This window comes from Pseudomonas bohemica, from assembly GCF_002934685.1.
In the GTDB taxonomy this organism is placed as follows: domain Bacteria; phylum Pseudomonadota; class Gammaproteobacteria; order Pseudomonadales; family Pseudomonadaceae; genus Aquipseudomonas; species Aquipseudomonas bohemica.
This window is the reverse complement of sequence record NZ_NKHL01000117.1, coordinates 55,793-106,990: the sequence shown is the minus strand read 5'-3', so window position 1 is coordinate 106,990 and position 51,198 is coordinate 55,793. Positions and strand designations below refer to the sequence as shown.

At 58.9% G+C, this 51,198-nt stretch carries 45 protein-coding genes (1 of these 45 running past the window's edge); 16 read left to right on the top strand and 29 right to left on the bottom strand.

Annotation, left to right across the window (positions count from 1 at the left end):
- Nucleotides 1–143 (bottom strand): hypothetical protein (locus tag CE491_RS31305; protein WP_199885216.1); only part of this gene is annotated, 143 nt, incomplete at its 3' end.
- A 249-nt stretch (nucleotides 144–392) separates the two neighbouring features.
- On the opposite strand from CE491_RS31305, the gene rpiA reads away from it, so the two are divergent.
- Nucleotides 393–1,064 (top strand): ribose-5-phosphate isomerase RpiA, encoded by a 672-nt coding sequence (gene rpiA, locus CE491_RS22285; protein WP_110950506.1) that lies wholly within the window; start codon nucleotides 393–395, stop codon nucleotides 1,062–1,064.
- 173 nt (nucleotides 1,065–1,237) lie between these two features.
- On the opposite strand, the gene CE491_RS22280 is transcribed toward rpiA, so the two are convergent.
- The 4 genes from CE491_RS22280 to CE491_RS22265 all read right to left on the bottom strand — a co-directional run bounded on the left by CE491_RS22280 (nucleotide 1,238) and on the right by CE491_RS22265 (nucleotide 5,613).
- Complete coding sequence (locus tag CE491_RS22280) at nucleotides 1,238–2,149, bottom strand: SdiA-regulated domain-containing protein (RefSeq protein ID WP_110950505.1); 912 nt, start codon at nucleotides 2,147–2,149, stop codon at nucleotides 1,238–1,240.
- 239 nt (nucleotides 2,150–2,388) lie between these two features.
- Complete coding sequence (locus CE491_RS22275) at nucleotides 2,389–3,306, bottom strand: SdiA-regulated domain-containing protein (RefSeq protein WP_110950504.1); 918 nt, start codon at nucleotides 3,304–3,306, stop codon at nucleotides 2,389–2,391.
- A gap of 179 nt (nucleotides 3,307–3,485) precedes the next feature.
- Nucleotides 3,486–4,151, bottom strand: coding sequence for a fumarylacetoacetate hydrolase family protein (locus tag CE491_RS22270; RefSeq protein WP_110950503.1), 666 nt, complete (start codon nucleotides 4,149–4,151; stop codon nucleotides 3,486–3,488).
- 67 nt (nucleotides 4,152–4,218) lie between these two features.
- The gene (locus CE491_RS22265; protein WP_110950502.1) at nucleotides 4,219–5,613 is read right to left on the bottom strand and encodes an FAD-binding oxidoreductase; all 1,395 of its coding nucleotides are present in this window, start codon (nucleotides 5,611–5,613) and stop codon (nucleotides 4,219–4,221) included.
- A 200-nt stretch (nucleotides 5,614–5,813) separates the two neighbouring features.
- On the opposite strand from CE491_RS22265, the gene serA reads away from it, so the two are divergent.
- A complete protein-coding gene (gene serA / locus CE491_RS22260) occupies nucleotides 5,814–7,043 on the top strand; it encodes a phosphoglycerate dehydrogenase (protein ID WP_110950501.1) in 1,230 nt (409 codons plus the stop codon).
- 202 nt (nucleotides 7,044–7,245) lie between these two features.
- Here serA and CE491_RS22255 read toward each other — a convergent pair whose 3' ends face one another.
- Nucleotides 7,246–7,626 (bottom strand): DUF4399 domain-containing protein, encoded by a 381-nt coding sequence (locus CE491_RS22255; RefSeq protein ID WP_407681360.1) that lies wholly within the window; start codon nucleotides 7,624–7,626, stop codon nucleotides 7,246–7,248.
- Between the two features lie 258 nt (nucleotides 7,627–7,884).
- Nucleotides 7,885–8,526: a 2OG-Fe(II) oxygenase gene (locus CE491_RS22250; RefSeq protein ID WP_110950499.1), complete on the bottom strand. Its 642-nt coding sequence runs from the start codon at nucleotides 8,524–8,526 to the stop codon at nucleotides 7,885–7,887.
- 196 nt (nucleotides 8,527–8,722) lie between these two features.
- On the opposite strand from CE491_RS22250, the gene CE491_RS22245 reads away from it, so the two are divergent.
- A complete protein-coding gene (locus CE491_RS22245; RefSeq protein ID WP_110950498.1) occupies nucleotides 8,723–9,463 on the top strand; it encodes a DUF2059 domain-containing protein in 741 nt (246 codons plus the stop codon).
- A gap of 20 nt (nucleotides 9,464–9,483) precedes the next feature.
- On the opposite strand, the gene CE491_RS22240 is transcribed toward CE491_RS22245, so the two are convergent.
- Nucleotides 9,484–10,425: a phospholipase BipL gene (locus tag CE491_RS22240; RefSeq protein WP_110950497.1), complete on the bottom strand. Its 942-nt coding sequence runs from the start codon at nucleotides 10,423–10,425 to the stop codon at nucleotides 9,484–9,486.
- Between the two features lie 107 nt (nucleotides 10,426–10,532).
- On the opposite strand from CE491_RS22240, the gene CE491_RS22235 reads away from it, so the two are divergent.
- On the top strand, nucleotides 10,533–11,120 hold the full coding sequence (locus CE491_RS22235) for a DUF6436 domain-containing protein (protein WP_110950496.1): 588 nt from the start codon (nucleotides 10,533–10,535) through the stop codon (nucleotides 11,118–11,120).
- A 91-nt stretch (nucleotides 11,121–11,211) separates the two neighbouring features.
- Here CE491_RS22235 and CE491_RS22230 read toward each other — a convergent pair whose 3' ends face one another.
- Nucleotides 11,212–12,126, bottom strand: coding sequence for a ParB/Srx family N-terminal domain-containing protein (locus CE491_RS22230; RefSeq protein ID WP_110950495.1), 915 nt, complete (start codon nucleotides 12,124–12,126; stop codon nucleotides 11,212–11,214).
- A 233-nt stretch (nucleotides 12,127–12,359) separates the two neighbouring features.
- Between CE491_RS22230 and CE491_RS22225 the strand changes: the two genes are divergently transcribed.
- Nucleotides 12,360–14,759 (top strand): penicillin acylase family protein, encoded by a 2,400-nt coding sequence (locus tag CE491_RS22225; RefSeq protein WP_110950494.1) that lies wholly within the window; start codon nucleotides 12,360–12,362, stop codon nucleotides 14,757–14,759.
- Between the two features lie 190 nt (nucleotides 14,760–14,949).
- Here the strand turns inward: CE491_RS22225 and CE491_RS22220 are convergent, their stop codons facing one another.
- From CE491_RS22220 to CE491_RS22185, 8 genes are all read right to left on the bottom strand, one after another.
- The gene (locus CE491_RS22220) at nucleotides 14,950–15,840 is read right to left on the bottom strand and encodes an ABC transporter permease subunit (protein WP_110950493.1); all 891 of its coding nucleotides are present in this window, start codon (nucleotides 15,838–15,840) and stop codon (nucleotides 14,950–14,952) included.
- A complete protein-coding gene (locus CE491_RS22215) occupies nucleotides 15,837–16,757 on the bottom strand; it encodes an ABC transporter permease subunit (protein WP_110950492.1) in 921 nt (306 codons plus the stop codon). Before CE491_RS22215 ends, CE491_RS22220 begins: the two co-directional genes overlap by 4 nt.
- A complete protein-coding gene (gene potA / locus CE491_RS22210; protein ID WP_110950491.1) occupies nucleotides 16,754–17,896 on the bottom strand; it encodes a polyamine ABC transporter ATP-binding protein in 1,143 nt (380 codons plus the stop codon). The genes CE491_RS22215 and potA overlap by 4 nt, the downstream gene beginning before the upstream one ends.
- Nucleotides 17,897–17,951: 55 nt before the next feature.
- Complete coding sequence (locus tag CE491_RS22205) at nucleotides 17,952–19,046, bottom strand: polyamine ABC transporter substrate-binding protein (RefSeq protein WP_110950490.1); 1,095 nt, start codon at nucleotides 19,044–19,046, stop codon at nucleotides 17,952–17,954.
- 322 nt (nucleotides 19,047–19,368) lie between these two features.
- Nucleotides 19,369–20,466: a polyamine ABC transporter substrate-binding protein gene (locus CE491_RS22200; RefSeq protein WP_110950489.1), complete on the bottom strand. Its 1,098-nt coding sequence runs from the start codon at nucleotides 20,464–20,466 to the stop codon at nucleotides 19,369–19,371.
- Between the two features lie 193 nt (nucleotides 20,467–20,659).
- A complete protein-coding gene (locus CE491_RS22195) occupies nucleotides 20,660–22,024 on the bottom strand; it encodes an aspartate aminotransferase family protein (RefSeq protein ID WP_110950488.1) in 1,365 nt (454 codons plus the stop codon).
- Between the two features lie 71 nt (nucleotides 22,025–22,095).
- Nucleotides 22,096–23,454, bottom strand: a complete 1,359-nt coding sequence (locus CE491_RS22190; protein ID WP_110950487.1) for a glutamine synthetase family protein — start codon at nucleotides 23,452–23,454, stop codon at nucleotides 22,096–22,098.
- A 42-nt stretch (nucleotides 23,455–23,496) separates the two neighbouring features.
- Complete coding sequence (locus tag CE491_RS22185) at nucleotides 23,497–24,291, bottom strand: gamma-glutamyl-gamma-aminobutyrate hydrolase family protein (protein WP_110950486.1); 795 nt, start codon at nucleotides 24,289–24,291, stop codon at nucleotides 23,497–23,499.
- Between the two features lie 277 nt (nucleotides 24,292–24,568).
- Here CE491_RS22185 and CE491_RS22180 point away from each other — a divergent pair, with 277 nt between their 5' ends.
- A complete protein-coding gene (locus tag CE491_RS22180; RefSeq protein ID WP_110950485.1) occupies nucleotides 24,569–25,945 on the top strand; it encodes a glutamine synthetase family protein in 1,377 nt (458 codons plus the stop codon).
- A 293-nt stretch (nucleotides 25,946–26,238) separates the two neighbouring features.
- Nucleotides 26,239–26,877 (top strand): TetR/AcrR family transcriptional regulator, encoded by a 639-nt coding sequence (locus CE491_RS22175; protein WP_110950484.1) that lies wholly within the window; start codon nucleotides 26,239–26,241, stop codon nucleotides 26,875–26,877.
- Nucleotides 26,878–27,104: 227 nt separating this feature from the next.
- On the opposite strand, the gene CE491_RS22170 is transcribed toward CE491_RS22175, so the two are convergent.
- The 6 genes from CE491_RS22170 to CE491_RS22145 all read right to left on the bottom strand — a co-directional run bounded on the left by CE491_RS22170 (nucleotide 27,105) and on the right by CE491_RS22145 (nucleotide 32,591).
- Nucleotides 27,105–27,320: a TOBE domain-containing protein gene (locus tag CE491_RS22170; RefSeq protein ID WP_062379390.1), complete on the bottom strand. Its 216-nt coding sequence runs from the start codon at nucleotides 27,318–27,320 to the stop codon at nucleotides 27,105–27,107.
- 51 nt (nucleotides 27,321–27,371) lie between these two features.
- Nucleotides 27,372–28,181 carry an aliphatic sulfonates ABC transporter ATP-binding protein gene (ssuB, locus tag CE491_RS22165; RefSeq protein ID WP_110950483.1) on the bottom strand — a complete coding sequence of 270 codons (810 nt, stop codon included), beginning with the start codon at nucleotides 28,179–28,181 and terminating at the stop codon, nucleotides 27,372–27,374.
- Nucleotides 28,178–28,966, bottom strand: a complete 789-nt coding sequence (gene ssuC / locus CE491_RS22160; protein ID WP_110950482.1) for an aliphatic sulfonate ABC transporter permease SsuC — start codon at nucleotides 28,964–28,966, stop codon at nucleotides 28,178–28,180. Before ssuC ends, ssuB begins: the two co-directional genes overlap by 4 nt.
- Before the next feature lie 28 nt (nucleotides 28,967–28,994).
- Nucleotides 28,995–29,972 (bottom strand): sulfonate ABC transporter substrate-binding protein, encoded by a 978-nt coding sequence (locus CE491_RS22155; RefSeq protein WP_110950481.1) that lies wholly within the window; start codon nucleotides 29,970–29,972, stop codon nucleotides 28,995–28,997.
- A 439-nt stretch (nucleotides 29,973–30,411) separates the two neighbouring features.
- Nucleotides 30,412–31,050 (bottom strand): peroxiredoxin, encoded by a 639-nt coding sequence (locus tag CE491_RS22150; protein WP_110950480.1) that lies wholly within the window; start codon nucleotides 31,048–31,050, stop codon nucleotides 30,412–30,414.
- Between the two features lie 176 nt (nucleotides 31,051–31,226).
- Nucleotides 31,227–32,591, bottom strand: a complete 1,365-nt coding sequence (locus tag CE491_RS22145; protein WP_110950479.1) for an OprD family outer membrane porin — start codon at nucleotides 32,589–32,591, stop codon at nucleotides 31,227–31,229.
- An 812-nt stretch (nucleotides 32,592–33,403) separates the two neighbouring features.
- Between CE491_RS22145 and tauA the strand changes: the two genes are divergently transcribed.
- From tauA to tauD, 4 genes are all read left to right on the top strand, one after another.
- Nucleotides 33,404–34,381 carry a taurine ABC transporter substrate-binding protein gene (gene tauA / locus CE491_RS22140; RefSeq protein ID WP_110950478.1) on the top strand — a complete coding sequence of 326 codons (978 nt, stop codon included), beginning with the start codon at nucleotides 33,404–33,406 and terminating at the stop codon, nucleotides 34,379–34,381.
- A 52-nt stretch (nucleotides 34,382–34,433) separates the two neighbouring features.
- Nucleotides 34,434–35,225 carry a taurine ABC transporter ATP-binding subunit gene (gene tauB, locus CE491_RS22135; RefSeq protein ID WP_110950477.1) on the top strand — a complete coding sequence of 264 codons (792 nt, stop codon included), beginning with the start codon at nucleotides 34,434–34,436 and terminating at the stop codon, nucleotides 35,223–35,225.
- Complete coding sequence (tauC, locus tag CE491_RS22130; RefSeq protein ID WP_110950476.1) at nucleotides 35,222–36,070, top strand: taurine ABC transporter permease TauC; 849 nt, start codon at nucleotides 35,222–35,224, stop codon at nucleotides 36,068–36,070. Before tauB ends, tauC begins: the two co-directional genes overlap by 4 nt.
- 79 nt (nucleotides 36,071–36,149) lie before the next feature.
- Nucleotides 36,150–36,983: a taurine dioxygenase gene (gene tauD / locus CE491_RS22125; RefSeq protein ID WP_110950475.1), complete on the top strand. Its 834-nt coding sequence runs from the start codon at nucleotides 36,150–36,152 to the stop codon at nucleotides 36,981–36,983.
- Nucleotides 36,984–37,081: 98 nt separating this feature from the next.
- Here tauD and CE491_RS22120 read toward each other — a convergent pair whose 3' ends face one another.
- Both CE491_RS22120 and CE491_RS22115 read right to left on the bottom strand, forming a co-directional pair.
- Nucleotides 37,082–42,754, bottom strand: a complete 5,673-nt coding sequence (locus CE491_RS22120) for a dermonecrotic toxin domain-containing protein (RefSeq protein ID WP_110950474.1) — start codon at nucleotides 42,752–42,754, stop codon at nucleotides 37,082–37,084.
- Between the two features lie 492 nt (nucleotides 42,755–43,246).
- On the bottom strand, nucleotides 43,247–43,687 hold the full coding sequence (locus tag CE491_RS22115; protein WP_110950473.1) for a hypothetical protein: 441 nt from the start codon (nucleotides 43,685–43,687) through the stop codon (nucleotides 43,247–43,249).
- Here CE491_RS22115 and trmL point away from each other — a divergent pair.
- Nucleotides 43,686–44,141: a tRNA (uridine(34)/cytosine(34)/5-carboxymethylaminomethyluridine(34)-2'-O)-methyltransferase TrmL gene (trmL, locus tag CE491_RS22110; RefSeq protein ID WP_110950472.1), complete on the top strand. Its 456-nt coding sequence runs from the start codon at nucleotides 43,686–43,688 to the stop codon at nucleotides 44,139–44,141. The genes CE491_RS22115 and trmL overlap by 2 nt on opposite strands.
- Nucleotides 44,142–44,239: 98 nt before the next feature.
- Here trmL and secB read toward each other — a convergent pair whose 3' ends face one another.
- The 3 genes from secB to CE491_RS22095 all read right to left on the bottom strand — a co-directional run bounded on the left by secB (nucleotide 44,240) and on the right by CE491_RS22095 (nucleotide 45,600).
- Nucleotides 44,240–44,731, bottom strand: a complete 492-nt coding sequence (gene secB / locus CE491_RS22105; protein ID WP_110950471.1) for a protein-export chaperone SecB — start codon at nucleotides 44,729–44,731, stop codon at nucleotides 44,240–44,242.
- A gap of 199 nt (nucleotides 44,732–44,930) precedes the next feature.
- Nucleotides 44,931–45,185 (bottom strand): glutaredoxin 3, encoded by a 255-nt coding sequence (gene grxC, locus CE491_RS22100; protein WP_110950470.1) that lies wholly within the window; start codon nucleotides 45,183–45,185, stop codon nucleotides 44,931–44,933.
- A gap of 1 nt (nucleotide 45,186) precedes the next feature.
- A complete protein-coding gene (locus CE491_RS22095; RefSeq protein WP_110950469.1) occupies nucleotides 45,187–45,600 on the bottom strand; it encodes a rhodanese-like domain-containing protein in 414 nt (137 codons plus the stop codon).
- A gap of 145 nt (nucleotides 45,601–45,745) precedes the next feature.
- Here CE491_RS22095 and gpmI point away from each other — a divergent pair, with 145 nt between their 5' ends.
- From gpmI to CE491_RS22075, 4 genes are all read left to right on the top strand, one after another.
- Complete coding sequence (gene gpmI, locus CE491_RS22090; RefSeq protein WP_110950468.1) at nucleotides 45,746–47,293, top strand: 2,3-bisphosphoglycerate-independent phosphoglycerate mutase; 1,548 nt, start codon at nucleotides 45,746–45,748, stop codon at nucleotides 47,291–47,293.
- Between the two features lie 140 nt (nucleotides 47,294–47,433).
- Nucleotides 47,434–48,747: a murein hydrolase activator EnvC family protein gene (locus tag CE491_RS22085; protein ID WP_110950467.1), complete on the top strand. Its 1,314-nt coding sequence runs from the start codon at nucleotides 47,434–47,436 to the stop codon at nucleotides 48,745–48,747.
- Between the two features lie 30 nt (nucleotides 48,748–48,777).
- On the top strand, nucleotides 48,778–50,112 hold the full coding sequence (locus CE491_RS22080) for a S41 family peptidase (RefSeq protein WP_110950466.1): 1,335 nt from the start codon (nucleotides 48,778–48,780) through the stop codon (nucleotides 50,110–50,112).
- A gap of 43 nt (nucleotides 50,113–50,155) precedes the next feature.
- The gene (locus tag CE491_RS22075; protein ID WP_407681359.1) at nucleotides 50,156–50,926 is read left to right on the top strand and encodes a divergent polysaccharide deacetylase family protein; all 771 of its coding nucleotides are present in this window, start codon (nucleotides 50,156–50,158) and stop codon (nucleotides 50,924–50,926) included.
- A gap of 144 nt (nucleotides 50,927–51,070) precedes the next feature.
- Here the strand turns inward: CE491_RS22075 and CE491_RS22070 are convergent, their stop codons facing one another.
- On the bottom strand, nucleotides 51,071–51,198 hold the 3' portion of the coding sequence (locus CE491_RS22070; RefSeq protein WP_110950464.1) for a substrate-binding periplasmic protein. It continues 628 nt past the right edge of the window; only the last 128 of its 756 coding nucleotides appear in the window; its start codon lies beyond the right edge, outside the window; the stop codon is at nucleotides 51,071–51,073.

Below are 51,198 nucleotides of genomic sequence, written 5' to 3'. Positions count from 1 at the left end.
AACACTGGTTGCAGGTCCTCGCGCTTGAGCAACACCTGGTTGCCGAGCCGCTCGGACAGCTGACGAGCGCCCTGCAGCGGGGTTTCCACGGCGACGTCGTAGACGCGGGAGGTGAGGATTTTCTTGACGTACTGTTCGAGCATCGGAAAAGCATCGCTGGCGAAGGGGCAAGGCTCAGAAGTCTACCCCGCGTCCCGACGCACGACCACACCAAGACTCAGGCTTTAACGACAGCATGTCGTTATAATGCCCGCCCTCGGCATATCGCTATCCCCTGTAGGAGCGCACTTGCCCGCGAAGGCGTTGTGTCAGTCACACATGAGCTGAATGAAAAAACGCTATCGCGGGCAAGCGCGCTCCTACAAGGGACATTCCCACTGGAGCCCACCCGTATGACCCAGGATCAACTCAAACAGGCCGTTGCCCAGGCCGCCGTCGACTTCATCCTTCCGAAACTCGACGACAAAAGCATCGTGGGCGTCGGCACCGGCTCCACTGCCAATTGTTTCATCGATGCGCTGGCCCAGCATAAGGGCGCATTCGATGGCGCGGTTGCCAGTTCCGAAGCCACCGCCGCGCGCCTCAAAGGCCACGGTATTCCGGTGTACGAACTCAATACCGTCAGCGATCTGGAGTTCTACGTCGACGGCGCCGATGAAACCGACGAGCACCTGAACCTGATCAAGGGCGGCGGTGCAGCCCTGACCCGCGAGAAGATCGTTGCGGCGGTGGCCAAGACCTTCATCTGCATCGCCGACGGCAGCAAGCTGGTCCCGGTGCTCGGCGCGTTCCCCTTGCCGGTCGAAGTCATCCCCATGGCCCGCAGCCACGTCGCGCGCCAACTGGTGAAACTGGGCGGCGACCCGGTGTACCGCGAAGGCGTGCTGACCGATAACGGCAACATCATCCTCGACGTGCACAACATGAACATCACCAACCCGGTAGAGCTGGAAGCGCAGATCAACGCCATCGTCGGCGTGGTCACCAACGGCCTGTTCGCAGCACGTTCGGCGGATTTGCTGCTGCTGGGCACCGAGGAAGGCGTGAAAACCCTGACCCGCTGATCATTCTTGAACAACACCTGCTTTTTTGAGACCAGCGTATGCCCCTGTGGGAGTGAGCTTGCTCACGAAGACCGACTTGCAAGTTCCACATCTGAAGTGGATGTACTGGCCCCTTCTTGAGCAAGCTCACTCCCACAGATTCGGTGTACGCCGATAAATGGGCGAGTGAGCGCTCAGTGCTTGCTGAACACATAAAACAGGTTCGGCTCGCTCACCAGATACAACGTCCCGTCCTCGCCCATCGCGATGCCTTCGGCCTGTGGCACGCTCTTGCTCAGGCCCATGCTGCCCTTGCTCAATGACACATTGCCGACCGGCCTGCCCTCGGTGTCCAGCTCCAGTATCTGCCGAGACTCATCGGACAGCGCCAGCAGATGCCCGCTGCGCTCGTCGAATTGCAAACTCGAAAGGTCGCGCACGAACAGCCCGGCATTGCGCTTTCTGCTGGAAGTCACTTCGAGGACATTCGGCGTGTTCGTATCGAGATTGGGAAAGCCGCGCACTTCGATGATCTGCACGGGTCTGCGCTCTTTGGCGACAAACAGCCGCTTACCCCGATTGTCATAAGCCAGCCCTTCGAAACCGTTGTTGCCGCCGGCATCAATACCCAGTGTCAGTTGTTCTGCATCGGCGGAGTCGAGAAACAGCGTGTCGTCGTCGACCTGAACCTTGATCAGCCGCTGACTGTGCTCATCGCTGATGACATAAATACCGGGGCTGATGTATTCCACCGCTTCCGCGTCGCCAAAGCCGGTCAACGGGATGCGCCGCAGGATGCTCCCCTCCAGACTTAGCTCGACCAGCTCGGGGGCCTTATTGGTCACCGTAAACAGGGTTTTGCGATCCGGGTCGTAGCTCAACGCCGAAACGTTGTCTTCAAGGCCCGTGATGACACTGGCCTCGATCGCCACCTCATAATTTTCCAGCCCCAAGGCCTGCGCGTCGCTGGCCTGCCAGAAGACGTGCCAGTTGAACCAGACGCGCTCGACCACTCGGTATTCGCGAGCGATGCCCCATGACCCTGCCAGCAAAATCACAACCAGCAAAGTCAACAGAACGGTTTTCAAAGGGGACAGACGACGCATGAATCAAGCTCGAACTCAGATAGGGTCGCTTTAATAGCACCTTAGTCTGAAGCGAGGCTTAATGCTGGCAAAGCAGGCGGGGATGGGCGCGGGCGCAACGTGAAATACATATCCTGAGGAAGTGGGCTTGCTCACGAAAGGGCCAGTACAGGCACAGATAATGTGTCGTATCGGGTACCCTCTTCGTGAGCAAACTCACTCCCGCGGGTATCTCGCAAAGCTTCACAATCGGAGCGCGTTTACTTCTTCTTGAACGAATAAAACAGATTCGGCTCGCTGACCATGTAGATCGTGCCTTCGCCGTCCATCGTGACACCCTCGGCGCGCGGGATGGTGTGATTCAGGCCGTGGAAGCCGCGCACCAGCGCCATGAAGCTGACCTCGTTGCCCTTCGCGTCCAGTTCCAGCAGCAGGTGCGACTCGGCGGACAGCGCCAGCAAGTGCCCAGTCTTCTCGTCGACATCCAGCGCAGACAGGTTGCGCATGATCAGGTTGTCGTTCAGCACTTTCAGCTTGTCGCCCTGCAGCACCGCGCTGCCATCCGATTTCCAGCTGTACAGCGCAGGCGGGCGTTCTTCGCCGAGCAGGATCCGCTGGTTGTGCGGATCCCACGCGATGCCCTCGAACGCTTTGTTCTGATCCGCCGAAGGGCCGAGGTCATATTTGGGAAAGTCGGCAATGTTCAAGGTCTTGGTGTCCGGCGTCACGGTGACCATGGTCACCAAGTGCTGGCGTTCATCAATAATGGCGATCAAACCGTTGCCGAGCACCGCCAGAGCTTCCGGATTGCTCCAGCCTACCAGTGGAATCTTGCGCAAGACCTCGCCCGTCAGACTCAGCTCCGCCAGGAATGCGTTTTTGCCCATCACCGAATACAGGGTGTTGCTCGAAGCGTCGTAGGAAAGGTCCGACGCTTCGTCCTTTTCCAGCCCTACAAGTGGTTTGCCGTCGATCACAACGTGATAGTCCGGCAGCCAGACACTGGCGTTGCGCTCAGACGCGGAGACCGTCTGTTCCCGCACCCACAGCACCCCGCGATCATCCCAATGCCAGGCGTAGGAAAGCCCCACGAGGATCACCACCAGGGCGATCACCAGCCAGGACCAGTGAAAACCCAGGCGCTTTGTGTTGCTCGGCGATTGATCAGTAGCTGCCATCTAGACGATTCCGAAAATGAATTGCATTGCACAGCGCCCGGCGCTGCGGTCGGCGCAGGATTATCCAGATTGATTGTGAAAAAAACGGCAATCAGGAGGCTCCCGGCGAGTTGTCTGGCGCATAAAAAAGGCCGCCTGCGATGTCTCACAGGCGGCCTGCTGGCCGAACGCGATATGAATCAGCGCACGTCGCTTTCGAAGCGGCTTTTGCCCGGCAGCTCGAGCACGATCCGATCACCGACATTGAACGGACCGACGCCCGCTGGCGTGCCGGTCATGATCACGTCGCCCGCCTGCAGCGAAAATTGCGAAGCCATGTGCTGAATCATCGGCACGATCGGGTTGAGCATCTGGCTGCTGTTACCGTCCTGTCGCACTTCGCCGTTGACGGTCAGGCGGATGGAGATATCGGTCAGGTCCGGGTAGGCATCAGCCGAAACGAACGGGGCGATGACCGCCGCGCCGTCGAACGACTTGGCGATTTCCCACGGCAGGCCTTTCTCTTTGAGTTTGGATTGGACGTCACGCAGCGTCAGATCCAGACCCGGCGCGAAACCGGAGATCGCATCCAGCACTTCTTCACGGCCCGGATTCTTGCTCAGGGACTTGCCGATCAGCACCACGATCTCAGCTTCGTAATGCACCGACCCGCGATCCTGAGGAATGCTGAAACCGCCCTCGATCTCGACCACGCAACTACCCGGCTTGATGAACAGCAGCGGCTCGGTCGGCACCGGGTTATCCAGCTCCTTGGCGTGCTCGGCATAGTTGCGGCCGATGCAGACCACCTTGCCCAGTGGGAAGTGAACCTTGGTTCCATCGACATACTTGTGCTGATAGCTCATGAGCGTTCCTTTATTGCTGCGTCTGTTACAACGTCGGGCGGGCTTGTCTTGTATGGCCGATCAGCGCTTACAGCGCGAAGATCTTGCCAGGGTTCATGATGCCGTTCGGATCGAACACGGTTTTTACCGCTTTCATGTACTCGATTTCCACGGGCGAGCGGCTGTATTCGAGGTAATCGCGCTTGACCAGGCCCACGCCATGCTCAGCAGAGATCGAACCGTTGTACTTCTCGACGATCTCGAAGACCCACTTGTTGACCGTCGCACATTTGGCGAAGAACTCCTCTTTCGGCAGATCTTCCGGTTTGAGGATGTTCAGGTGCAGATTGCCATCTCCGATGTGGCCGTACCAGACCACCTCGAAGTCAGGGTAGTGCTCACTGACAATGGCGTCGATCTCGTTGAGGAACGCCGGAACCTTCGAGACGGTGACCGAGATGTCGTTTTTATACGGGGTCCAGTGAGAGATGGTTTCGGACAGGTATTCGCGCAGTTTCCAGAGGTTCTGCAGTTGCTGCTTGCTCTGACTCATCACGCCATCGATGACCCAGCCCTGCTCCACGCAGTATTCGAAGGTTTCCAGCGCCTGATTGGCGATGTCTTCGTTGCTCGCTTCGAATTCCAGCAAGGCATAGAACGGCGTTTTGGTTGCGAACGGCTCGGGCACATCACCGCGCGCCAAGATGCGGGCCAGGCCCTTGTCGGAGAAGAACTCGAACGCGGTGAGGTCGAGTTTGCCGTGGAAGGCGTGCAGCACGGGCATGATCGAATCGAAGTCCGGCGTACCAAGGACCATGCAAGTCAGGTTGTTCGGCGCGCGATCCAGACGCATCGTGGCTTCGACCACGAACCCCAGCGTGCCTTCGGCGCCGATGAACAGCTGACGCAAGTCGTAGCCGGTGGCGTTCTTGATCAGGTCCTTGTTCAGTTCAAGGATGTCGCCCTTGCCCGTGACGACCTTCAGGCCCGATACCCAGTTGCGGGTCATGCCGTAACGAATGACCTTGATCCCGCCAGCATTGGTGCCGATGTTGCCGCCAATCTGGCTGGAGCCGGACGAGGCGAAATCCACCGGGTAATAAAGGCCGTTTTCTTCCGCGAAGTTCTGCAGCTGTTTGGTGACCAGGCCCGGCTGGCAACGCACGGTGCGGTCGGTGACGTTGAGTTCGAGAATCTGGTTCATGTAGTCGAACGAGACGACCACTTCGCCATTCATCGCAACCGCCGCGGCGGAGAGCCCGGTGCGGCCGCCCGACGGCACCAGCGCGACCTTGTGCTGGTTGGCCCAGCGGACGATGGCCTGGACCTGCTCGGTGGTTTTCGGGAAGACGATGGCGCTCGGCGCGGGGGCGTATTGCCGGGTCCAGTCCTTGCCATAGGCCTGGAGGGAATCGGCATCGGTCAGGACCTTGCCAGGCTCGACCAGGGACTTAAGTTCTTCTATCAACGCAGACTGTGTCATCAAGGAACTCTCGAACGATTCATGGTCATCCTGAGAACGGCTCACGTCGCAGGAAGGGGTATTTAGCGGGGCACATATGCTAGCATACCGCCCCCGCAGAGACGTGCCTGAGGCCGACCTGCGAAGGCGCCGTTGCGCCGTGAGGCCAGCGTGCGCTGTCCACTCCCTGCCATTTTTCTCCGGGACACAGGTTTACGCAGATGAGCAAGACTTCCCTCGACAAGAGCAAGATCAAGTTCCTTCTTCTCGAAGGCGTTCATCAATCCGCAGTCGACGTCCTCAAGGCCGCCGGTTACACCAGCATCGAGTACCACACCAAGTCTCTGCCGGAAGCCGAACTGAAGGAAAAGATTGCCGACGCTCACTTCGTCGGCATTCGCTCTCGCACCCAACTGACCGAAGAAATCTTCGACAGCGCCAAGAAACTGGTCGCGGTTGGCTGCTTCTGCATCGGTACCAACCAGGTTGACCTGGACGCTGCCCGCGAGCGCGGTATCGCCGTGTTCAACGCGCCGTACTCCAACACCCGTTCGGTCGCCGAACTGGTGCTGGCCGAGGCGATCCTGCTGTTGCGCGGCATCCCCGAGAAAAACGCTTCCTGCCATCGCGGTGGCTGGATCAAGAGCGCTGCCAACTCCTTCGAGATTCGTGGCAAGAAGCTGGGCATCATCGGCTACGGCTCGATCGGTACTCAGTTGTCGGTCCTGGCCGAAAGCCTGGGCATGCAGGTTTTCTTCTTCGACCCGCTGACCAAGCTGCCACTGGGCAACGCCACTCAGGTGTCGAGCCTGAACGAGCTGTTGGGTCTGGCCGACATCGTTTCTCTGCATGTGCCTGAGCTGCCATCCACTCAATGGATGATCGGCGAGAAAGAAATCCGCGCGATGAAGAAAGGCGCGATCCTGATCAACGCCGCGCGCGGCACCGTGGTGGAACTGGAAGCGCTGGCCCGTGCGATCAAGGACCAGCACCTGATCGGCGCCGCGATCGACGTGTTCCCGGTCGAGCCGCGCTCCAACGACGACATCTTCGAAAGCCCGCTGCGCGGCCTGGACAACGTGATCCTGACACCGCACATCGGTGGCTCGACTGCCGAGGCGCAGGCCAACATCGGTCTGGAAGTGGCAGAGAAGCTGGTCAAGTACAGCGACAACGGTACGTCGGTGTCCTCGGTCAACTTCCCGGAAGTGGCCCTGCCGGCTCACCCTGGCAAGCACCGCCTGCTGCACATCCACGAGAACATTCCGGGCGTGCTCAGCGAGATCAACAAGGTGTTCGCGGAAAACGGCATCAACATCTCCGGTCAGTTCCTGCAGACCAACGAGAAAGTCGGTTACGTGGTCATCGACGTCGACGCCGAGTATTCGGACCTGGCGCAAGAGAAGCTGCAACACATCAAAGGCACCATCCGCAGCCGCGTCCTGTTCTAAGCCGCTGTTTCAGGGCCGTGAAAAAGGAGACTTTCGAGTCTCCTTTTTTGTGCCTGCGCATAATGTCGACGCTTTATCTCATAGAAGCGCGCTTGGTCTGGCAGCGGCGGTACGATTGCATGGTTTCAGTCAACATATCCGCATCTGACACGCCAGAACGCGGGCAAGCGCCCCTACCGTTGATCGAGTTCGCAATCGGACATCACTTCACGGTGACCGTGATCTTCTGCGACTCGACCACCGGGCTCAGCGGCACGTGGTTCTTGTCACCGACCAGCAATTGCAGGGTGTGTTGGCCTGGGGTGAGGTTGAGTTCCGTTTCGGTCTGGCCTTTGCCGAAATGGCGGATGTTATCGGTGGTCGGCAGCGGCGCGTTCATGTCGGGCTGATCCTTGACGTCGATCAGCAGGTGATGATGCCCGGTCTCTGGCACATCGACGCCCGCAGGCGCGACACCCATCCCCTTGAGCCCGAACTGAACCTTGAACGCGCCGCTGACCACCGCTCCATCCTTGGGCGAGATGATGTAGACCTCGGCCCCGGCGGGCGACGGCGTACGCGGCACGTCGGCCGCCTGCGCCATGAATGCCGAGCCCAACAGCAGGCCAGCAAGGGCAGTTCTTGCAAATAAGGTCTTCATGATCTCTCCCGTTTTGGTTGTTATAGATGCTCAACTGGGACCGTGAGCCTGAAGGCTCGGTTCAGGAGGCTTCGAGGCAAACGCCTTGGCGCGGTATTGACCTTAGTCGGATCCGGGATTCCAGGCGCGGTAAGAGTGGCTTTATATAGAAGGTTTCATGTTTGGCGATGCTCTTGTACGAGCTTTGAATTGCGTCGGCTTCTACAACTCAAACGGCTCATTCCCCCGCCGCCGGAACCAGCCGGTCAGCGACAGACGATCCCGCGTGGCAGGCAGCACTTCATGGGGCATGTCGCCCGACAGAAACACCACCAGACACCCGCCAACCGGTTGCACATCGTGCTCTACCCCGTCCTTGAAGAACATGCGCAACTGCCCGCCGTCTTCGGGCTGCCAGCAGGGATCGTTGAGATAGATCACCGCCGAGACCATGCGCTTGTCATCGTCGCGAAAGCGGTCGACGTGCCTGCGATAAAACGCTCCCGGCGGATACATCGCGAAGTGGGCTTCGAAATCTTCCAGCCCCAGAAACAGCCCGCGATTGAGTGCCTGTCGCAAGCTGTCCATCAACTGCAGATACCGATCGCACGGCTCGGCCTGACCCGGTTCAAGCCACTGGATGTGATCGCCACGAATCCCCTCGCGCACTTCCTGGGCAGGGCCGCGCCCGACCGCCGCCGGGGCCAGCTCGCCTTCGGCCGCGCGTTTGCGACACTCAAGGGCCAGTTCGCGGGTCAGCGCTTGAGGTAGAAAGATGTCCTGCTGCGACCAGCCACGCTCGGCCAGGTCGTCGACGATTCTTGTCAGCAGTGCTTGATCAGGGGATATGTGCATGGCGCGCATAGTATCCACACGCCGATCAATCCAACAGAGCCCGCGGTCTGCCGGCGAAAGAATATTTTTGCGCGGCTAAAACCCTGCAACCGTTTTACACGCAGGATCGCCGAACCCACGGTTTTTCTTGGGGTCTGGCAACTTGTTAACTCGACAAATCCCCGCCGCCCCGCCGAGAATAGCGGCCTGCCGACAGGAGTCTCTAATGCGCCGTCTGTTTTTCCTGCTGTTGATGTTCTGCACCATGCCCGCCTGGGCAGACGGCCACGACCAGTTGTACAAGGTCGCCGGCTGGCCAGAACAACGCGCGCATTTCAACGACGCTCTCAATGCCGCGCAACAGCGCTACAAAAACAGCCTGCCGCCGGCCGTGTTCGATGCGCTGGTCAACAACAGCAATCAGCGCTTCGCGCCACAGGCGATGGATCAGCGCGCCGAGCAAAAACTGCGGCAGACGTTGCAGGATCCGAACCCTGCGCTGCAATTCTTCCAGTCCCCCCTGGGCCGCAAGATCGTCAATGCCGAGCTGACCGCAACCCGGCCCGATCAACTGGCGAAAAACGCGCAAGGCTTGCCAAAGATGCAGGCCAGTGACAACCGCATGTTGATCATCGGCCATCTGGCCAACGCCCTCCCCGCCAAGGAAGCCGGCGCCGAAGTCAGCCTGGCGATTGCCGGCGTGGCGGCGGACAGCCTGAGTTCGATGATTCCGGGGTTGATGGGGGGCGGTTCGACCCAGGGCATGCTCGACGGCCAGCGCCAACGACTGATGGCGCAGATCGCCAATGACATGAACAACACGCTGCTGTACGTCTATCGCGACCTGTCCGACGCAGAGCTGGAAGAGTTCTCGACCTTTGCCGAATCCCACGAAGGCAAGGCCTATTATCAGGCAGCGCTGGCCGCGATTCGAGCGGGGTTGGCGGTGGGCCAGAGTGTGAAGTAACCGCATCTTCGCTTAGCGACCTACCCCATCCGCTGCGTCAAAAACCCGAAAAACTGCGCCCTCAACTCTGGCAGTTCGTTGGCAAGATGATGCCGTGCTTCGTGCAGCATGAAGATCTGAGGGTGGTCGAATTTGTCGTTGAGCACCGCCAGGTTATGACTCCAGTCCACGGTCATGTCCGACTCGCCCTGCACGATCAGTGGGCTGCGTCGGCTGCGCGGGGCGTTTTCGATGCGCTCGATCCACTTGGCCAGCGCGCCCACCCAGACGGTCGGCAAGCGCCGGGGTTGCAACGGGTCGGCCATCAGAAACGGCAGGAAGGCAGGCGCATTGGAGTTCTCGCTGAAGCGTCGGTCGATGCCTTTGACGAAGGCACGCAGCAGGTAATAGCTAACCTTGGACCAGGCCCAGCCACGCGGCCGGACCAGCGGCGCGAGTAAAATCGACTGCCCTTGCGCCGGGCTTTCGTCCCCATGATTGAGCAGATGGTCGATCACGATCGCTCCGCCGGTGCTTTGCCCGCAGAGGTGCCAGGGTTTGGGCAGCTGCAGGATGTCTGCCTCGGCGAACAGCCGGTCGAGCACCACCTGATACTCGACAAAATCGGTGATGCTTGCCCGAGGGCCACTGGACAGGCCATGCCCCGGTAAATCGCAGGAAATCACCGCAAAGCCGAGCTCCAGCGCCCACTCGATGACATGCCGATACAGCCCCATATGGTCGTAGAACCCGTGCACCAGCACCAGCGTCGCCACCGGATGTTCCGGGGCCCACAGTTGGGTGACGATCTCGTAGCCGCCAATCTCGAAACGGCCCAGGCGACTGCTGACCCGCCCGTCACGCCCAAGCCCCTCCAGGCTGTAGAAGCGCTGGTAAGCAAGCTCCTCCTGCGTGGGCGCCAGCTTTGCACTCAGCGGTTGCAGGCCGGCGCGCAGGTGATCGGGGTCGAACGTGTTGGGCATCGGCATTCCACATCAGGCAGATAGAAACTCACAAGTGACGCATCCTCGTGAGTTTCTTCCGTCCTCACAGGCGTGGCAAGCTACGTCACCCCAATCGAAGCCAGCCCATGACTGCTCCTTCACTCGCCCGACGTCGCACCGTATTGCTCGCGCTGATCGCCGTGGTCTGTGCGGCAGCCTTGTGGCTGGGTTACAAATGGTTTGAGGCTCGATACGTGCGTGCGTTCAGTGAACAAACGGCGTTGTTTGCAGGAGATACATTGCGGCTGCCGCCCGAACTGGCCGGGCCGGGGCGGATTCGTGTGGTGCACATCTGGGATCCGGCCTGCCCATGCAGCGTCGGCAATCAGCAGCACCTGAGCGAGTTGGTCGAGCACTTTGCGGGGGGTGGCGGCGTGGATTTCTACGCATTGCAAAAGCCAGGGACTCACGGACAACTGCCCGCGAATTTGAGCGCCATCAAGCTTCTGGACAGTCTGCCGGGGGCCGAGCGCATTACTTCAACCCCGGCCGTGGCGATCTGGGACCGACAAGGCCACCTCGCCTATTTCGGGCCGTATAGCGAAGGGCTGGTGTGCAATTCGCAGAACAGTTTCATCGAGCCGATTCTACAGGCGCTCGAGGCAGATCGACCGGTCGATGCGACGCACACGATGGCGGTGGGGTGTTATTGCCCGTGGTCAGGTGCCGGCTGACCCATATCCCTGGGGCACCGCATTTTCCCTGTGGAGCGGTGCGGGGGGGTGATCCTGCCTCAGGGCAACCATTGCGGTTCAACTCAAGGATTCAATGGGTATCCTTGTAATCAATCACCAGCGGCAGTTTTTCATTAGCTGTCTCGGTCAATACTTTGCGCCTGACCGACTTGAAGCCACCCAGCTGTTTGGCCGTCATGCCGCCGCCCACCGGCTTGCTCAACGGCGGTTTGACCATCAGATCGCTCGCCACCTGCAACGCCCGGTGGTAGCCGCTGCGCTCGCTGAGATTGAAGTCAGCAAGCTCAAGCTGGCCCCGCAGCCAATCGGCCCAGTAAAACTCCAGGAATTCCGGCGAAACGTCGCCTGACGTCGGCTTGTCGTAAGCCGCGCCGCGAACGAAATAAACCACGCTGCGCAGGATGTCATTGTGCATCGATTGCAAGCCGACATGCGCGGGCAACTGATCGGGGGAAATCGACTGTCCGTTGCCGTCCTTGAGCCAGACCTTGTGCGCCTGCTGCATCCGCGTCCAGAAAGTCGCCATGTCCGCGCTGTCGCTGAAAACGTCGGTAACCCGCACGTTCATCTTCATCTGCGGGCCGGCACCAGCTTGCTCCCAGAGCGCGCTGAAAATGTGATGCCCGTCGGTGAGATAGAACTGGCCGTCGGGGCCGACCACCACGGTGCTCATCTCCTGCGGATGCGCGTTTGGCTGGTCCTTGCAGGCGAAGCTTTCCGGTCTCAGCGGATCAGCGCTGTCATTGATTGGCTTGGCCTCGTCCTGGCCGTTGTTCTCGCAGATCTCGTCAAACAGCTTCTGCCGATCCTTGGCGAAGCGTTCGAGCTTGTAATAGACCTGATCGAAACCGATGACTGCCTGAGTCGGATGCACCTGTTCGAGGCTGACCTCAACGACATCACCGGGTTTAGGACCCGTGAAGGCCAACGCATGGGAGCAGGCCAGTGTCAGTAACAGCGCCAGGCCGCAGGGTGAAATTCGCATGGGGAGGACTCTGGTTGAGTTGGAGCAAGCTTAACCCAATCCCAAACCGACTCACTGTCGAACCTGTAGGAGCGCGCTTACCCACGAATAGGGCGCGGCGGTGTGTCAGACACATCACGTAACCTGCCATCGCGGGCAAGCGCGCCTACGATGTCTGGCGCCATGAGCGGCTACACAGCCAAGCCACAAATCTGTAGCCTTCCGGGCTTCTCACTGATTTTTCGAGCCGCCGGATGAAACGCAGCCTTTCCGTCATCGCCCTTGTGGTCATCCTGATCGCAGGCGGCGGAGCCTGGTATATCCACAGCAAGCAGCCGGTGCGCGACGGCGAGATTTCCCTGAGCCAGCTTCATGCGCCGGTCAGTGTGCGCTACGACGAGCGCGGGGTGCCGCACATCAAGGCCGACAATCAGGACGATCTGTACCGCACGCTGGGCTATGTCCATGCTCAGGATCGGCTGTTCCAGATGGAGATCCTGCGCCGACTGGCCCGTGGTGAACTGGCCGAAGTGCTCGGACCGAAACTGGTGAACACCGACAAATTGTTCCGCAGCCTGCGCATTCGCGAGCACGCTGACGAATACGTCGCCCGTCAGGACAAGAACACCCCCGTCTGGAAGGCGCTGCAAGCCTATCTGGACGGGGTGAACCAATATCAGACGAGCCACCCCAAACCCATTGAATTCGACGTGCTGGGCATCGACGAGCGACCATTTACCGCCGAAGACACCCTGAGCATCGGCGGCTATCTGGCGTACAGCTTCGCCGCCGCGTTTCGTACCGACCCTCTGGTGACCTACATTCGCGATCAACTCGGCCCGGATTACCTGAAAGTCTTCGATCTGGACTGGCAGCCTCAGGGTGCGCTGCACCCAAACCCCGTTCTGAGCAACAAGGACTGGAAAGGCCTGAGCGATCTGGCGCTGCTCAGTGCGCAGGCGCTGGAAGACGTCGGTCTCCCGCAATTCGAAGGCAGCAATGCCTGGGCGGTGTCGGGCAGCCGGACCCAGAGCGGCAAGCCGATATTGGCAGGCGACCCGCACATTCGCTTCTCGGTGCCTGCGGTCTGGTACGAGGCGCACTTGTCGGCGCCGGATTTTGAGCTGTACGGGCATTTTCAGGCGCTCAACCCGTTCGCCCTGCTCGGCCACAACATGGATTTCGGCTGGAGCCTGACCATGTTTCAGAACGACGATGTCGACCTGATCGCCGAGAAGGTCAACCCCGACAATTCCAATCAGATCTGGTACCACGGCGCATGGATCGACATGACCTCGCGCACGGAACAGATCAAGGTCAAAGGCGAGTCGCCGGTCACGTTTACCTTGCGCCAGTCGCCCCATGGCCCGATCGTCAATGACGTCCTGAGCGCCAGCGGCATTCAGGAGCACGCCGACACACCCATTGCCCTGTGGTGGTCGTTCCTGGAGTCGCAGAACCCGATCCTGCAAGGTTTCTACGAAGCCAACCGGGCGGACACGCTGAACAAGATGCGCAGCGCCGCCGAGAAGATTCAATCGCCTGGCTTGAATGTGGTCTATGCCAACGCCAAAGGCGACATCGGCTGGTGGGCGGCAGCGCAGTTGCCCAGGCGCCCGACCGGAGTGGACCCGACCTTTATCCTCGACGGAAGCGCCGATCAGGCGGACAAGAACGGCTTCTACCCGTTCAGCGCCAACCCCCAGGAAGAAAACCCTGCGCGCGGCTATATCGTGTCAGCCAACTTCCAGCCGGTTTCGCCCACGGGCATGGAGATTCCCGGCTACTACAACCTCGCGGAACGGGGCCGCCAGCTGGACAAACAGCTGAGCGACAACTCAGTGAAATGGAACCTGGAAAATAGCAAGGCGCTGCAACTGGGCACTAAGACTGACTATGCCGCGCAGATTCTCACACCGCTGATTCCGGTGCTGCGACGGGTCATCAGCGACCCCGAAGAGCACGATCTGATCGAACGCCTTGCGGCCTGGAGAGGCGATTACCCGGCGGATTCGGTCGGTGCGACGCTGTTCAATCAATTCCTCTTCAACCTGAGCGACCAGACCTTCCACGACGAACTGGGCGACGGGATGTTCGCGACGCTGCTGTCGACGCGGGTGATCGATATGGCATTGCCGCGTCTGGCCGCAGACGCGAATTCGCCGTGGTGGAACAATCGCAACTCCCCCGCCCCCGAAAACCGCGACAACACGGTGAAAGTGGCCTGGCACGCGACGGTCTCACATCTCAAATCGTTGTACGGCGTGAACCCGGACGAATGGACATGGGGCAAGGCGCATACCCTGACTCACGAACACCCACTGGGTCGCCAGCCACCGCTGGATATGCTGTTCAACGTCGGCAAGTTCGCCGCACCCGGTACTCACGAAGTGCCAAACAATCTGTCGGCAAGCATCACCGCCGCGCCGTGGCCGGTGACCTACGGGCCTTCGACAAGACGCCTGATCGACTTCGCCGACCCCGCCCACGCGCTCGGCATCAACCCGGTCGGGCAAAGCGGCGTGCTGTTCGACAAGCACTATGCCGATCAGGCAAAGGCCTACGTCAACGGCCAGTACATGCCGGAGCGGTTCAGTGAGGGGGATGTGGCGGGCAATAGCAAAGAGGTGTTGAGGTTGGTGCCGAGTCGCTAGCAGCACCGCTCACTGTTTTGATCACTCCCACGCAGAGCGTGGGCATGACTCAAGAATCAGAACCCATACCACTGTGGGAGTGAGCTTGCTCACGAAGACTGACTTTCAGCCGCCACAGACGCGGTGAATGTACAGACCTATTCGTGAGCGAGTTCACTCCCACAGGGTATGTATGGCTTGCCAGCTCAAATCAAACCGGCTCAACCACCTGCGCACGCCGTGCATCCGGTTGTTTCCAGCTATCGGCTGCCGCTTCTTCGATGGCTTGTTGAATGGCCTTTCTGCGATTGTTTTCAGCGCGGCGGCTGAAGAACCAAACCAGGAATGTCGCGATCGACACCGCCAGCAGGATCAAGCTGGCAATCGCATTGATCTCAGGCTTCACGCCCAGACGCACGGCCGAGAACACTTCCATTGGCAGGGTCGTGGAGCCGGGTCCAGAGACGAAGCTTGCCAATACCAGATCGTCCAGCGACAGGGCGAAGGACATCATGCCGCCCGCTGCCAACGATGGCGCGATCATCGGGATGGTGATCAGGAAGAACACCTTCCATGGACGCGCGCCAAGGTCCATGGCGGCCTCTTCGATGGACATGTCCAGCTCACGCAACCGCGCCGACACCACCACCGCTACATACGCCGCACAGAACGTCGTGTGGGCGATCCAGATGGTGACGATGCCACGTTCCTGCGGCCAGCCGATCAACTGCGCCATCGCTACGAACAGCAGCAACAGCGACAGACCGGTAATGACCTCAGGCATGACCAGAGGCGCCGTGACCAGGCCTCCGAAGAACGTACGGCCCTTGAAGCGTGTCACGCGGGTCAGAACGAACGCTGCCATGGTGCCCAGCGCGACGGCCGCCACCGAGGTGTAGCAAGCGATTTCCAGCGAGCGCGCCACAGCGGACATTAGCTGCGTGTTGTCGAGCAGGCCGACGTACCACTTCACCGACCAACCACCCCAGACCGTCACCAGTTTCGAGGCGTTGAACGAGTAGATAACCAGAATGACCATGGGTGCGTAGATGAACAGCAGGCCCAGTACCAACATCAGGTTCGAGAATCGGAAGCCTCTCATGCCTTGCCCTCCAGTTCTTTGGCCTGGCTACGGTTAAACAGAATGATCGGCACGATGAGGATCAACAGCATCACCACCGCCAGCGAAGACGCCACCGGCCAGTCGCGGTTGTTGAAGAACTCTTGCCACAGGACTCTACCGATCATCAGCGTCTCGGGGCCGCCCAGCAATTCAGGGATGACAAACTCGCCCACCACCGGAATGAACACCAGCATGCACCCGGCGATGATGCCGTTCTTGGACAGCGGCACGGTGATTTTCCAGAAGCTGTTGAAGGTGCTCGACCCAAGGTCGGATGCGGCTTCCAGCAGGCTTTGATCGTGTTTCACCAGGTTGGCGTACAGCGGCAGGATCATGAACGGCAGATACGAATAGACCACGCCGATGTATACGGCCAAGTTGGTATTGAGGATCTGCAACGGCTCGTTGATCACTCCCAGCCACATCAGGAAGGCATTGAGCAGGCCGTTGTTGCTGAGGATGCCCATCCAGGCATAGACGCGGATCAGGATCGCGGTCCAGGTCGGCATCATGATCAGCAGCAACAGCACGGTCTGCATTTCCTTACGCGCAATGGAGATGCCGTAAGCCATCGGATAGCCGATCAACAGGCACAGCAAGGTGCTGAAGAAGGCCATCTTCAACGAGCCCAGGTACGCCGAGATGTACAGGTCGTCCCCTGTCAGCAACGCGTAGTTGGCGAAGTTGAGCACGATGTCGAGCTTTTGCTCGGCGTAGGTGAAGCTCTCGGTGTAGGGCGGAATGGCGACGTCGGCTTCCGCGAAGCTGATCTTGATGACAATCAGAAACGGCAGCGCAAAGAACAGGAACAGCCACAGGAAGGGAACCCCGATGACCGCCTGACGGCCATTGGGCGTTATTCGATTGAGCGCACGTTTGATTTTTCGGATTTTCATGAGCGCAGTACCACGCCGCTGTCGTCTTCCCACCAGACGAAGACTTCATCTTCCCAGGTCGGGCGTGCGCCACGGCGTTCGGCGTTGGCGACGAAGGACTGAACCAGCTTGCCGCAGGTCAGCTGCACGTAAAACACCGAGTGACCGCCCAGGTAGGCGATGTCGTGCACCTTGCCGCGCGACCAGTTGTATTCATGAGTGGGTTGCTCGGTGGTGATGAGCAGTTTTTCCGGGCGAATCGCATAGGTGATGTGCTTGTCTTCCACCGAGGTGCTGATGCCGTGGCCGACGTAGATATTGCGCTCAAGCTCGGGGCTGCGGATCAGCGCGTGGCCTTCCATGTCCTCGATCACTTCGCCGTCGAACAGGTTGACGTTGCCGATGAATTCACAGACCAGACGGCTGGTCGGGGTTTCGTAGATATCCACCGGACTGCCAATCTGCGCGATCCAGCCCAGGTGCATGATCGCGATACGCTGGGCCATGGTCATGGCCTCTTCCTGGTCGTGGGTCACCATTACACAGGTCACGCCGACGCGCTCGATGATCTCCACCAGCTCCAGCTGCATCTGCGAACGCAGCTTCTTGTCCAGCGCACCCATTGGCTCGTCGAGCAGCAACAGTTTCGGCTTCTTGGCCAATGAACGCGCCAATGCCACGCGCTGACGCTGGCCGCCAGAGAGTTGATGCGGCTTGCGCTTGGCGTACTGTGTCATCTGCACCAGTTTGAGCATCTCGGCCACACGGGCTTCAACCTCGTTCTTGGGTAGCTTGTCCTGTTGCAGGCCGAAGGCGATGTTCTGCGCCACGGTCATGTGCGGGAACAGCGCGTAGGACTGGAACATCATGTTGATCGGACGTTCGTACGGCGGCATGTCGGTGATATCGACGCCGTCGAGGAAAATCCGCCCCTCGGTCGGCCGCTCGAAACCGGCGAGCATACGCAGCAGCGTGGATTTGCCTGAGCCGGAACCGCCAAGCAAGGCGAATATCTCGCCCTTGTTGATCTGCAGAGACACATCGTCCACAGCAACCGTCTCATCGAACTTTTTCGTGACCCGATCGATTTTGACCAGCACCGGTTTAGGTTGCTGACCACCCTCAAGGGCTTTTTTGTAGGCGCCGGAGGCAACTGCCATGGGTGAAACTCCCAACTGTTTGTGCGCCCGACCCATGCGGCCGGTCGCCAGGTCTTTATTTACCGGATTTGATCTTGGTCCAGCTACGCGTCATCAAGCGCTGGATTTTCGGTGGCAACTCGAAATTGACATACAGACGCTTCTGCACATCCGCCGATGGATAGACAGCCTCGTCATTGCGGATTTCCTGATCCATCAACTCGCCCGAAGCGGGGTTCGGGTTGGCGTAACCGACCTGGTCACTGACCTTGGCGATCACCTCCGGTTTGAGGATGTAGTTGATGAACGCGTGGGCGGCCTTGACGTCCGGGGCGTCGGCCGGAATCGCCAGCATGTCGAACCACAGGTTGCCGCCCTCTTTTGGAATCGAATAGGCAATGTTCACGCCCTTGCCTGCTTCTTCTGCACGCGCCTTGGCCTGGAACACATCGCCGGAGAATCCGGCCGCGATGCAGATGTCGCCGTTGGCCAGATCGGTGATGTATTTCGACGAATTGAAGTAGGTCACGTAAGGACGGATTTTCAGCAGCTTGTCTTCAGCAGCCTTGTAATCCTTCTCGTCAGTGCTGTTTGGGTTCTTGCCCATGTAGTTCAGCACTGCGGGCATCATCTCGTCAGCCGAGTCGAGGAATGCGACGCCGCATTTCTGCAGCTTCTTGATGTTCTCGGGTTCGAACAGCACCGCCCATGAATCGATGGTGTCGACGCCCAGCACTTGCTTGATCTTGTCGACGTTGAAACCTATGCCGTTGGTGCCCCACAAGTAGGGCACCGCGTACTGATTGCCCGGATCGTTTTTCTCCAGGCGCTTCATCAGTTCGGGATCGAGGTTTTTGTAGTTGGGGAGTTGCGACTTGTCGAGTTTCTGAAACGCACCGGCCTTGATCTGTTTGCCAAGGAAGTGGTTGGAGGGCACGACCACGTCATAACCCGTGCGACCGGCAAGCAGCTTGCCTTCCAGGGTTTCGTTGGAGTCGAAGACATCGTATTTGGTCTTGATCCCGGTGGTGGACTCGAAATCCGCCAGGGTCGTGGTACCGATGTAATCGGACCAGTTATAAATGCGGACGGTGGAGTCCGCGTAAGCACCGACGGCGAGCGTCAGGCCGGCTCCTAACAGCAAGCCTTTGGAAAACAAAGAAATAGACACGTTTGCAGTCCTTTTTAGTAGGTGGGCCTGTTGCCCTGGCCGACGACAGTAACGACTGCCTGTGACAAATCCGGCGCGCAACTTACCTTCGATCAACGCTGCTCGCAAAAAACTTTTTATTTCTTGCCTCGATCGCCCAGAGAATGCGGTTTGCCAGTGGGAGTGAGCTTGCTCACGACGAGGTCAGTCCAGTCGGCGCAAATAGGAGTTTGAAAGTCCGCCTTCGTGAGCAAGGTACTCCCATTCACTGATCACCAACGAGTTTTCAGCCATAAACAATTGAGGTGCACGTGCCGTCATTGACGGCACGCATCGACAAGGCTTATTTGCCCGATTTGATGTTGGTCCAGGCGCGTGTCATTTCGCGCTGGGTCGCTGCAGGCAAGTCGGCAATTGCGTACAACTTCGACAGCACGTCCGCTGGCGGATACACGCCCGGATCAGAAGTGATCTCCTTGTCGACGAACTCGGTTGCAGCCTTGTTACCGTTCGGGAAGTGAACGGAGTTGGTGATTTCAGCCATCACTTTCGGTTGCAGGATGAAGTTCATGAACTTGTAGGCGCCCTCGACGTTTTCGGCATCTTTAGGGATGGCGACCATGTCGTAGAAGCTGCCAGCGCCTTCTTTCGGAATGTTGTAGCTGATCTTGACCTTGCCACCCGCTTCTTCAGCACGCGCCTTGGCCTGATACACGTCACCCGAATAGCCCACGGCTACGCAGATATTGCCGTTGGCCAGGTCCGAGATGTACTTGGACGAGTGGAAGTAAGCCACGGACGGGCGAACCTTCAGGAACAGATCCTGAGCTTTCTTGATGTCTTCTTTCTTTTGGCTGTCGGTAGGCAGGCCCAGATAATGCAGCGCTACTGGCAGCATTTCGGTCGGCGAATCGAGGAAGCTGATCCCACAACTTTTCAGCTTGGCCGCATTCTCTGGCTTGAACAGCAGATCCCAGGAGTTGGTCGGCGCATCGGCACCCAGCGCAGCCTTGACCTTGTCCGGGTTGAAGCCAATACCGATCGAGCCCCACATGTAAGGGAAGGCGTGTTTGTTGTCCGGGTCGCTGATCGACACCGCCTTCAGCAGCGCAGGATCGAGGTTTTTGTAATTAGGCAGCTTGGACTTGTCCAGCTCCTGATAAACACCGGCTTTGATCTGTTTGGCCAGGAAGTTGTTCGACGGTACGACGATGTCGTAACCCGACTTGCCTGCCAGCAATTTGGCTTCCAGTGTCTCATTGCTGTCGAAGACGTCGTACACCACTTTGATGCCCGACTCCTTCTCGAAATCGGCAATGGTGTTTGGCGCGATGTAATCGGACCAGTTGTAGACGTGCAGAACTTTGTCATCCGCGTGTGCAGCTGCGGCCACTGCGCCCATCAGGGACAGGGCGAGGAGGGTTTTGCCAAATTTCTTCATGCGTACAGCTCCAATGTTTTTTATGTTAGCGACGACTAAAACAGCCGTTAGTCTGGCAATTTCCTGGGCGGGCTTACAAGCTGAGCGGCCTGCCATGTTGCATAACTTTCAAAGATTTCATCTGCACGCCAACAACACACCGATCCCTGTAGAAGCGCGCATGGTCTGGCCAAGCGCGCTTCTATATCCCTCTTCAGTTCTGTAGTGCCTCAAGGGTCAGATCCAGGCATTTGCGCGCTTTTTCCACCAACTCATCGATCTCGGCAAAGCTGATTACCAGGGGCGGCGAAATGATCATCGTGTCACCCACCGCTCGCATGATGAGTCCGTTATTGAAGCAGAAAGTCCGGCAGATCATGCCCACACCTCGATCGACATAACGTTCGCGAGTGGCTTTGTCTTTCACAAGCTCAATGGCGCCGAGCATGCCGACACCCCGAACCTCACCCACCAGCGGATGATCGTTCAACTCACGCAAACGCTTTTGCAAATATGGTGCCGTTTCCGATTTCACCTGCTCGACAATCTTTTCTTCGCGCAGAATCCGAATATTTTCCAGACCCACCGCCGCAGCCACGGGGTGACCGGAGTAGGTGAAACCGTGGTTGAAGTCACCACCCTCGTTGAGCACCTTGACCACTTCGTCACGCACAATCACGCCGCCCATGGGGATGTAACCCGAGGTCAGGCCCTTGGCGATGGTCATCAGATCGGGCTTGAGGCCATAGAAATCGCTACCGAACCACTCACCGGTACGACCGAAGCCACAAATCACCTCGTCGGCCACGAAGAGGATGTCGTACCTGGCGAGGATTTCCTTGATCTTCGACCAGTAGGTGTCCGGCGGAACGATCACGCCGCCCGCGCCCTGAATCGGCTCGGCGATGAAGGCGCCGACGTTGTCTACACCCAGTTCCAGAATCTTCTTTTCCAACTGTTCGGCCGCCCAGACGCCGAACTCGTCGGGGGTCATGTCGCCACCTTCACCGAACCAGTAAGGCTGCGCAATGTGAACGATGCCCGGAATCGGCAAGTCGCCCTGCTCATGCATATAGGTCATTCCGCCCAGGCTCGCGCCAGCGACGGTGGAGCCGTGATAGCCGTTCATGCGGCTGATGATGACTTTCTTGCTCGGCTTGCCCTTGATCGCCCAATAGTGGCGGACCAGGCGCAGCACCGTGTCGTTGCCTTCCGAGCCGGAACCGGTGAAGAACACGTGGTTCATGCCTTCAGGCGCAATCTCTGAGATGGCTTTGGCCAGTTGCAGCGCAGGCGGGTGAGCGGTCTGGAAGAACAGGTTGTAATAAGGCAGCTCGCGCATCTGTTTGCTGGCGGCGTCGGCCAGTTCGTCACGGCCGTAACCGACGGCTACGCACCACAGGCCAGCCATGCCGTCGAGGATCTTGTTGCCTTCGCTGTCCCACAGATAAACGCCCTTGGCATGGGTGATGATGCGCGGGCCTTTCTCTTTAAGCTGTTTGAAGTCGCTGAACGGCGCCAGGTGATGATCGCTGCTGAGGGCTTGCCATTCGCGGGTTTGCGGATTGTTGGAACTCATGAATCACTCCATTGACTGGATAACGCGTGTCGGCGTCTCTGGCCTGGAAAGCCAAGTGACGCCAAAAGTCTTCAGACCGCGAAGAGCAGGAATTCCCGTTCCCACGAGCTGATCACACGCTTGAAGTTTTCGTGCTCGGCGCGCTTGACTGCGACGTAGCCGGTCACAAACGTCTTACCGAGGTATTTCTCGACCGTCTTGCTGTTTTCCATCCGCTCCAGCGCGTCTTCAATGGTCAACGGCAGGCGCAGGTTGCGGCGTTCATAACCGCGACCCACGACCGGCGCACTTGGGTTAAGACCTTCGACCATGCCGATGAACCCGCACAACAGGCTCGCGGCGATCGCCAGATACGGGTTGGCGTCGGCGCCGGGCAGACGGTTTTCCACACGACGGTTCTGCGGCGTCGCCTCGGGCACGCGCAGCCCGACAGTGCGGTTTTCCTCGCCCCACTCCACGTTTACCGGGGCCGAGGTGTCAGGCAGGAAGCGGCGGAACGAGTTGACGTTAGGCGCGAACAGCGGCAACAGCTCGGGGATGAGCTTTTGCAGACCACCGATGTGCTGCAGGAACAGTTGGCTCATGGTCCCGTCTTCATTGGAGAAGATGTTCCTGCCGGTCTCGATGTCGATGATGCTCTGGTGCAGGTGCATGGCGCTGCCAGGCTCGCCGGTCATGGGCTTGGCCATGAAAGTTGCGGCCACGTCGTGCTTGAGCGCCGCTTCGCGCATGGTGCGTTTGAACACCAGAATCTGGTCGGCCAGCGAAAGGGCATCGCCGTGACGGAAGTTGATTTCCATCTGCGCCGTGCCGTCTTCGTGAATCAGCGTGTCCAGGTCCAGGTTCTGCAGTTCGCACCAGTCGTAGACGTCTTCGAACAGCGGGTCGAATTCGTTCGCCGCTTCAATGGAAAAGGACTGGCGACCGGTTTCCGGACGACCCGAACGGCCAATCGGCGGCTGCAAAGGATAGTCGGGGTCGTCGCTGCGCTTGGTCAGGTAGAACTCCATCTCCGGCGCCACGATGGGCTGCCAGCCTTGATCGGCGTAGAGCTTGAGGACTTTCTTGAGCACGTTGCGCGGCGACAGCTCGATAGGGTTGCCCTGCTTGTCGTAGGTGTCGTGAATCACCTGCGCAGTGGGCTCGATTGCCCAGGGGACCAGGTACACCGCGTTCTGGTCAGGACGGCAGAACATGTCGATGTCTGCGGGGTCCAGCAACTCGTAATAAATGTCGTCTTCGACGTAATCCCCGGTCACGGTCTGGAGCAATACGCTTTCCGGCAAGCGCATGCCTTTTTCAGCAATGAACTTGTTGGTCGGAGAAATCTTGCCCCGCGTGATACCGGTCAGGTCGGAGATCATGCACTCGACTTCGGTAATCCTGTGTTCTTTCAACCAATCGGTGAGCTGGTCGAGGTTGGTACTCATAAATACCTCAGGGGTTCATTACTCTGACGACCATCGTGATCGTCAGGCGCTTTTGGACGCTCGCGCGTCGCGTTGTGTTGCCCGTTTTCGACAGGCATCGCCAAATGCCTGAAGAATTGAAAGATAGTCGGGGTTGTGCATGACTTGCCACTCCGGATGCCACTGAACGCCCAATGCGAATACGTCGGCTGAAGCAAAAGGCGCGCCCGGGGGAACGGAGATCGCTTCGATCAAGCCATCCGGGGCAGTGGCCTCCACGCGCAAACCAGGCGCCAGACGCTCGATTCCCTGCCCGTGAATTGAATTGACACGAATTTCTTCTGGCATTCCCAGCCCGGCCAGAATTCCGCCCGGCGCAATGCGCAGGGGATGGCTCGGAGCATATTGAATTTCAACGGGTTCGTTATCTGGCTCACGATGGTCCATGAAGGTTCCCGTCTCGTGAACCTTCTGATGCAGACTGCCGCCAAAGGCCACGTTCATCTCCTGAAAACCGCGACAAATCCCCAACACCGGCACTCCGGCGGCCACAGCGGCACGAATAAGAGGTAAGGTGGTGCGGTCGCGTTCAGGATCGTGAGCAGTGCCCGGCGCGCTGGCTGGACCACTATAGTGATAGGGTTCCACATTGGACGGAGAACCGGTGAAGAGCAATCCGTCGACCACCGAAAGAACATCGGCGGGATCGATGAGCTCTGCCAGAGACGGCAGAATCAGCGGCAGGCCCTGGGCAGCAACAGCGACTGCGCGGACGTATTTGTCACCACTGACGTGATAGGCATGCGAGCCGATTTGCTGAGTGCAGGCGGTGACGCCGATCAGCGGAAGGCGAAACATGTGACCCCCGGTGTTATTGCTGTTATGGGTTGCGACCGAGCTTAGCCTTGTTCATTTTTTTACACAACAACCCCGTAAAAAATAAAATACGCCCCGCTCAAGATCGCAGTATTTGACGTCTCCAGTGGCGAGAAACCGCCCTAAAGTGCGGCAAAATTGGCTTCAGGGCGCCGTTTTAGGGCAAAACGGGGCTCTCTTGACTTCATCAGGGCTTTCGGATTGACTGAACCCCGTAATGCTCGATGATTGATATTTTCAACAACAAAGGTGTTGCATCATGTCGGTACCCCCGCGTGCCGTTCAGCTCAACGAAGCGAACGCGTTCCTTAAGGAACATCCTGAGGTTCTATACGTTGACCTTCTGATTGCAGATATGAATGGAGTGGTGCGCGGCAAGCGCATCGAACGCACCAGCCTCCATAAGGTTTACGAAAAAGGCATCAACCTCCCAGCTTCTCTTTTCGCACTGGATATCAATGGCTCGACGGTGGAAAGCACCGGCCTGGGTCTGGACATCGGTGACGCAGACCGAATCTGTTATCCAATCCCCGACACTCTCTGCAATGAGCCTTGGCAGAAGCGTCCTACCGCACAACTCTTGATGACCATGCACGAACTGGAAGGCGAGCCGTTTTTCGCCGATCCACGTGAAGTGCTGCGCCAGGTCGTGGCCAAGTTCGATGAAATGGGCCTGACCATCTGCGCGGCGTTCGAGCTGGAGTTCTACCTGATCGATCAGGAGAACGTGAACGGTCGTCCACAACCGCCGCGCTCGCCGATTTCCGGCAAACGCCCGCACTCGACACAGGTCTACCTGATCGACGACCTCGACGAGTACGTCGACTGCCTCCAGGACATTCTGGAAGGTGCGAAAGAGCAAGGCATCCCTGCCGACGCGATCGTCAAGGAAAGCGCCCCGGCGCAGTTCGAAGTGAACCTGCACCACACCGCCGATGCACTGAAAGCTTGCGATTACGCAGTGCTGCTCAAGCGACTGATCAAGAACATCGCCTACGACCATGAGATGGACACCACCTTCATGGCCAAGCCGTATCCAGGCCAGGCGGGTAATGGTCTTCACGTCCACATCTCGATCCTTGATCGCGATGGCAAAAACATCTTCACCAGTGAGGATCCCGAGCAGAACGCCGCATTACGTCATGCGATCGGCGGTGTGCTCGAGACCCTACCGGCACAGATGGCGTTCCTTTGCCCGAACGTCAACTCGTATCGCCGGTTCGGTGCTCAGTTTTACGTGCCCAACTCGCCCACCTGGGGGCTGGATAACCGCACGGTCGCGGTTCGCGTGCCAACCGGCACCGCCGACGCCGTGCGTATCGAACACCGGGTCGCCGGCGCCGATGCCAACCCGTATCTGCTGATGGCCTCGGTGCTGGCCGGCATTCACCACGGCCTGACCAACAAGGTCGAGCCGGGGGCGCCGGTCTCCGGCAACTCTTACGAACAGCACGAGCAGAGCCTGCCGAACAACCTGCGCGATGCCTTACGCGAGCTGGACGACAGCGAAGTCATGGCCAGGTACATCGATCCGAAGTACATCGATATCTTCGTTGCATGCAAGGAAAGTGAGCTGGAGGAGTTCGAGCACTCCATCTCCGACCTTGAGTACAACTGGTATCTGCACACTGTTTGACGGTTGTGTGAAATAAAAAGAACGCCCCCATCCCATGCGGTTGGGGGCGTTTTTTATTTTAGACAGGGGCTCTGACGATTGTGGCGTCAGGGCAGGCGGCTTCGCGAGCACGCTCACTCCCCACAGGATTTCACTGGCCGAGAGATCAATGCGGCCCGCAAGAGTCTGGCGGTAGAGGCAAGCGTAGATCTGCGGCACACGCACTATCCACTGTGCGAGCGAGCTTGCTCACGAAGGCATTCTGCCGAGCACCACTGTTAGAATGCATCCGGCCCCGATCAAGAGAGCACGCAATGACCCGCCCCGCCACACCCCGAAAACCCCGCGCGCGCAGCCAGGCCCGGATCGATTCGATCCTCGATGCTGCCCGCACGCTTCTTGCTACAGATGGCGTGGCGAGTCTGTCGATCTACAGCGTGGCCGAGCGCGCAGAGATTCCACCCTCCTCCGTCTACCACTTCTTCGCCAGCGTCCCGGCCCTGCTCGAAGCGTTGACCGCAGATGTTCACGCCGCCTTTCGCGAAAGCCTGCACCAGCCCATTGACCACGAACAGCTCAACCACTGGCATGACCTGTCACGGCTGGTCGAAACGCGCATGCTCAACATCTACAGCGAAGACGCCGCCGCCCGACAGCTCATCCTCGCGCAGCACGGCCTGACCGAAGTCACCCAGGCCGACCGCCAGCACGATGTCGAACTGGGCAACCTGATGCATGAGCTGTTCGCCAGGCACTTCCCACTCCCCGCGCTGCCGGATGACGTCGAAGTCTTTGCCCTGGCCCTGGAACTCGCCGACCGCGTCTACGCCCGCTCCGTGCAACTGCATGACACCATCACCCCGCGCATGGCCGAAGAAGGCCAACGCGTGTTCGACGCGTATCTGGGGCTGTATCTGCCGCCTTTTTTGCCCAAGCGCGTCGCGGTTCAGTAACGCCGCGTAGGCTCAGATTCACTCTGCACACTGTGGGAGTGAGCCTGCTCACGAAGAAGTCGGCACATCCACCCTATGTTCAGCGGCTGTAAATCAGCATTCGTGAGCAAGCTCACTCCCACAGAGGAATGCGATCCATGCCGTCTTCCCGTTCGGTCGTCACCAAATCCCAAGCAATAAAAACCCCGAAGGGCTCGCACCCTTCGAGGTCGTTCACAGCGCATCGATTACAACTTGGCGATCGACACTTCGGTGGATTTCACGAAGGCGATCACTTCGCTGCCGACAACCAGCTCCAGCTCTTTGACCGAGCGGGTGGTGATGACGGAGGTGACGATGCCCGAAGCGGTCTGTACGTCGATTTCGGACAGCACGTCACCGGTCACGATTTCCTTGATGGTGCCTTTGAACTGGTTACGCACGTTAATGGCTTTGATAGTCATGGTATGGCTTCCTTTGTGAGATCAGATCCGAGTGCAACATTGCACCTGGATTTAGTTGGCCCAACGCAGTTGCGTGGGCAGCGGTGAAGTCGGTTCGGGTTCGGGCGGGCTGCCAGGAATCGACAGCACGCGGTTAAGCACTTCGGTTTCCAATGCCGCCAGTCGGTACGAGCCGCGAGCGCGCGGCCGGGGGAGCTCGACCTGCAGATCCAGACCGATGCGACCTTCTTCAATCAGCAACACACGGTCGGCAATGGCTACGGCCTCACTGACGTCGTGGGTCACCAGCAGCACCGTGAAGCCGTGCTTCTGCCACAGGTTTTCGATCAGCTGTTGCATCTCGATACGGGTCAAGGCATCCAGTGCGCCCAGCGGCTCATCGAGCAGCAACAGACGCGGCTGGTGAATCAGGGCCCGAGCCAGCGCCACACGTTGTTTCTGACCGCCCGACAATGCTGCCGGCCACTCATTGGCGCGCTCGGCCAGACCTACGGCTTCCAGCGCTTCAAGGGCCTTGCCGCGCCAGTCGCCGCTAAGGCCCAGGCCGACGTTGTCGATGATGCGCTTCCACGGCAGCAAACGTGCTTCCTGAAACATCAAGCGGGTGTCTTCGCGGGCGTCGGCCAGCGATGCATTGCCCGCCAGCAATTGACCGCTGGTAGGTTTGTCCAGCCCCGCCAATAGGCGCAGCAACGTACTTTTGCCACAGCCACTGCGACCGACCACGGCGACGAATTGCCCCGCCGGGATGTGCAGATCGATATCTTTCAACACTTCCCGCGAGCCGAAGGTTTTCTTCAGCTTGCGGACTTGAAGCGGAATCCCGCGCAACAGGTTTGCCGGTTGTTGGAGATTGCTCATTGCGTGCCACCTTTAGCCACTTGATACGCCGGGTGCCAACGCAGGCAGACCCGTTCCAGACCGCGCGCCGCGAGGTCCGCCAACTTACCGAGTACGGCGTACAGAACGATCGCCAGCACCACCACATCGGTCTGCAGGAATTCACGGGCGTTCATCGCCAGATAACCGATGCCGGAGCTGGCCGAAATGGTCTCGGCCACGATCAGCGTCAGCCACATGAAGCCCAGGGCGAAGCGCACACCAACCAGGATCGACGGCATCGCGCCCGGCAGAATCACATGACGGAACAGCGAGAAGCCCGACAGGCCATAGCTGCGCGACATTTCCACCAAGGCCGGATCGATGTTGCGAATACCGTGGTAGGTGTTCAGGTAAATCGGGAACAACGTGCCCAGCGCCACCAGGAAAATCTTGGCGCTCTCGTCGATCCCGAACCACAGGATCACCAGAGGGATCAGTGCCAGGTGCGGCACGTTTCGGATCATTTGCACCGAGCTGTCGAGCAGCCGTTCGCCCCACTTCGACAAGCCGGTGATGAAGCCCAGCGCCAGGCCGATACTGCCGCCGATGGCGAAACCGATCCCTGCACGCCAACCGCTGATGGCCAGGTGGGTCCAGATTTCGCCACTGCGCACCAGCGTCACACCCGCTTCGATGACCGCGCTCGGCGCAGGCAGGATTCGAGTGGACAGCCAACCGGCGCTGACCGCCAGTTGCCAGATCGCCAATAACAAGACCGGTAGCATCCAGGGCGCCAGTCTGTGAGTGATTTTTTCCACGCTCATGGAGTTGTCTCCTCTTAAATGCCGAGGCTTACTGCGCTTTCGCGACAGCAGCAGGTGGCGTCCAGATCACATCGGCGATGCTGAGCGGTTTAGGGATCAACTTGAGCTGATAGAAAGTGTCGGCAATTTTCTGTTGGGCCGCGATGGTTTCGGCAGTAATGAACTGCGCACCGTAACCCTGACGCTTAACCGAGATTTTGGTGATGTCTTCCGGCAGCCCCAGCAGCGGCGCAACCTGTTTGGTCACTTCATCCGGGTTGGCCTTGGACCATTCACCCACCGCGCGCACTTCTTCGACCAGGGTCTGAATCACCTTCGGATGCTGCTGTGCGTAGGGCTTGGTTGCCAGATAGAACTGGTTGTTGTCGACGATGCCTTTGCCGTCACGCAGGGTTCGCGCCTGCAACTGTTGTTCGGCGGCGGCCTGGTACGGGTCCCAGATCGCCCAGGCATCCACGGCACCACGTTCGAACGCCGCACGAGCATCGGCCGGCGGCAGGTAAACGGTCTGAATGTCGCTATATTTGAGGCCAGCTTCTTCCAGCGCTCGCACGAGCAGATAGTGGACGTTGGAGCCCTTATTCAGGGCGACTTTCTTGCCCTTGAGGTCCTTCACCGAGGTGATCGGCGAATCCTTGGGGACCAATAGCGCTTCACTGGTCGGCGCTGGCGGCTCGGATGCGACGTAGAGCAGGTCGGCGCCAGCCGCCTGGGCGAACACAGGAGGTGTTTCGCCGGTCACGCCGAAATCGATCGAACCCACGTTCAAGCCTTCAAGCAGTTGAGGGCCACCGGGGAATTCGGTCCATTGCACTTGAACACCTTGTTCGGCGAGCTTTTTTTCCAGCGAGCCCTTGGCCTTAAGCAGGACCAACGTGCCGTACTTCTGATAACCGATGCGCAAGGTATCGGCTTGAGCTAGAGCCTCTTTTGAAAAACTTGCGCCGAAAGACACCGCCGCAGCAAACAGAGCGACCAGGCCTCGACGCAAAATGACAGTGCGCATGGCACGCTCCTTTGCTTGTAGCTATACAGGTGGCACCTGCTCGTCCGATGACGGACCAGCGAGGTGTGATGGGATTCTGTGCCGGCGATCTCGCCAGGACGGAGAGACCTTAACAGGGGTTTGTTATTCACTAAAATCATATTTATTCATTTGGTTAGCACCAAATTGAATAACAAAGATTTTGCTCGCCGCTCGGTCCATTGTCGGAGGTTTCTCGTCGGCCAGACTTCGCCTTATCGCGCAGCAAACACGGCCCCCTGTGAGAGTGACTTGCTCACGAAGACTGACTTTCAGGCGCCGAACTGTTGTGGATTTATCGCCCTGTTCGTGAGCAAGCTCACCCCCACAGGTACGGCGTCGCACCTGAATCACCACGTCCGAGTAATCCAAAAAAAGGGGCCGATAAATCGGCCCGAATGTCGTGGTTGAAACAGTGCTTTCAGCGATTAGGCTGCGGGGTCAATCGCAGGTAAGGCGTAACGGCCGTGTAGCCCTTCGGAAAGCGTTGCTTGATCTCTTCTTCATCCTTGATCGACGGCACGATCACTACGTCATCACCGTCTTTCCAGTTGGCTGGCGTCGCGACCTTGTGGCTGTCGGTCAATTGCAGCGAATCGATGACCCGCAGAATCTCGTGGAAGTTGCGACCGGTGCTGGCGGGATAGGTAATGGTCAGGCGCACTTTCTTGTTCGGGTCGATCACGAACAAAGAGCGCACGGTCAGCGTCTCGCTGGCGTTTGGATGAATCAGGTCATACAGGTCCGACACCTTGCGATCAGCGTCAGCCAGAATCGGGAAGTTGACGGTCGTGTTCTGGGTCGAGTTGATGTCATGAATCCATTTGACGTGGGACTCGGCGGAATCCACCGACAAGGCGATAGCCTTCACGTTGCGCTTTTCGAACTCGTCCTTGAGCTTTGCCGTAAAGCCAAGCTCGGTGGTGCACACAGGAGTGAAGTCGGCCGGGTGGGAAAACAGAACGCCCCATTTATCTCCCAACCAATCATGAAACTTGATGCGGCCTTCACTGGATTCCTGTTCGAAGTCGGGGGCGATGTCGCCAAGTTTGAGGCTCATACAGTCAGCTCCTTTGGTGTGTGTGTTATTGGGACACTGTGCCTGCGAAAAGTTTAAAACTGAAAGACCGAAAAGCAATGGCAAGCGCGCTTTCAGCTATAAAAATATCTCATCCTCCTTTATTTAGAGCATAAAAAAGCCCCGCCTAAGCGGGGCTCTTTTCAACCAGCCAGTGCTTATTTGAAAGCGTAGGTGTAGTTGAAGATCAGACGAGTCTGGTCTTGGTCCAGAATTGGCGTGTTCTGAGCCGTGGTGCCTTTGAAATCACCACGGTAGTTGGCGCGACGCAGAGTAGCGCCGAAGCCTTTCAGAGGACCATCCTGGAATACGTAGTCGATACGCATATCGCGTTCCCACTCGGAACTGTCGCCAACCGAAGCACCGGATGTGGACTTGATGTTGGTCCCTTTGAGGTACGCGAAGGCTGCTTTCAGGCCAGGCACACCCAGGCGTGCGAAGTCGTACGAGTATTGACCGAAGTTGGTGGTCTCACCGGCACGGGCGAACTGGTTGATCATCGAGTCAGTGAACAGGTAGAAGCTCGAACCGCCTTCACCATCGCCACGTCCGCGACCGTCCGCTACGTTACCGTTGCTGATCCAGACCATACCGCCGTCGTTGCTCACGTCCTGATGGCCGAGCATCAGAGAGTGGCCGCCGAGGGTGTAAGTGAACATCGCCGACCAGGTTTTGTTGTCGACTTCGCCAGCGTGCTTGGCATAGCCGCCGTTGTTGTTGAAACGGTGGCTCGCGTCGCCGTTCTTGCCGTCGGAGTCGCTGTCGAAGTAGCGCAGGTCAGTCTTGAACGACTGGTCGTCAGCGATCGGCAGGATGTGTACCAGACCGAAGAAGTTCTGCTTGTAGTAGTCTTCCAGCTCCGAGTGGTAAGCCTGCAAGGTCAAGTCCTTGGTAGCTTTCCAGTCTACACCGGCGAAGGTAAAGCTGTTGGAGCCTTTCGTACCGCCAGCAGTTGCCAGACCGGCATAGTTGCTGGAAGCCCGGCTTGCGGCTTGAGTCAACTTACCTGCGTTGAAGGTGAAGTTGTCGATGTCTTTGGACTGAAGAGTCGCACCCTGGAAAGTCTGTGGCAGCAAACGACCGTCGTTCGCAACCAGGATTGGCAGGTTAGGCTGCAGCGCGTTACCGACCTTGACTTCAGTCTTGGAGATCTTGGCCTTGGCGTTGGCGCCCAGACGCGACCAGCTGTCCACGGACGAACCGTCGGAATCAGTCGGGAAGAAGGTGTTCGAAGTAGAGGCGGTGTGGTGATCAATGCCGCCACCCAGGTGAATACCGTAAATGCCTTGCACGTCCAGACCGAAGCCTACGGTGCCAGGGGTATAACCCGAGATGAAGTTAAACAGCAGACCTTCGGCAGTTTCGCGCTGATCAGCAGCACGAGTACCTGTACGAGTGTCGTTTTCAAAATACATGGTACGGGAACTGATGGTCGCCTTGCTGTCTTCCAGGAAACCAGCAGCACCCGCCTGAGTGGCCATTACGCCAAAAGATACGGCCAAGGCCAGGGTGGACTTCTTCATTGTGTTTCGCTCCTCTTGAATCTAATTTTTGTAGTTCCTTGGTTCTGAGATCGAAGGCTCAAGACCGCGGATGCGCGATTAGCGCTGGACCTGACTCGGCGAGTCAATGGCCCTATGACTAATTGACTAGACCGCGTTAACAGCTGGCTGCAAGGTAAGGGAATTCCTTTAAACCTAAAAAGACTTTATGAGCCTGCTTTTATGCCAAGCAGTTATATGTCACAAGCCGTTTCAGCCGTCCGTTGCGGAGTGTATCGGCGTCTTTGCGTAATTCCCAAAAAATATTTCTACTCCGTTCGTCAGATCGATTAGTTTTGCCCCATCGTACGACCGGAACTCGACCGACCGGTCATGGTCGGCCTGTGAAACGAGGTGAGATTTACAAACATAAGCCTTTGAATATTAAAGGATCGATAAACGCGTAGACACTATTGTTACCGTTGTCACCCTGCTATCTGTCTGCTTTTCCGCCGAATGTGGGCGGCACTCGTCAGTCAACTGGCAAAGATCGCTCAACTGTTGCACCTCTCGCCAACCACATACTCCAAGAGCAGCGGTTACGCTCAACATGCGCGCTCTTGAAGGCGCAAGCTTCCCTCCGGTGAGCGTGCCGATCGTATTTACAAAATGTGACATTTCGATGAACGGTCATTTTGTTTCCGCATTTTTACGGCTTATTGAGGTCGCGGTCGCCTCGCCCGGGAGCATTCCACTCTAAGCTCATGCCAAAAGGTTATTTATTTGCCATTTCTTAGATCATTTACGCTTCGCCTCATTCAGTCCCTCGGTCTGCCTTGATCCGGAGCCTCACCATGAAACTGCTCAAACCCTTTCGCCTGTTGGCGGCCCTGTCGCTGGCCGGTTCCGCCCTGCTCGCCCAGGCTGCGGAATTCACCGTTGCATACCAGACCACCGTGGATCCGGCGAAAGTCGCTCAGGCCGATGGCGCGTATGAAAAAGCAACCGGATCGAAAATCTCCTGGCGCAAATTCGATAACGGCGCCGATGTGATCACGGCCATCGCTTCCGGCGACGTGCAGATCGGCTACCTGGGCTCAAGCCCGCTGACGGCTGCGGCCACCCGCAAGGTGCCAGTGGAGACTTTCCTGATTGCCACGCAGATCGGCGCCGCTGAAGCTCTGGTCGCCCGCAATGGCGCTGGCATCAACAGCCCGCAGGATCTGGTCGGGAAGAAGATCGCGGTGCCTTTCGTGTCCACCGGGCATTACAGCCTGCTGGCAGCGCTGAAACACTGGAACATCGATCCGGCCAAAGTAACCATCCTCAACCTTGCCCCACCGGCAATCGCCGCCGCCTGGAAGCGTGGTGACATTGACGCCACCTACGTCTGGGATCCGGCATTGGGTGTCGCCAAGGAAACCGGCAAAGTGCTGATCACTTCCGGCGAACTGGCCAAAATTGGCGCCCCGACCTTCGATGCCTGGATCGTGCGCAAGGACTTTGCCGACAAACATCCTGAAATCGTCAAAGCCTTCGCCAAGACAACCCTCGATGCCTACGCCGACTACCGCAAAGACCCGGCTGCGTGGATTGCCAACGCTAGCAACGTCGACAAGCTGGTGAAGCTGTCCGGCGCCAAAGCGAGCGATATTCCGGGTCTCCTGGAAGGCAACGTGTATCCGCTGGCCGCTGACCAGGCAAAAGAGTTGGGCGCACCGACTACCGAAGCCATCGGCAAGACCGCCGCGTTCCTGAAAGAGCAAGGCAAGGTTGATGCGGTGCTGGCGGACTACACGCCATATGTCAGCGCAAAGTTTGTAACCCAGTAAACACCGCGGCGCCTTAAAAAATGCAGACCTATTAAGAAGCGGAGTCATCGCCATGGCCTTGTTACAGCTGGAGCGCATCTGCGCACAGTATCCCGGTGCGGCCGAGCCGGTGCTGTCGGATATTTCTCTGAGCCTCGGCCCGCAACAGTTGCTGGTCGCCCTCGGCCCGTCCGGCAGCGGCAAGACTTCGCTGTTGAACCTGATTGCAGGCTTCGTCGAGCCCAGCGCCGGCCGCATCACGCTGGACAACGTGCCAGTTAAAGGCCCAAGCGCTGAACGCGGCGTGGTGTTTCAGGACGATGCCTTGTTACCGTGGCAGGACGTGCTCGCCAACGTGGCTTTCGGCCTGGAACTGGCGGGCGCCCCTCGCGCGCAACGTGAAGTCAAGGCTCGGGAAATGCTGGCACTGGTCGATCTGGCGGGCTTCGAAAAACGACGCATCTGGCAGCTCTCGGGCGGGCAGAAACAACGCGTGGGCCTGGCTCGGGCACTGGCCGCGGACCCGCGCGTGCTGCTGATGGACGAACCTTTCGGTGCGCTGGACGCCTTCACCCGCGAGCAAATGCAGGAACTGCTGTTGCAGGTCTGGAAGCGCAGCGCCAAGCCGGTGTTCCTGATTACCCACGACATCGAAGAAGCCGTATTCCTCGCCACGGACCTGATTCTGCTGGCGCCCAATCCGGGGCAGATCGTCGAACATCTCAAACTCGATTTCGGTCAACGCTACAGCACAGGCGAATCGGCACGAGCAATCAAATCCGACCCTCGTTTCATCGAAACCCGCGAACACGTACTGGCGCGAGTGTTTTCACAACGTCAGGCCATTCAGGAGCAGCGGGCATGAGCAAATACCAAGCGTCACCGGTGACTGAAGCCCTCGCCCATACGCCATCTCCCGGCAGAAACGCAGCACCGCGTCTGTACCTGAGCACCCGCGCCATCAGCGTCCTGACGCTGATCGTGCTATTGGGCGCCTGGTGGCTCGTCACTGCGTTCGAATGGGTAGAACCACTGTTTCTGCCGCCGCCTTCGGCCGTGCTGGAAAAAGCCTGGCTGCTGATGACCAAGGGCTACATGGAGTCCACGCTCTGGCAGCACTTGGGTGCGAGTCTGCAGCGCATCGGCCTGGGTCTGGTATTCGCGGTGCTGACCGCAATTCCGGTCGGCATTGCCATCGGCCATAACCGTATCGCTCAAGGCATCTTCGACCCGCTGATCGAGTTCTATCGCCCTATTCCGCCGCTGGCTTACCTGCCCTTGATCGTGATCTGGTGCGGCATCGGGGAATTCTCCAAGGTGCTGCTGATTTATCTGGCGATCTTCGCCCCCATCGCCATCGCCACAGCCACCGGCGTGCGCACGGCGGACAGCGCCAAGCTGCGGGCTGCGCAATCCCTGGGCGCCAGCCGCTGGCAGTTGATTCGACATGTGATCTTGCCAAGCGCCTTGCCGGATATCCTCACCGGCGTGCGCATCGGGCTGGGCGTGGGTTGGTCGACGCTGGTCGCCGCAGAGCTGATCGCCGCCACCAGCGGGCTGGGTTTCATGGTGCAGTCGGCCGCGCAGTTTCTGGTGACCGATGTCGTGGTGCTGGGGATTCTGGTGATCGCGTTCATCGCCTTTGCGCTGGAAATGGGCCTGCGCGCCCTGCAACGCAAGCTGGTGCCGTGGCACGGCCAGAATCACTGAACCCTTGAATGCCCGAACGCTTGAATGACAGAACGACACTGACTACGCCGACACTTCGGCGCCTATCGTGAGAACCCGCATGAGCCTTCACATCACCCCTCTCAGCTCAGCCTTGGGCGCGCAGATCAGCGGCGTCGACCTGAGCCGAGACCTGACTGCCGAGCAACGCGATGCCATCGAGCAGGCGCTGCTCGCGCATCAGGTGCTGTTCTTCCGCGACCAGCCCATCACACCACAGCAACAGGCGCGTTTCGCGACGCAATTCGGTGATCTGCACGTGCACCCGATCTATCCGAATGTGTCCGAGCAACCCGAAATCATGGTAATCGACACCGCGCTGACTGACGTGCGCGATAACGCCATCTGGCACACCGACGTGACCTTCCTGCCGACACCCGCTCTGGGGGCGGTGCTCAGTGCCAAGCAGTTGCCGGCTTACGGAGGCGATACGTTGTGGGCCAGCGGCATCGCGGCGTTCGAAGCTTTGTCCGGACCGCTGCAAACATTGCTCGACGGGTTGACCGCCACTCACGACTTCACCCGATCCTTCCCGCTGGAACGCTTCGGCACGACCGCTGAAGATCTGGCGCGCTGGGAAGAAACCCGACGCAAGAACCCGCCGTTGTCACACCCGGTGATCCGCACGCACCCGGTCAGCGGGCGCAAAGCGCTGTTCATCAACGACGGCTTCACCACGCGGATCAACGAACTGGAGCCTGCGGAAAGTGAGGCGATTCTGAAATTGCTGTTCGCCCATGCGACACGACCCGAGTTCACCATCCGCTGGCGCTGGCAGGAAAACGACGTCGCCATGTGGGACAACCGCGTGACCCAGCATTACGCGGTGGACGATTACCGGCCACAGCGTCGAGTCATGCACCGAGCGACGATTCTGGGGGATGTACCGTTCTGAGCGGCACTGTGCTCGTGAGTGCCGGGATGTCGATCAATGAGACAGCTCCCCGCTGACCGGCAGCAAAAGGGCGGGTCAGCGGCTAGCCAACTCGTTGATCAGCCCTGGTCGAATCCTTCGCGATACGTCAGTTCGCGAATCAGGTTCATTTCCTGCGCCTCGAACTCCTGCTTCAAAGCGGCAAACTCCTCGCCCAACTCGTCAATCGCACGCCCGGGGAAACGATCCGGAAGCGCCACCACGCGCACCAGATAGTCCTGCTTGAGCATCTCGAAGCGTTCGCCATAGGTTTCGCGCAGGTACTGAACCCAGAAATCGCGTTGGGCGGCGTAGGCCATGAACGGCTCGCCGTATTCACCCTTCTGCACACGCGCCAGCGCCGAATCAAGCTCGCCGGGGCGGATGCTGGCGTGCACCTGATACAACATGCTGCCTGGCGGCAACGGCAGGTCCAGTTCAGCCGACCAACGCAGGCGATACGCCAGACGCACTTCTGCCTCGTCGCGACCAGCGGCCCGTTCGCGGGCGATGGTGTCCAACTCATGCAACCGATACAGACGGCGGGCCAGCCGGTATAGCGACTGCCCCCGCAATGCCGCCGGCACGTCGCTGACGGACTGCGCGATAAACATCTGGATCTCGATCTGGTTGAACACCAGCCAGGCACCGTCGTGGCAGGTCTGAAAGCCGGTTTCAGGCTGCACCAGTGCTTCTTGAGCGATGCCATTGTAGAGAAGGCGAGTCTCCGGATTCTGATCCGCAGCTTGCAGCACGCGCCATACACGCTCGGAGAAATCGAGACGCGTGCTCTGCGTACGAAAAGGCGCCGCCTGGGTCAAACGCCCTATCAACGCCATCAAGTCCGGAGCATCCCCCGCCGCTTCAAGGCGCTGCCACACCGCCCTGTGCAACTCATTTTCGTCCATCGAAGCCAACAGCCACGGCTCGACCTCGGGCACCTCCCTCGGCGACGGAGCCCCGGCACCGTCCAGAGCGCCGGAAGAATCCGAATCGGAGGGGTAGGGGTAGACGTCGGTATCGGAATCCGAATCCGAATCCGAATCCTGATGGTCCGGCGGCATCGCCTGGATATCGTCAGGCAACTCCATCACGAAACTGTAGGAACTGTGGTGGTTTTCGGAGACGTGAGCGCGGCGCATGGTTTCGTAGCTCAACGGATTGCCACGCAGCGAGATCTGGGTATGGGTATTGTCATTGCGCGGGTTTTGCAAAATATGCTCCGGCAAATCGGTCAGCTGGTTGTCTTCCAGCATCAGCGCGTCAAGCGGCAGCAGAGCGTCCACCCAGTCTGGCCAGCGATCCAGTCCGGTGTTATTCAACGACAGCCAGCGCAAGTTCCTTCGCAACCCCGAAGCATCGGTTATGGGCCCCAGGCGATTGCCGCTCAGATCCAGCGTCTCGATATGAGTCAGGCGCGCCAGGAACGACATCGCTTGCTGATCCAGAAAACGCCCTTGATCTCGCAGACTGAGACCGGTGAGCCGAGACAGATTCAGCAGCACCGAAGGCAGTTCAGGCATAGGCCGAGCCTGGCCGACCAATTCGAGGTTGTTGAGTTGAGGGAAGTTCGCCAGAAACTGGTTCAGTTGGGCGGTATCGGCCGTCACATGTTCAAGCAGCAGGTTGCGAACGCGCATGTAGAAGAATGCAGGCAATCGGCGCGGGAAATCCGCCAGCGAGATGCGTTCCAACGTCAACACGGTAAGCGTCCGGCCTTCGCTGTAGGCGCGCCAGAAGTCTAGAATGGTCTCGCCAATGGCGCGTCTGGCCTCAACGGTTGCCGCACTCAGGGGCCTGCTCGAACTGGAGGCCTCAGTCCACGACTCGATGGCCTCCCGCAATTGCACCCTTTCCTGCCGCAATATGGCCACTTGGGCTTGCAGTGCTGTTGGTAGATCCAGATTGAAATGAAACCGGCTGCCAGACGTTTCATTGAGCCGAATTCGCATAAGCATCAGGCGCGTCAGCGGATTACCCTGCAACGATATCTTGGTCGACCGACTGCCAGGCGTTCGATAGTCGAGGATATGCCCGGGCAACTCTGCGATGCGATTGTTGCGCAACGAGACTTCAGCGATGTTCGCCGATGGCAGACCGTCAAGCCAGGTCGGCCATCTATCAAGACCGAGATTATCCAGCCCTAGATAACGCAGACGCAGGCCGACCAGATTCACAGGCGATACGAAGCTGGCTTCATTGCCGCTCAGGTCCAGCCATTCCAGATGCTCCAGCGTGCTCAGCGACTGCACGTCCAGCACACTGATCCAGAGGTTCTGGTTGATCAGTCGAAGCGTGCGAAGCGCCGGAAAACTTTGGGTGATCAGGTACGGCATTTGAAACACCAACGGCTCACCCATCACAGCGGAAACCTCAGTACGATTAATCTCAAGAGACGTGACGGCCGGGAATCGCCCGAAAAACTGCTCCAGCGCAGCGCGCTGGTCAGCCAGCCTGGAGATTGGATATGCCGCCCCTGGGGTGCTTCTGCTGACGGTGATATCCACCAACTGCAGCCAAGTGACTCGCTGATGGAAAAACGCGGGCAGCGCTTCGGGGAAATCGCTCAGCACGACATTCTGCAGACGCAAGGCAGAGGGGCGCGTCGCAATTTCGGACAAGGCGTTCTCAGCCCAGTGCTGCCAGATGGCATCGTGAATCCTGTTGCGGCTGGCCAGGCGCGTCTCCAGATCGGGTATCGAAGCGGAGGCGTCCCCCCAGGCGGTCATACGGAGATCAAGGGCGCCACGCTCATCCAGCACCTGAATCAGTCGCTGATGGATTCGCTGACGATCCATTCCAGCGGCTTCAAGCGCGGCCAGAATCTGCTCCGGCGACCTGTCAGCACTGGCTACGCCAACTGTGCGAATAAGGTCCAGCAAGGTGTCCCGGGCGATGAATCCTGGCAGAGCACCTCGGCCACTCAACGGGAAGCCCGGCCGACTGTCAGCCAGACGCATGGGCGATCGCGGTCCGGGCCTGGCAGGTTGCATCTTCAATGACGTACGCAATGTCGGCCGTGGCAGCAGCGGGCCGTTCTGCACCGCCAGTTTTAGCTTCGGACCATCCCAAGTACCGGGATAACCCAAGGCCGCGCGTTGTGCATCGGACAGAGCGTGCAGGACCGACGAATAGATATCATCGCGACCATGCAACCCGTGCCCCTGAGCGTCGAAGGGTTCATAGCCATCGGTATGTCTGACCAGGACCTTGCGATCGCCAGACTCGGCAGGCCCGACAGCGTCGAGCAGAGTGCCCTGAAACCAACCTTCGCGCACTTCCAGACGCAGGTCGGAAGGCCAACCCTGAAGGTGCTCCAGGCTGTGCAGAATCAGAATATCGGTGTCCGGATTACTTACCGATTCAAGGTACAGCCCCTCATAGGCTCGCGCTAATCGGACCTGCTGCCGATAGACACGAATCTCCTCGGCGACCCGCAACGGCACGCGCCCCTGGGCCAGCCCCTCAAGCTCCGCCGGTGAGGCGTTGCGCACCAGTTCCTCGGCAATCACCGTTGGCAGACCAGGATAACTACGTGTTATCGGCGCGGCATAGGCTTGCTGATTGGCCGACATCGTACGGTAGCGAGACTCGAACAAGGCGACTTTGTCGGACGCAGACGCCTCACTTTCAGCATCACCCTGCACCGCCTGGTCCAGCTGAAAGCGCCGCATCGTGTCCTCCAGCAATGCAGGCGGCCGCTGGTTCTCGGCCAGGACTCTGCGCAAGACCGCTTCATGGGTGTCGCTGACCTGCAAGATGCGCCGGGCTGTAACGTCGGAAAACCCGGCAGCGGTGTGTCCCAGACGTCGGAACAACTTCAGCCCTTCCCACTCTCGTGGCTGATCGACAGGATGCAACCAGGCGCCAGCGCCATTGTTGCGCAGCGGCGGCTCATAGCTCAGCGCCTTGGCGGGATGCCCGATACGAAAAGGGCCGTTCGAAGAGGCCTGCTTCACCGAATAGACGTTGCCTTCGATCGAAATCCAGGTTTTGTTCCGGTGGTGGTAGATGCCGAATTCGTCAGGCTCCAAACCTTCAGGTAGAAGCGTGTCATGGGCAAAGGGCGCTAGGTCCGGCTTCCACAGGCGCGTCTGGCCATTGGGCAATTCGACTTCCTTGAGTTCCTCGATAAACGACGGGGTCTCGACCGTGATTTTCTCCAGCGCTGGTGTGCCACCTTGACGCGCAGCACCCAGCGCCGCCATCAGGGCCACGTTCTCGAGCACATCCATCAGATAACCCCAGCCCTGCTCCCATTCGCCACGGGTCCAGCTATCAATCCCCTCGAACACCTCAACACTCAACTGAGCCGCTGCCGCGGCCATCATCACGGCCCCCACCGGCGGCACGACGAAACCCACGACGTTGAGCGTTTGCATCGCCAGGCTCTCGAAGTAGTGCAGACGTTGAGTCAGGGTTTTCTGATCCTCATCTGCGGTCGGCACGGCATGAAACAACGCGTCATCTTTAAGCACGGCGTTCTTTTGTTCGGTGATGGCGGTCAACAGCCCAATGGCCAAGGTGCGCTCCCGCAGATGCAGATGTGCGTTCCTGTCGACCTGCTGCTCATACCAGCGTCGGTCCTTGTTCCAGACCCTGGGGCGCAGACACTCGTCCAGCTTTGCCAGCAACTCGGCCCGATGGCGAGCCGGAACGAAGCGCTGAAAGAAGTCCAGGTAGCCGTCCAGCAGTAACCTGTCGCGCAGCGCGCGCGTGAAAGCCGTGCTGGACTCATATTCCTTGAGCGGGCATACCGGATCATCGGGGATGTACACGACGACTTTTTCGACACGACTGGAGTCCTCGCGCGACTTGCCGATGACCACGATTCCCGTCAGCTCGATGTCCCACAGACGCAGCAAGCTGCAGGTCACCGGCTGGCCGTCGAGGCTGACCGTGGTGTGGTTGCGCCCCACATCCAGCAAGGCCGTGTACAGGCCTTCACCGATATCGCCCCTCATGTACGCCAGATGTACCTGGATTGTGTAAGCAGACTGTTCGACACGCTTGAGCAGTCCTTGGCGATTGAACGTGGCGGCGTCGGGTGCGTCACCCGGCTCGGAAGGGGGATTGAGGAACGCTTTGATTTTCTTCTGATACTGCCCTCCCAGGTCCAACTCGCGGCACAGGGCGGCAAATGCTTCGGGCGCAATCGCCAACGTGGGGCCCGCCACCTCTACCCCGGACACGGGGTAGCGATCATAAACGGCGGCCTTGTTGCGCTCACTGAGGTCCATTGCTCCGGAGGCAGTCTCCCAGGATTCGAAGTTCTGCAGCGCAGCGTGGAGCAGGGTCTGAGTCGCGGCCCTGATGGATGTTTGAAGCTGGACCAGGGGATCTTTGGAAATCCCCGCGAATGAATCGTCGATATGAACGCTGCGGGGGTGGAAAAGCCAGGACTTGCGCACGTCCACTTCAAGCCCGAAGCGCTCTTTTATGGCGGCGACCAACAGGGGCTCGGCAAATGCCTCGAGTGCTGGAAGATCCACCAGCGCTTCGTTGAGTTTCTGTTCGTTGTAGCGATACCACGAGTAATCATGCTTAAGCGCATCGACGACACCCGGCATCGACTGCCGAGCGTGCTCGAACCAGTCAAGACGTGCGCCTCCGGCCTGCCGGAGCGCGCTATGAGTGGCCGACGGGGCGTTGACCAGCCATTCGGGGATTTTGCTTTTGACGACGGTGAAAGGGTGAGTCTGTCGCGAAGCTGCAGGGACAGTATCCGACGTGAAGTCCATTGATTGAGACATGAATAAAAGCCTTGAAACTTTGAATGGACAACCGAGCTTATTCAGAAAGCCCGCCACAAAAAGCTCAAATAACTAATCTCAAACGGGGCGATTTCTTCGGAAATTGGAATAGATGAAATATATAAATATCACCCACCCGATAAACACACCTGCTTAGCGCACCCCCAAGCAGCTTGGGAGGCAGCCATCTTGTGCGCTCGTCGATTTGATTGGGAAAGCGCCGCGATGCATCACTTTGGCGTGCCACCAAAGAAAACGCACAAATAGCGTGCAGACGAAATTTGGGCAGCGTGTAAAGCGCAGAGGCTGTTAAGGCCTTTCAAGCAGCATGGTGGCAACGAACGAATTACCGAAAGCCCCGTAGACTGGGCCCCGGCGCGCTATTTACATTTATTTTGAAACGATTCACCAAAACTGGCACGCGCTCTGCATTAGGTTAATCATCACCAGTTTTGGGGACCTTGGTACAGGCAGGCCGGGGATTCCCCTCTTTTATTCCTCTCGGAGACTTACCTGAAGTCTCCAGCGCCCGTCCTGAGTTGCACCGTGCCAGTCACCGTGCAACGGACGGGCCGCCAGCAGGTTCAGCAACAGCCCCCTATCGCTTTTTTGCACCCTCCAGCGCACATCCCGACCATTGAGCTTCAACTCGCCCCGTTGCGCATCGCCGATGGCGTTGAACAGCAAAGCCACAGCGCCATCGATCATTTCGCCATGCAGCTGCGGCTCGCGGTTGAACCACACCGCAACGCCTTCGGGGAGCACCTCGATACGTTGCAGCTCGACGGGGTCGGGCGTGGTCAGCCGCCCGATCATCAACCCGACCATGACCCCAAATATCGCAATGGACCCCAAAAACCGAGGCCATAGCTTCGGTCTCGGGTCCTCTTCAGGGGTAGAATGCATCCCGTCCTTTCGTTCGGAGCCGTGCATGTTTCACGTGATCCTTTTTCAACCAGAAATTCCGCCGAATACCGGCAACATCATCAGGCTCTGCGCCAACAGTGGTTGCAGCCTGCATTTGATCGAGCCATTGGGCTTCGAGCTGGATGACAAACGCCTGCGCCGCGCAGGTCTGGACTACCACGAGTACGCCACGCTGCATCGCCACGCCGACCTGGCCAGCTGTCTGGAAAGCATCGGCCACCCGCGCCTGTTCGCTTTTACCACAAAGGGCTCGCGGCCCTTTCACGATGTGGCTTTCCAGGAAGGCGATGCGTTCCTCTTCGGACCGGAAAGCCGGGGTTTGCCACCTGAAGTGCTGGACCCGCTGACAAGCGACCAACGCCTGCGTCTGCCCATGCGCGAAGGGTGCCGCAGCCTGAACCTGTCCAATACCGTGGCAGTTGCGGTTTACGAAGGTTGGCGGCAGTTGGGATTCAAATAGGCGCAGAGTCTGTAGGAGCCGGCCCACAGAGGATCGCCGGTGAATCCATAAAAAAAGCGCCCATCACAGGCGCTTTTTCTTCATTCAGGCAGCGACGCTTACTGAACGGTAGGCGTTGGCGTTTCGCCAGCTTCCTGCATGCGCTGTAGCTCTTGGGCGTACAGAGCATCGAAGTTCACCGGGGCCAGCATCAACGCCGGGAACGAACCGCGGACCACCAGGCTGTCGATGGTTTCGCGCGCGTAAGGGAACAGGATGTTCGGGCAGAACGCGCCCAGGGTGTGGCTCATGGATGCAGCGTCCAGGCCCTTGATCAGGAAGATACCGGCTTGCTGGACTTCGGCGATGAAGGCGATTTCGTCACCGTTCTTCACTTCGACCGACAGGGTCAGCACGACTTCGTAGAAATCGTTTTCCAGCTCTTTCTGACGAGTGTTCAGATCCAGGCTGACGCTCGGGGTCCACTCCTGACGGAAGATCGCCGGGCTTTTCGGCGCTTCGAACGACAGGTCTCGCACGTAGATACGTTGCAGGGAAAACTGTGGAGCCTCTTCGTTGGAGGTGGCGCCGTTATTCGTTTGATCGGTCATTTCAGATCCTTTTTACTTTTGAGGTCTTGTAGGGTTCCAGAGTGTGTAAAAACTATCTTGCTCGGTGAGGCCGCGTTAAAAACAGGCGGAAAATGCTCATTTGGAACACCTGGAGTCAGGCGCAACCCCGGCCGTTTCCCACCCGTTTTTGCCTTGCCTGACCTTCGCTCATGAGTTTTTTACACAATCTGGATCGAATTCAGGCGCTCAACAGCGCGTCGAGCTTGCCGGCGCGCTCCAGTGCAAACAGGTCGTCGCAACCGCCGACGTGGACCGAGCCGATCCAGATCTGCGGAACCGACGTGCGCCCGGCCTTTTTGGTCATTTCAGCGCGAATCTGTGGTTTGCCGTCGACTTTGATTTCCTCGAAGTCGACATTCTTGCTCTCGAGCAGATACTTGGCGCGAGAGCAGTAAGGGCAATAATCGCTGGAGTAGACGACGACGTCAGCCATTTCACTTCACCAGAGGCAGGTTGTCACCGCGCCACGACGAAACGCCGCCCGACAGCTTGGCCGCCGTGAAGCCGGCCTTGAGCAGTTCGCGGGCAACGTGACCGGCGTGCTGACCGGCGGCATCGACGATGATCAGGGTCTTGGACTTGTATTTTTCAAGCTCCGCGGTGCGGGTCATGACCTTGTCCTGCGGAAAACTCAACGCACCCACGATATGCCCGCTGGCGTAGTCCTTCTTGGGGCGCACGTCGATGACCACCGCTTCGTCGCGGTTGACCAGCGCGGTCAGCTCGCCGGTGCTCAGGCTGCGCCCCCCTTTGCCAAGCTCCGTTGCAATCAGCAGCGCCAGCAGGATGACAAAAGCGCCAGCCAGTAAATAGTGGTTAGTGGCAAATTCAATCAGGTGAGCAACCATCATCAGGTTCCAAGGCGTTAAAATGTCGGCCAGTATACACAGCCCCCAAGGTCGGCCAAAGCCCGTACGGCAGTGACGCGATTTGAACTTCACTCTAAAATGCCGATCTTTTTTCTACTTCACCTATTAGCCAAGAGTGGGATTCATGACTACCACGCCTAAACCTCTGGTTCTGATCATCCTGGATGGCTTCGGTCACAGCGAAAGCCACGATGGCAATGCGGTCTACTCAGCGACTGCCGAGAAGAAAATGCCGACCTTCGATCGCTTGTACAAGACCATGCCCAACGGCCTGATCTCTGGATCCGGGATGGATGTCGGCTTGCCGGAGGGGCAGATGGGCAACTCCGAAGTCGGCCACATGAACCTGGGCGCCGGCCGCGTGGTGTATCAGGACTTCACTCGCGTGACCAAAGCTATCAAGGACGGCGAGTTCTTCGAAAACCAGGCCATCTGCAAAGCAGTGGACAAGGCGGTAGGCGACGGCAAGGCCGTACACATCCTGGGCCTGCTGTCCGACGGCGGCGTGCACAGCCACGAAGACCACCTCGTAGCGATGGTCGAGCTGGCCGTCAAACAGGGCGCCGAGAAGATCTACCTGCACGCATTTCTGGATGGGCGGGACACGCCACCACGCAGCGCGCACAAATACCTAGACACGATGGAAGCAACCTACAAGCGTCTGGGTAAGGGTCGTACCGCCACTCTCATCGGTCGCTACTTCGCAATGGACCGCGACAATCGTTGGGATCGCGTCGAGTCGGCCTACGACCTGATCGTCGATGGAAAGTCGGAATTCCAGGCTGACACCGCCAAGGCCGGGGTGGACGCGGCCTACGAACGTGGCGAGAACGACGAATTCGTCAAAGCCACCAGCATCGGCGAGAAAGTGACGGTCGAAGACGGCGACGCCGTGGTGTTCATGAACTTCCGCGCCGACCGCGCCCGCGAGCTGACTCGCGTGTTCGTCGAAGACGACTTCAAGGATTTCGCTCGCGCCCGCCAGCCAAAACTGGCCGGTTTCGTGATGCTGACCCAGTACGCCGCGAACATCCCCGCACCTGCCGCGTTCGTCAAAACCGGCCTGGACAACGTGCTGGGCGAATACCTCTCGAAAAATGGCAAGACTCAGCTGCGCATCGCCGAAACCGAGAAATACGCCCACGTGACCTTCTTCTTCTCCGGCGGCCGCGAAGAACCTTTCCCTGGCGAAGAACGCATTCTGATTCCATCGCCGAAGGTCGCGACTTATGACCTGCAACCGGAAATGAGCGCGCCGGAAGTCACCGACAAGATCGTGGATGCCATTGAAAACCAGCGTTTCGACGTGATCATCGTCAATTATGCCAACGGCGATATGGTGGGTCACAGCGGCATCATGGAAGCGGCCATCAAGGCGGTTGAGTGCCTGGACGTGTGCGTGGGTCGCATCACCGAGGCCCTGGAAAAGGTTGGAGGCGAGGCGCTGATCACCGCCGACCACGGTAACGTCGAGCAAATGACCAACGAGCAAACCCACCAGCCGCACACCGCTCACACCACTGAGCCGGTGCCATTCATCTATGTCGGCAAGCGCGACCTGAAGGTTCGCGAAGGCGGCGTTCTGGCGGACGTGGCGCCGACCATGCTGACGCTCCTGGGCATGGAAGTGCCCAAGGAAATGACCGGCAAATCGATTCTGGTTGCCAAGTAAGTCGTCATAAACCGGCCTGTCCGACTCTGACGGGCCGGTTTTTGTATGAAATGTCTGAAAGCGGCGCCCTATGAGCGTTTTTTTTGCAGCCTTCGGCGGGCATACTAAGCCCGTCTTCACTCCTGGTATCGCCCGACCTCATGCTCCGCGCCCTGATCGCCCTTGCTTTGATTTGTCTGCTCAATCCGGCCTTTGCCGACGATGAGCGCGCACAAACCCAAAAACAGCTGGATGCCACGCGTCAGGACATTACTGAACTGAAGAAGGCCCTGAGCCAACTCCAGGAAGAAAAATCCGGCGTACAGAAAGATCTGCGCACAACCGAAACCCAAATGGGCAAGCTGGAAAAGCAGGTGGAGGCCCTGCAAAAAGAACTAAAAAAGAGTGAAAACGAGCTTCAACGGCTCGACGCAGAGAAAAAAAAACTCCAAAGCGCACGCGTTGAGCAGCAACGCCTGATCGCGATCCAGGCCCGCGCGGCTTATCAGAACGGCCGGCAGGAATACCTCAAACTGCTGCTCAATCAGCAGAACCCCGAAAAATTCGCTCGCACCCTCACCTATTACGACTACCTGAGCCAGGCCCGCCTGGAGCAGCTACGCACTTTCAATGAAACCCTGCGCCAACTGGCTGAGGTCGAAAAAGACATCGACCTGCAGCAGGCCCAGTTGCTGGTTCAGAAGAGCGCGCTGGATGACCAGAAGTCCCAGCTCGACACCGTTCGCCAGGAACGCCAGGTCGCACTGGCCAGGCTGAATCAGGACTACAAGGCCCGGGATCAGAAGCTACAAGCTCGTCAGCAGGATCAGGCGGATCTGACTAAAGTCCTCAAGACCATCGAAGAAACCCTTGCCCGTCAGGCCCGCGAGGCCGAAGAAGCGCGTCAGAAAGCACTGCTGGCCCAGCAGGAAGCCGAGAAACGTCAGCGTGAGCAACAGGAAGCGCTGGCGAAAAACCGTGGCAAGGGCGACAGCGATGAAGCCCCTCGTCGACCGACAAAAGCTCCCGGCGCACTAGTTTCCAGCGCCGGACAATCCTTCGGTGGCGCATTTGAGCAGGCAAAGGGAAAACTTCCTTGGCCTGTCGATGGTCGATTGTTGGCACGTTTCGGCGAAAGCCGCGGTGATGACGAGCGAACCAAATGGGATGGCGTGATGATCAGCGCCGCCGCAGGCAGCCAGGTACGCGCTGTGCACGGCGGTCGTGTGGTCTTCGCCGACTGGTTGCGCGGGGCTGGCCTGCTGGTCATTCTCGACCACGGCAATGGTTATTTGAGTCTGTACGGTCACAACCAGAGTCTGTTGAAAGAAGCTGGGGACGTTGTAAAAGCCGGAGAAGCGATCTCCACCGTGGGCAACAGTGGTGGTGGTCAGGACACTCCGGCGCTGTATTTCGCTATTCGTCAGCAGGGTCGCCCTAGTGATCCGGCCCAATGGTGTCGCACTCAAGGATAAGTCGACACCTCACTCAGGAGTTCGTAAGACATGCTGTTTTCGTCCCGCCTCACCTCGCTGGCCCTGACTATCGCCGTGATTATCGGTGCTCCGCAGGCCATGGCTGCCGGTGCCGCCCCTGCTCCGGCACCCGCTGCTGCTGCCGCGCCGGCCAACGCCGCGAACATCAAGGCGCCGCTGCCGCTCGACGAGCTGCGCACCTTTGCTGAGGTGATGGACCGGATCAAGGCCGCTTACGTCGATCCTGTGGATGACAAAACGCTGCTGGAGAACGCCATCAAGGGCATGCTCAGCAACCTTGACCCGCACTCCGCTTACCTGGGCCCGGAAGACTTCCAGGAGCTGCAGGAAAGCACCAGCGGCGAGTTCGGTGGTCTGGGCATCGAAGTCGGTGTCGAAGACGGATTCATCAAGGTCGTTTCACCCATCGACGACACTCCAGCCTCCAAGGCGGGCATCGAGGCAGGCGACCTGATCGTCAAGATCAACGGCGCGCCGACTCAGGGTCAGACCATGCAGGAAGCGGTCGACAAGATGCGTGGCAAGCTCGGCGAGAAGATCACCCTGACGCTGGTGCGCGACGGCGGCAACCCGTTCGACGTGACGCTGGCGCGGGCGACCATTCAGGTCAAGAGCGTGAAGTCGCAGATGCTGGAACCAGGTTACGGTTACATCCGCATCACCCAGTTCCAGGTCAAGACCGGTGAAGAAGTCGGCAAGGCCCTGGCCAAGTTGCGCAAGGACAATGGCAAGAAGATGAACGGCCTGATCCTGGACCTGCGCAACAACCCGGGTGGCGTGTTGCAGGCGGCGGTCGAAGTGGCGGACCACTTCCTGACCAAGGGCTTGATCGTCTACACCAAGGGTCGAATCGCCAACTCCGAGTTGCGCTTCTCGGCAGACCCGGCCGACGCCAGCGAAGGCGCGCCTCTGGTGGTGCTGATCAACGGCGGCAGCGCCTCGGCTTCCGAGATCGTCGCAGGTGCCTTGCAGGATCAGAAACGCGGCATCCTGATGGGCACCGATACCTTCGGTAAAGGCTCGGTGCAGACCGTGCTGCCGCTGGCCAATGATCGCGCGCTGAAGATCACCACGGCGCTGTACTTCACGCCTAATGGTCGCTCGATCCAGGCCCAGGGCATCAACCCGGATATCGAGGTCAAACGCGCCAAGGTCACGACCGAAGCCGATGGCGAGAACTACAAAGAGGCCGACCTGCTCGGCCACCTGGGCAATGGCAACGGCGGCGCGGACAAACCGACCACCAAGTCCAAGGCTGGCAAGGCGCGTCCGCAGGACGACGATTACCAGTTGAACCAGGCCCTCAGTCTGCTCAAAGGATTGAGTGTCACACGCGGCAATTGATATGCGCTTCTGGTTGACCGGGCTCGGGCGGGCCCTTGCAGTTATGACAGTCGCTTTGACGGGTGCCGCCCATGCGGCGCCCGCCGACTCCTCCGACACCGACGGCAAAACGCCGAAGGTCGCCTACCTCAGCCTGATCATCGACGATCTCGGCCAAAGCCCGGAAAAGGACAACCGCGCGCTGGCCCTGCCCGGCCCGGTGACGCTGGCGATCATGCCCGATACTCCGCACGCCACCGACTTCGCCCGTCAGGCCCACAAGGCCGGCAAGACCGTGATGCTGCACATGCCGATGGATCCGGCCACCGGGCCGTATGCCTGGCGCCCGGATCTGCCGCTAAGCGAGCTTGAGTCGCGCCTCAATGCCGCCCTGCTCAAAGTGCCGTATGCAGCGGGAATCAACAACCACGAAGGCAGCCGCATGACCGCCGAGCCGGTGGCGATGAGCTGGTTGGTGGGTGAATTGCAGCGACGTCATCTGTTTCTGGTCGATAGCCGCACCAGCGCAAAAACCGTGGCCGCCGCCGAGGCGCAGAAGATTGGGCTTGCGAGTGTCTCGCGAGATGTCTTTCTGGACGACGATCGCACCGCCGAGGCCATCAACGGCCAATTGCAGACCGCGATCAGGCTGGCACACAAACAGGGTTCGGCAGTGATGATCGGCCACCCGTATCCGGTGACGATGGATGTGCTGGAACGTGAATTGCCCAAGCTCAAGTCGCAGGGTATCGAGTGGGTCGAGATGCGGCACATGATCAGCATTCGTGGCAATCAAGCGATGGCTGGGCATGGGAAGAACGGGGTTTATCGGTAGATTCGAAGACCTACAAAACCCCGGGGGAGCAATCAGAGTTTACGAGGGTGGCGAAGGCTGTGTGTCAGGTAAGGTCGAGCGTCAGATAAATCGCATTCGCGACCGTCGTACACTCCGATTGCTCCTACAGGGGATCGCGTTCAGTCAGAGGTATTTGCCGAGGATGCTGTCGACCATTCCCTCTTTACGCAGCTGATCCAGCGCCGTCTGCAGCTTGTGCACTACTTCATCCGGCGTTTCCTTGTTCAACGCCAGAAACAGCTCCGCGCTAT

What these genes read in the sequence shown, in the direction of transcription:
- CE491_RS22215 (WP_110950492.1), bottom strand. Translation starts at nt 16,757, where the DNA reads ATGAAAATCCGAAAAATCAAACGTGCGCTCAATCGAATAACGCCCAAT.
- CE491_RS22095 (WP_110950469.1), bottom strand. Translation starts at nt 45,600, where the DNA reads ATGGTTGCTCACCTGATTGAATTTGCCACTAACCACTATTTACTGGCT.
- ssuC (WP_110950482.1), bottom strand. Translation starts at nt 28,966, where the DNA reads ATGAGCGTGGAAAAAATCACTCACAGACTGGCGCCCTGGATGCTACCG.
- CE491_RS22145 (WP_110950479.1), bottom strand. Translation starts at nt 32,591, where the DNA reads ATGAAGAAGTCCACCCTGGCCTTGGCCGTATCTTTTGGCGTAATGGCC.
- CE491_RS22225 (WP_110950494.1), top strand. Translation starts at nt 12,360, where the DNA reads ATGAAACGCAGCCTTTCCGTCATCGCCCTTGTGGTCATCCTGATCGCA.
- CE491_RS22250 (WP_110950499.1), bottom strand. Translation starts at nt 8,526, where the DNA reads ATGCGCGCCATGCACATATCCCCTGATCAAGCACTGCTGACAAGAATC.
- CE491_RS22275 (WP_110950504.1), bottom strand. Translation starts at nt 3,306, where the DNA reads ATGGCAGCTACTGATCAATCGCCGAGCAACACAAAGCGCCTGGGTTTT.
- secB (WP_110950471.1), bottom strand. Translation starts at nt 44,731, where the DNA reads ATGACCGATCAAACGAATAACGGCGCCACCTCCAACGAAGAGGCTCCA.
- CE491_RS22190 (WP_110950487.1), bottom strand. Translation starts at nt 23,454, where the DNA reads ATGAGTACCAACCTCGACCAGCTCACCGATTGGTTGAAAGAACACAGG.
- CE491_RS22270 (WP_110950503.1), bottom strand. Translation starts at nt 4,151, where the DNA reads ATGAGCTATCAGCACAAGTATGTCGATGGAACCAAGGTTCACTTCCCA.
- trmL (WP_110950472.1), top strand. Translation starts at nt 43,686, where the DNA reads ATGTTTCACGTGATCCTTTTTCAACCAGAAATTCCGCCGAATACCGGC.
- CE491_RS22265 (WP_110950502.1), bottom strand. Translation starts at nt 5,613, where the DNA reads ATGACACAGTCTGCGTTGATAGAAGAACTTAAGTCCCTGGTCGAGCCT.
- grxC (WP_110950470.1), bottom strand. Translation starts at nt 45,185, where the DNA reads ATGGCTGACGTCGTCGTCTACTCCAGCGATTATTGCCCTTACTGCTCT.
- CE491_RS22180 (WP_110950485.1), top strand. Translation starts at nt 24,569, where the DNA reads ATGTCGGTACCCCCGCGTGCCGTTCAGCTCAACGAAGCGAACGCGTTC.
- potA (WP_110950491.1), bottom strand. Translation starts at nt 17,896, where the DNA reads ATGGCAGTTGCCTCCGGCGCCTACAAAAAAGCCCTTGAGGGTGGTCAG.
- CE491_RS22185 (WP_110950486.1), bottom strand. Translation starts at nt 24,291, where the DNA reads ATGTTTCGCCTTCCGCTGATCGGCGTCACCGCCTGCACTCAGCAAATC.
- CE491_RS22235 (WP_110950496.1), top strand. Translation starts at nt 10,533, where the DNA reads ATGACTGCTCCTTCACTCGCCCGACGTCGCACCGTATTGCTCGCGCTG.
- tauB (WP_110950477.1), top strand. Translation starts at nt 34,434, where the DNA reads ATGGCCTTGTTACAGCTGGAGCGCATCTGCGCACAGTATCCCGGTGCG.
- CE491_RS22280 (WP_110950505.1), bottom strand. Translation starts at nt 2,149, where the DNA reads ATGCGTCGTCTGTCCCCTTTGAAAACCGTTCTGTTGACTTTGCTGGTT.
- CE491_RS22175 (WP_110950484.1), top strand. Translation starts at nt 26,239, where the DNA reads ATGACCCGCCCCGCCACACCCCGAAAACCCCGCGCGCGCAGCCAGGCC.
- CE491_RS22155 (WP_110950481.1), bottom strand. Translation starts at nt 29,972, where the DNA reads ATGCGCACTGTCATTTTGCGTCGAGGCCTGGTCGCTCTGTTTGCTGCG.
- CE491_RS22230 (WP_110950495.1), bottom strand. Translation starts at nt 12,126, where the DNA reads ATGCGAATTTCACCCTGCGGCCTGGCGCTGTTACTGACACTGGCCTGC.
- tauD (WP_110950475.1), top strand. Translation starts at nt 36,150, where the DNA reads ATGAGCCTTCACATCACCCCTCTCAGCTCAGCCTTGGGCGCGCAGATC.
- CE491_RS22255 (WP_407681360.1), bottom strand. Translation starts at nt 7,626, where the DNA reads ATGGCGCAGGCGGCCGACGTGCCGCGTACGCCGTCGCCCGCCGGGGCC.
- ssuB (WP_110950483.1), bottom strand. Translation starts at nt 28,181, where the DNA reads ATGAGCAATCTCCAACAACCGGCAAACCTGTTGCGCGGGATTCCGCTT.
- CE491_RS22200 (WP_110950489.1), bottom strand. Translation starts at nt 20,466, where the DNA reads ATGAAGAAATTTGGCAAAACCCTCCTCGCCCTGTCCCTGATGGGCGCA.
- rpiA (WP_110950506.1), top strand. Translation starts at nt 393, where the DNA reads ATGACCCAGGATCAACTCAAACAGGCCGTTGCCCAGGCCGCCGTCGAC.
- CE491_RS22080 (WP_110950466.1), top strand. Translation starts at nt 48,778, where the DNA reads ATGCTGTTTTCGTCCCGCCTCACCTCGCTGGCCCTGACTATCGCCGTG.
- tauC (WP_110950476.1), top strand. Translation starts at nt 35,222, where the DNA reads ATGAGCAAATACCAAGCGTCACCGGTGACTGAAGCCCTCGCCCATACG.
- CE491_RS22195 (WP_110950488.1), bottom strand. Translation starts at nt 22,024, where the DNA reads ATGAGTTCCAACAATCCGCAAACCCGCGAATGGCAAGCCCTCAGCAGC.
- CE491_RS22075 (WP_407681359.1), top strand. Translation starts at nt 50,156, where the DNA reads ATGACAGTCGCTTTGACGGGTGCCGCCCATGCGGCGCCCGCCGACTCC.
- CE491_RS22120 (WP_110950474.1), bottom strand. Translation starts at nt 42,754, where the DNA reads ATGTCTCAATCAATGGACTTCACGTCGGATACTGTCCCTGCAGCTTCG.
- CE491_RS22245 (WP_110950498.1), top strand. Translation starts at nt 8,723, where the DNA reads ATGCGCCGTCTGTTTTTCCTGCTGTTGATGTTCTGCACCATGCCCGCC.
- CE491_RS22150 (WP_110950480.1), bottom strand. Translation starts at nt 31,050, where the DNA reads ATGAGCCTCAAACTTGGCGACATCGCCCCCGACTTCGAACAGGAATCC.
- tauA (WP_110950478.1), top strand. Translation starts at nt 33,404, where the DNA reads ATGAAACTGCTCAAACCCTTTCGCCTGTTGGCGGCCCTGTCGCTGGCC.
- CE491_RS22170 (WP_062379390.1), bottom strand. Translation starts at nt 27,320, where the DNA reads ATGACTATCAAAGCCATTAACGTGCGTAACCAGTTCAAAGGCACCATC.
- CE491_RS22115 (WP_110950473.1), bottom strand. Translation starts at nt 43,687, where the DNA reads ATGCACGGCTCCGAACGAAAGGACGGGATGCATTCTACCCCTGAAGAG.
- CE491_RS22085 (WP_110950467.1), top strand. Translation starts at nt 47,434, where the DNA reads ATGCTCCGCGCCCTGATCGCCCTTGCTTTGATTTGTCTGCTCAATCCG.
- CE491_RS22220 (WP_110950493.1), bottom strand. Translation starts at nt 15,840, where the DNA reads ATGAGAGGCTTCCGATTCTCGAACCTGATGTTGGTACTGGGCCTGCTG.
- serA (WP_110950501.1), top strand. Translation starts at nt 5,814, where the DNA reads ATGAGCAAGACTTCCCTCGACAAGAGCAAGATCAAGTTCCTTCTTCTC.
- gpmI (WP_110950468.1), top strand. Translation starts at nt 45,746, where the DNA reads ATGACTACCACGCCTAAACCTCTGGTTCTGATCATCCTGGATGGCTTC.
- CE491_RS22240 (WP_110950497.1), bottom strand. Translation starts at nt 10,425, where the DNA reads ATGCCCAACACGTTCGACCCCGATCACCTGCGCGCCGGCCTGCAACCG.